Source organism: Siminovitchia thermophila (assembly GCF_016909185.1).
Classification (GTDB): Bacteria; Bacillota; Bacilli; order Bacillales; family Bacillaceae_C; genus Siminovitchia; species Siminovitchia thermophila.
On sequence record NZ_JAFBFH010000032.1, the window covers coordinates 1 to 57,671 of the forward strand.

57 protein-coding genes and 1 pseudogene (1 of these 58 running past the window's edge) are annotated in these 57,671 nt (G+C 42.6%); 41 read left to right on the forward strand and 17 right to left on the reverse strand.

Annotation, left to right across the window (positions count from 1 at the left end):
- Positions 1–215: 215 nt before the first annotated feature.
- The 4 genes from fdhD to JOC94_RS17915 form a co-directional block, all read right to left on the reverse strand.
- Positions 216–1,040 (reverse strand): formate dehydrogenase accessory sulfurtransferase FdhD, encoded by an 825-nt coding sequence (gene fdhD, locus JOC94_RS17900; protein ID WP_205180026.1) that lies wholly within the window; start codon positions 1,038–1,040, stop codon positions 216–218.
- A gap of 12 nt (positions 1,041–1,052) precedes the next feature.
- Positions 1,053–3,404 (reverse strand): FdhF/YdeP family oxidoreductase, encoded by a 2,352-nt coding sequence (locus JOC94_RS17905; RefSeq protein WP_205180033.1) that lies wholly within the window; start codon positions 3,402–3,404, stop codon positions 1,053–1,055.
- A 122-nt stretch (positions 3,405–3,526) separates the two neighbouring features.
- On the reverse strand, positions 3,527–3,886 hold the full coding sequence (locus tag JOC94_RS17910) for a DUF2294 domain-containing protein (protein WP_077111271.1): 360 nt from the start codon (positions 3,884–3,886) through the stop codon (positions 3,527–3,529).
- 85 nt (positions 3,887–3,971) lie between these two features.
- Entirely contained in the window at positions 3,972–5,219 is a 1,248-nt protein-coding gene (locus JOC94_RS17915) for an L-lactate MFS transporter (protein ID WP_205180034.1), read from the reverse strand.
- A 432-nt stretch (positions 5,220–5,651) separates the two neighbouring features.
- On the opposite strand from JOC94_RS17915, the gene JOC94_RS17920 reads away from it, so the two are divergent.
- Complete coding sequence (locus JOC94_RS17920; RefSeq protein WP_205180035.1) at positions 5,652–6,524, forward strand: CvfB family protein; 873 nt, start codon at positions 5,652–5,654, stop codon at positions 6,522–6,524.
- On the opposite strand, the gene JOC94_RS17925 is transcribed toward JOC94_RS17920, so the two are convergent.
- Complete coding sequence (locus tag JOC94_RS17925; protein WP_083717454.1) at positions 6,512–7,228, reverse strand: TrkA C-terminal domain-containing protein; 717 nt, start codon at positions 7,226–7,228, stop codon at positions 6,512–6,514. The two genes, JOC94_RS17920 and JOC94_RS17925, sit on opposite strands and share 13 nt — an antisense overlap.
- 94 nt (positions 7,229–7,322) lie before the next feature.
- Here JOC94_RS17925 and JOC94_RS17930 point away from each other — a divergent pair, with 94 nt between their 5' ends.
- Both JOC94_RS17930 and JOC94_RS17935 read left to right on the forward strand, forming a co-directional pair.
- The gene (locus JOC94_RS17930) at positions 7,323–8,270 is read left to right on the forward strand and encodes a magnesium transporter CorA family protein (protein ID WP_077111268.1); all 948 of its coding nucleotides are present in this window, start codon (positions 7,323–7,325) and stop codon (positions 8,268–8,270) included.
- 83 nt (positions 8,271–8,353) lie between these two features.
- Positions 8,354–9,019, forward strand: coding sequence for a potassium channel family protein (locus JOC94_RS17935; RefSeq protein WP_077111267.1), 666 nt, complete (start codon positions 8,354–8,356; stop codon positions 9,017–9,019).
- 44 nt (positions 9,020–9,063) lie between these two features.
- Here JOC94_RS17935 and rnjA read toward each other — a convergent pair whose 3' ends face one another.
- Together rnjA and JOC94_RS17945 are read right to left on the reverse strand one after the other, a co-directional pair.
- Complete coding sequence (gene rnjA / locus JOC94_RS17940; protein ID WP_077111266.1) at positions 9,064–10,731, reverse strand: ribonuclease J1; 1,668 nt, start codon at positions 10,729–10,731, stop codon at positions 9,064–9,066.
- 3 nt (positions 10,732–10,734) lie between these two features.
- A complete protein-coding gene (locus tag JOC94_RS17945) occupies positions 10,735–10,944 on the reverse strand; it encodes a DNA-dependent RNA polymerase subunit epsilon (protein WP_077111265.1) in 210 nt (69 codons plus the stop codon).
- 402 nt (positions 10,945–11,346) lie between these two features.
- Between JOC94_RS17945 and JOC94_RS17950 the strand changes: the two genes are divergently transcribed.
- Positions 11,347–12,141: a Cof-type HAD-IIB family hydrolase gene (locus tag JOC94_RS17950; protein ID WP_077111264.1), complete on the forward strand. Its 795-nt coding sequence runs from the start codon at positions 11,347–11,349 to the stop codon at positions 12,139–12,141.
- 43 nt (positions 12,142–12,184) lie between these two features.
- Here JOC94_RS17950 and def read toward each other — a convergent pair whose 3' ends face one another.
- The gene (gene def, locus JOC94_RS17955; RefSeq protein WP_077111263.1) at positions 12,185–12,739 is read right to left on the reverse strand and encodes a peptide deformylase; all 555 of its coding nucleotides are present in this window, start codon (positions 12,737–12,739) and stop codon (positions 12,185–12,187) included.
- Positions 12,740–12,900: 161 nt separating this feature from the next.
- Here def and JOC94_RS17960 point away from each other — a divergent pair, with 161 nt between their 5' ends.
- From JOC94_RS17960 to JOC94_RS18015, 12 genes are all read left to right on the forward strand, one after another.
- A complete protein-coding gene (locus tag JOC94_RS17960) occupies positions 12,901–13,545 on the forward strand; it encodes a YkyA family protein (protein ID WP_083717450.1) in 645 nt (214 codons plus the stop codon).
- A gap of 448 nt (positions 13,546–13,993) precedes the next feature.
- A complete protein-coding gene (gene pdhA / locus JOC94_RS17965; RefSeq protein ID WP_077111261.1) occupies positions 13,994–15,109 on the forward strand; it encodes a pyruvate dehydrogenase (acetyl-transferring) E1 component subunit alpha in 1,116 nt (371 codons plus the stop codon).
- Positions 15,110–15,112: 3 nt separating this feature from the next.
- Positions 15,113–16,090, forward strand: coding sequence for an alpha-ketoacid dehydrogenase subunit beta (locus JOC94_RS17970; RefSeq protein WP_077111260.1), 978 nt, complete (start codon positions 15,113–15,115; stop codon positions 16,088–16,090).
- A 46-nt stretch (positions 16,091–16,136) separates the two neighbouring features.
- Positions 16,137–17,477, forward strand: a complete 1,341-nt coding sequence (locus JOC94_RS17975; protein ID WP_077111259.1) for a dihydrolipoamide acetyltransferase family protein — start codon at positions 16,137–16,139, stop codon at positions 17,475–17,477.
- 3 nt (positions 17,478–17,480) lie between these two features.
- Positions 17,481–18,890 carry a dihydrolipoyl dehydrogenase gene (lpdA, locus tag JOC94_RS17980; RefSeq protein ID WP_077111258.1) on the forward strand — a complete coding sequence of 470 codons (1,410 nt, stop codon included), beginning with the start codon at positions 17,481–17,483 and terminating at the stop codon, positions 18,888–18,890.
- Positions 18,891–19,064: 174 nt separating this feature from the next.
- The gene (locus JOC94_RS17985) at positions 19,065–19,310 is read left to right on the forward strand and encodes a hypothetical protein (protein ID WP_077111257.1); all 246 of its coding nucleotides are present in this window, start codon (positions 19,065–19,067) and stop codon (positions 19,308–19,310) included.
- 91 nt (positions 19,311–19,401) lie between these two features.
- Complete coding sequence (locus JOC94_RS17990; RefSeq protein ID WP_077111256.1) at positions 19,402–20,241, forward strand: polysaccharide deacetylase family protein; 840 nt, start codon at positions 19,402–19,404, stop codon at positions 20,239–20,241.
- A 113-nt stretch (positions 20,242–20,354) separates the two neighbouring features.
- Positions 20,355–20,486 (forward strand): GapA-binding peptide SR1P, encoded by a 132-nt coding sequence (locus JOC94_RS17995; RefSeq protein ID WP_077111255.1) that lies wholly within the window; start codon positions 20,355–20,357, stop codon positions 20,484–20,486.
- Between the two features lie 95 nt (positions 20,487–20,581).
- On the forward strand, positions 20,582–21,553 hold the full coding sequence (locus tag JOC94_RS18000) for an NAD(P)H-dependent flavin oxidoreductase (RefSeq protein ID WP_077111275.1): 972 nt from the start codon (positions 20,582–20,584) through the stop codon (positions 21,551–21,553).
- Entirely contained in the window at positions 21,554–21,832 is a 279-nt protein-coding gene (locus tag JOC94_RS18005; RefSeq protein WP_077111254.1) for a UPF0223 family protein, read from the forward strand. It begins immediately after the preceding gene.
- 201 nt (positions 21,833–22,033) lie between these two features.
- Positions 22,034–22,228: a hypothetical protein gene (locus tag JOC94_RS18010; protein WP_077111253.1), complete on the forward strand. Its 195-nt coding sequence runs from the start codon at positions 22,034–22,036 to the stop codon at positions 22,226–22,228.
- A gap of 180 nt (positions 22,229–22,408) precedes the next feature.
- Entirely contained in the window at positions 22,409–23,212 is an 804-nt protein-coding gene (locus JOC94_RS18015; RefSeq protein ID WP_077111252.1) for an inositol monophosphatase family protein, read from the forward strand.
- A 68-nt stretch (positions 23,213–23,280) separates the two neighbouring features.
- Here JOC94_RS18015 and JOC94_RS18020 read toward each other — a convergent pair whose 3' ends face one another.
- Complete coding sequence (locus JOC94_RS18020; RefSeq protein WP_077111251.1) at positions 23,281–23,466, reverse strand: YlaF family protein; 186 nt, start codon at positions 23,464–23,466, stop codon at positions 23,281–23,283.
- A 115-nt stretch (positions 23,467–23,581) separates the two neighbouring features.
- Here JOC94_RS18020 and typA point away from each other — a divergent pair, with 115 nt between their 5' ends.
- From typA to JOC94_RS23660, 3 genes and pseudogenes are all read left to right on the forward strand, one after another.
- Positions 23,582–25,411 carry a translational GTPase TypA gene (typA, locus tag JOC94_RS18025; RefSeq protein WP_077111250.1) on the forward strand — a complete coding sequence of 610 codons (1,830 nt, stop codon included), beginning with the start codon at positions 23,582–23,584 and terminating at the stop codon, positions 25,409–25,411.
- 96 nt (positions 25,412–25,507) lie between these two features.
- A complete protein-coding gene (locus tag JOC94_RS18030; RefSeq protein WP_171973874.1) occupies positions 25,508–25,870 on the forward strand; it encodes a YlaH-like family protein in 363 nt (120 codons plus the stop codon).
- 262 nt (positions 25,871–26,132) lie between these two features.
- Positions 26,133–26,316: pseudogene (locus JOC94_RS23660) on the forward strand (helix-turn-helix domain-containing protein); the annotation flags it as partial.
- Positions 26,317–26,931: 615 nt separating this feature from the next.
- On the opposite strand, the gene JOC94_RS18035 reads toward JOC94_RS23660, so the two are convergent.
- Both JOC94_RS18035 and JOC94_RS18040 read right to left on the reverse strand, forming a co-directional pair.
- Positions 26,932–27,132, reverse strand: a complete 201-nt coding sequence (locus JOC94_RS18035; protein WP_077111249.1) for a YlaI family protein — start codon at positions 27,130–27,132, stop codon at positions 26,932–26,934.
- Positions 27,133–27,657: 525 nt separating this feature from the next.
- The gene (locus JOC94_RS18040) at positions 27,658–28,245 is read right to left on the reverse strand and encodes a YhcN/YlaJ family sporulation lipoprotein (protein ID WP_077111248.1); all 588 of its coding nucleotides are present in this window, start codon (positions 28,243–28,245) and stop codon (positions 27,658–27,660) included.
- Positions 28,246–28,399: 154 nt separating this feature from the next.
- Between JOC94_RS18040 and JOC94_RS18045 the strand changes: the two genes are divergently transcribed.
- Complete coding sequence (locus JOC94_RS18045) at positions 28,400–29,731, forward strand: PhoH family protein (protein WP_077111247.1); 1,332 nt, start codon at positions 28,400–28,402, stop codon at positions 29,729–29,731.
- A 1,328-nt stretch (positions 29,732–31,059) separates the two neighbouring features.
- On the opposite strand, the gene JOC94_RS18050 is transcribed toward JOC94_RS18045, so the two are convergent.
- Positions 31,060–31,551 carry a molybdopterin-binding protein gene (locus JOC94_RS18050; RefSeq protein WP_077110980.1) on the reverse strand — a complete coding sequence of 164 codons (492 nt, stop codon included), beginning with the start codon at positions 31,549–31,551 and terminating at the stop codon, positions 31,060–31,062.
- Between the two features lie 204 nt (positions 31,552–31,755).
- On the opposite strand from JOC94_RS18050, the gene JOC94_RS18055 reads away from it, so the two are divergent.
- The 3 genes from JOC94_RS18055 (at position 31,756) to pyc (ending at position 36,914) form a co-directional block, all read left to right on the forward strand.
- A complete protein-coding gene (locus JOC94_RS18055; protein ID WP_077110982.1) occupies positions 31,756–32,043 on the forward strand; it encodes a YlaN family protein in 288 nt (95 codons plus the stop codon).
- Positions 32,044–32,211: 168 nt separating this feature from the next.
- Entirely contained in the window at positions 32,212–33,447 is a 1,236-nt protein-coding gene (locus JOC94_RS18060) for an FtsW/RodA/SpoVE family cell cycle protein (RefSeq protein WP_205180036.1), read from the forward strand.
- Between the two features lie 29 nt (positions 33,448–33,476).
- A complete protein-coding gene (gene pyc, locus JOC94_RS18065) occupies positions 33,477–36,914 on the forward strand; it encodes a pyruvate carboxylase (protein WP_205180037.1) in 3,438 nt (1,145 codons plus the stop codon).
- 48 nt (positions 36,915–36,962) lie between these two features.
- On the opposite strand, the gene JOC94_RS18070 is transcribed toward pyc, so the two are convergent.
- Positions 36,963–37,931 (reverse strand): COX15/CtaA family protein, encoded by a 969-nt coding sequence (locus JOC94_RS18070; RefSeq protein WP_205180039.1) that lies wholly within the window; start codon positions 37,929–37,931, stop codon positions 36,963–36,965.
- 537 nt (positions 37,932–38,468) lie between these two features.
- Between JOC94_RS18070 and cyoE the strand changes: the two genes are divergently transcribed.
- The 7 genes from cyoE to JOC94_RS18105 all read left to right on the forward strand — a co-directional run bounded on the left by cyoE (position 38,469) and on the right by JOC94_RS18105 (position 45,006).
- Positions 38,469–39,380, forward strand: a complete 912-nt coding sequence (gene cyoE / locus JOC94_RS18075) for a heme o synthase (RefSeq protein WP_077110988.1) — start codon at positions 38,469–38,471, stop codon at positions 39,378–39,380.
- A gap of 97 nt (positions 39,381–39,477) precedes the next feature.
- Positions 39,478–40,557: a cytochrome c oxidase subunit II gene (gene coxB, locus JOC94_RS18080; RefSeq protein ID WP_077110990.1), complete on the forward strand. Its 1,080-nt coding sequence runs from the start codon at positions 39,478–39,480 to the stop codon at positions 40,555–40,557.
- Between the two features lie 29 nt (positions 40,558–40,586).
- Positions 40,587–42,452, forward strand: coding sequence for a cytochrome c oxidase subunit I (gene ctaD, locus JOC94_RS18085; protein ID WP_077110991.1), 1,866 nt, complete (start codon positions 40,587–40,589; stop codon positions 42,450–42,452).
- A complete protein-coding gene (locus JOC94_RS18090) occupies positions 42,452–43,081 on the forward strand; it encodes a cytochrome c oxidase subunit 3 (RefSeq protein WP_077110993.1) in 630 nt (209 codons plus the stop codon). The genes ctaD and JOC94_RS18090 overlap by 1 nt, the downstream gene beginning before the upstream one ends.
- Before the next feature lie 3 nt (positions 43,082–43,084).
- On the forward strand, positions 43,085–43,417 hold the full coding sequence (gene ctaF / locus JOC94_RS18095; protein WP_077110995.1) for a cytochrome c oxidase subunit IVB: 333 nt from the start codon (positions 43,085–43,087) through the stop codon (positions 43,415–43,417).
- Positions 43,418–43,558: 141 nt separating this feature from the next.
- Positions 43,559–44,482: a cytochrome c oxidase assembly factor CtaG gene (gene ctaG, locus JOC94_RS18100; protein WP_077110996.1), complete on the forward strand. Its 924-nt coding sequence runs from the start codon at positions 43,559–43,561 to the stop codon at positions 44,480–44,482.
- A 62-nt stretch (positions 44,483–44,544) separates the two neighbouring features.
- Positions 44,545–45,006 (forward strand): DUF420 domain-containing protein, encoded by a 462-nt coding sequence (locus JOC94_RS18105; protein ID WP_077110998.1) that lies wholly within the window; start codon positions 44,545–44,547, stop codon positions 45,004–45,006.
- Positions 45,007–45,355: 349 nt separating this feature from the next.
- Here JOC94_RS18105 and ytvI read toward each other — a convergent pair whose 3' ends face one another.
- Entirely contained in the window at positions 45,356–46,414 is a 1,059-nt protein-coding gene (gene ytvI / locus JOC94_RS18110) for a sporulation integral membrane protein YtvI (RefSeq protein ID WP_408021932.1), read from the reverse strand.
- 980 nt (positions 46,415–47,394) lie between these two features.
- Complete coding sequence (locus tag JOC94_RS18115) at positions 47,395–47,754, reverse strand: YugN family protein (protein ID WP_077111000.1); 360 nt, start codon at positions 47,752–47,754, stop codon at positions 47,395–47,397.
- Positions 47,755–47,935: 181 nt separating this feature from the next.
- Here JOC94_RS18115 and JOC94_RS18120 point away from each other — a divergent pair, with 181 nt between their 5' ends.
- The 10 genes from JOC94_RS18120 to coaD all read left to right on the forward strand — a co-directional run bounded on the left by JOC94_RS18120 (position 47,936) and on the right by coaD (position 54,925).
- Positions 47,936–48,370, forward strand: coding sequence for a CBS domain-containing protein (locus JOC94_RS18120; RefSeq protein ID WP_077111002.1), 435 nt, complete (start codon positions 47,936–47,938; stop codon positions 48,368–48,370).
- 655 nt (positions 48,371–49,025) lie between these two features.
- Positions 49,026–50,126: a CAP domain-containing protein gene (locus tag JOC94_RS18125; protein WP_077111004.1), complete on the forward strand. Its 1,101-nt coding sequence runs from the start codon at positions 49,026–49,028 to the stop codon at positions 50,124–50,126.
- A gap of 80 nt (positions 50,127–50,206) precedes the next feature.
- Entirely contained in the window at positions 50,207–50,608 is a 402-nt protein-coding gene (ylbD, locus tag JOC94_RS18130; RefSeq protein ID WP_077111006.1) for a YlbD family protein, read from the forward strand.
- A 17-nt stretch (positions 50,609–50,625) separates the two neighbouring features.
- Positions 50,626–50,862, forward strand: coding sequence for a YlbE-like family protein (locus tag JOC94_RS18135; RefSeq protein ID WP_077111009.1), 237 nt, complete (start codon positions 50,626–50,628; stop codon positions 50,860–50,862).
- Positions 50,863–50,953: 91 nt separating this feature from the next.
- Positions 50,954–51,337 carry a hypothetical protein gene (locus JOC94_RS18140; RefSeq protein ID WP_139345599.1) on the forward strand — a complete coding sequence of 128 codons (384 nt, stop codon included), beginning with the start codon at positions 50,954–50,956 and terminating at the stop codon, positions 51,335–51,337.
- A gap of 53 nt (positions 51,338–51,390) precedes the next feature.
- Positions 51,391–51,837 (forward strand): YlbF family regulator, encoded by a 447-nt coding sequence (locus tag JOC94_RS18145; RefSeq protein ID WP_077111013.1) that lies wholly within the window; start codon positions 51,391–51,393, stop codon positions 51,835–51,837.
- 19 nt (positions 51,838–51,856) lie between these two features.
- Positions 51,857–52,132 (forward strand): YlbG family protein, encoded by a 276-nt coding sequence (locus tag JOC94_RS18150; RefSeq protein WP_077111015.1) that lies wholly within the window; start codon positions 51,857–51,859, stop codon positions 52,130–52,132.
- Positions 52,133–52,228: 96 nt separating this feature from the next.
- Positions 52,229–53,596 (forward strand): stalk domain-containing protein, encoded by a 1,368-nt coding sequence (locus tag JOC94_RS18155; RefSeq protein WP_077111016.1) that lies wholly within the window; start codon positions 52,229–52,231, stop codon positions 53,594–53,596.
- 283 nt (positions 53,597–53,879) lie between these two features.
- Entirely contained in the window at positions 53,880–54,443 is a 564-nt protein-coding gene (gene rsmD, locus JOC94_RS18160; protein WP_077111018.1) for a 16S rRNA (guanine(966)-N(2))-methyltransferase RsmD, read from the forward strand.
- Positions 54,440–54,925 (forward strand): pantetheine-phosphate adenylyltransferase, encoded by a 486-nt coding sequence (coaD, locus tag JOC94_RS18165; RefSeq protein WP_077111020.1) that lies wholly within the window; start codon positions 54,440–54,442, stop codon positions 54,923–54,925. The genes rsmD and coaD overlap by 4 nt, the downstream gene beginning before the upstream one ends.
- Positions 54,926–54,933: 8 nt before the next feature.
- On the opposite strand, the gene ylbJ is transcribed toward coaD, so the two are convergent.
- On the reverse strand, positions 54,934–56,148 hold the full coding sequence (ylbJ, locus tag JOC94_RS18170; RefSeq protein ID WP_077111022.1) for a sporulation integral membrane protein YlbJ: 1,215 nt from the start codon (positions 56,146–56,148) through the stop codon (positions 54,934–54,936).
- Between the two features lie 90 nt (positions 56,149–56,238).
- Here ylbJ and JOC94_RS18175 point away from each other — a divergent pair, with 90 nt between their 5' ends.
- Positions 56,239–57,039, forward strand: coding sequence for a patatin-like phospholipase family protein (locus tag JOC94_RS18175; RefSeq protein WP_077111024.1), 801 nt, complete (start codon positions 56,239–56,241; stop codon positions 57,037–57,039).
- On the opposite strand, the gene JOC94_RS18180 is transcribed toward JOC94_RS18175, so the two are convergent.
- Positions 57,017–57,671, reverse strand: the 3' portion of a protein-coding gene (locus JOC94_RS18180) for a nucleotidyltransferase (RefSeq protein ID WP_321189665.1). It continues 647 nt past the right edge of the window; only the last 655 of its 1,302 coding nucleotides appear in the window; the start codon falls outside the window, past its right edge; the stop codon is at positions 57,017–57,019. The genes JOC94_RS18175 and JOC94_RS18180 overlap by 23 nt on opposite strands.

Below are 57,671 nucleotides of genomic sequence, written 5' to 3' on the forward strand. Positions count from 1 at the left end.
ATTGGTGTTTCACTACCCATATTATATTTTTTTGCCAATGATTTATATCCTAGGTTGCCATATAAATACTCGGTGACAAGCTTTATTTTAAATTCTTCATTATATTTAGCCATAAAAACACCCCCGAAAATTAGATTTTCTACTCTAACTTTCGGGGGTAAGTACCACTTGATTTCACGCGGTTTATCCATTTTTATAGAGGTTTGTCTCAGCCTCTATTTGGTTGTGGCATCTTCCTCTAAATCGTCAGCTACTTCGATGATTCGGTGTGGATGCGAGTAAATATTCAGCTGGTTTTTCCTGACAAAACCGATAGCAGTGATGCCGAGGTCCTCAGCCAAACTGATTCCCAGTGTGGTTGGAGCGGATTTGGAAATAAGAATGCCGACACCAATTTTTGCGGCTTTTAAAACGATCTCGGATGAAATCCTGCCGCTGAAGGCAATGATTTTATCGTGCAAAGGTACGTGATTCATTAAGCAATAGCCGTATATTTTGTCTAGGGCGTTGTGGCGGCCGATATCTGAGAAGGAAACCATAATATCATCGGCTGTGCAAAGAGCGGCATTATGGACGCCGCCGGTGAGCAAAAAGTCCTCGGATTGCGTTTGCAAGTCTGCCATTAAACGAAAGCATTGGGTGATCGAAATCTGTTGTTTGGACATGACAGTTTTGGCTGTTTTAGCATCGTTGTAAAAGTAGAATTGTCTGCTTTTGCCGCAACATGAGCCGATCATCCGTTTCGAGTAAAACTCTTTGGAAATCGTTTGTTTTCTTTTTAAGGCGGCATAGGCAAAACCACGAGCTTGGTCAATGTCCAATGAATCCAGATCATCCATTTGCCGGATGATTCCTTCTGATGCCAGGAAGCCGACGGCCAGTTGTTCAAGATCAGTCGGTGAACAAACTGCCGTCGCGAACTCTTCTCCATCAATATAAATCGTAAAAGGAAATTCTACAGCTGCGCAGTCCTCGGTTTTGCGGATTGTCTGCCCATCATATTTCCATATGTTGAGATGTTTTTTGACCATGTGATTCATCTGATCACCTGCTTAACTAATTTCCTGCTCTAAGTCATCGATCCTTTTCTCCAAGTATTGAATATCTTTTTTGGCATTGAATGTGTCCGCTTTTTCAACAACGACACCGATATTATATTCAGGAATTCCCGCAAATTGTTCATAAATGCCTTTTTGAAGCAGTACATTTCCTTCAGGCCAATAAACGGAAATATTTCCGCGCCGTGTATCCGCGTATTTGGCTCTCCCTTGAAAGGTGCCAAATTGGTTATAAACAACGATAGCTTCCTGATCGGCAATACCAAGTTCTTTCGCGTCTTCTTCGTTGATTAACACATCATATCTGTCAGCAGCGTTGAAAGGATCTTTCTCGCTGTATATCATCGAGTTAAATTGTTTGCCCCGTCTTGTGGTCACATAGAAATGGCCGTCCGGTTTACGCAATTCCGGCAACTCAATCGGAATTAAATTGGCTTTCCCATCCTCTGTTGGACAATTGCCGCCTTCACAGAGCCAAGCTCCTCCCCATTGAAAGACATCGCCACGCTTTTTTAAATGTTGGATGCCGTCATAGTTTGGGTTGGCCACGGCAATTTCATCACGGATTTCCTGTGCTTCGTTAAACGTCATGAGGTGCTTCATATCCGGTTTGATCCGAGCAGCAAGATCAACATATATTTCCCACTCACACCGGGCTTCTTCGATTCTGGGTCCTTGAATTTCCGGCGAGAAATATACCATCCTCTCCGTGGAAGTCGAAGTACCGCCACCGCGCTGTTCATAGCGTGTCTGGGCAGGGAGGACAATCACTTCCTCTTTCGCATCTACAAGCGTTGAAGTATTTAATATAATATCTTGGTGTACCCTTATATCTACATTGCTTAAACATTTTTCCATGAATTCCGGATCAGGCATTGTTTCCAGGAAGTTTCCGCCCGAAGTATAAAATACTTTCAGCTTTCGCTCACGGTCTTCCGGAAGCAAGGCATTTTCAAGGGAAACACCCACGATGTCACCTTGCCATTTCGGTATGTCAAAACCCCATACTTTTTCCATTCTCTTTATGTTTTCAGGTTCAAAATCCCCTCCGGGAAGGACGAATGGATCTGCTCCCATCTCTCCGGAACCTTGTACACCTGAGTGGCCGCGGATCGGCATGACGCCGCAATGTTCTTTGCCGATAAATCCCCTTAAGATAGCCAAATTGGCCACTTGTGATATGTTATCCGTGCCAAACCTGTGTTGGGTTAATCCCATTGACCAAACGAATACACCGCTATTTGAGTTGGCCAGAAGCTGCGCGAATTCAAGCATTCTTTCTTTTGAGACGCCCGATGATTGTTCGAGCTGTTCCCAAGATTGCTCTTCAATATGAACTTTTAGTTCCTCATAACCGTTGGCGTGCCGGGAAACAAATTCATGATTGATCGCGGAGCCGGGATGTTTCTCTTCCATCTCGAACCAATGCTTTATAATGCCATTCATAAAGGCGATATCACCGCCTATATTTACTTGATATACATCATCGGCAATTTTGGTGCCAAATAAGGCGGATTCAGGGATGGAAGGGACCCAATATCCGTCCATGGCGGGCTCTTTATATGGATTAATACAAATAATTTTTGTTCCTTTCCTTTTGGCTGCGTACATATACTTTGTCGAGACAGGCTGGTTGTTCGCCGCAACCGAGCCCCAGAAAATGAGCACATCGGTTCCGATCCAATCTTTGTAATTGCAGCTGGATGCGCCGATGCCCAAAGATCTTTTTAATGCCGTTTTACTAGGAGAATGACAGATTCGTGAAGCATTATCAATATTGTTTGTCCCAATAAAACGGGCAAATTTTGCCGCCGTATAATACACTTCGTTTGTAATTCCCCGTGCAGTCAAGAAGAATGCCAACTGTTTGGGATCAATAGATTTGATTTTGCCGGCTATTTTGTTTAAAGCCTCATCCCACGAAATTCTCCGAAACTTTTTTTCTCCGGGTTTTCTCGAAAGGGGATAGGGGATGCGTCCGAGTTTTCTTAATTCGGTGCTGTCCATTTTTCGCAACTCTTCAATATCCGCATGAAGCACATTTTCCGAAATGGCGGGCATCGTATTCAGCCGCAGCACGTTCAGCCTTGTTGTACAAAGATGAGGTCCCGCCAATGTTTGATCATACAGACCCGATACTCCGAGCGCACATCCATCACAAACTCCCTGAGTTAATATGCGATAAGCGTAGGGAAGATTGTCCCGGTTTTCAATGACCACCTTCATGGTATCGCGAATATGTTTTGGTTTTACTTTGCCGAGGCCAAATGGAATGGGGCTCACCCAATGCTGTGGATCGGGGGTTTTTGGCAATTTAATTGGTCCAGTATGTTTAGTATTTCCCATTTTAGTACATCCTTTCTTTCTTTCATTCATAAAAAAACCACCGCAAACATGCTTATCTTTATGATAAGCGTGTCACGGCGGTTAGTCTTTAACAGGGTCCCTGTCAAGTGCCAACTGCATGGTCAGTGATGAAATTTTTTCTCAAGATCCTGGTCAAAAATAAAAATGGACATGCCCAGGTCTTTTTCAATATCAATATCAACGAACAGATCCAGAAATTTGGCGTCGAGTAATTCTTCCATCTCGACAGGGTGGTTCTTTCGATACATTTCTTTTACCATTTCGGTACGGGCAGCCCTTACCATTTGTCTACCGTCTTGTGCACTGGCAATAAACTTTTCGACCGGAGAAAGATTTCCTTCCATTTCGCAAATGGCCCAGTTTTTACAAAAGGTCGTTTTGATTTTACTGGGGCCTTTGCCCATATGGCGTTTGCGGAATGCCCGTACAAGATTGCTAAACTCTGCTTCATAATTTTTCATAACGGTTAACCCCTGATTTTTGTTGCCTCTCCTTAATTTTACCATGTTTACAAAAGTTCTCAACCCGGTTAATTAAAAACTGTTTTTAGCTTGCATGAGCAGATCCCCGTTCTTTCTGCTTTTTTATATCCAAACGAATGAGGAGGGATACGACGAAAGCAACGACAAACAGTCCGGCAAAAAATAATAAACTGTTGCCATAGCTTCCTGTTGCATCTTTTACCCAAGCCGCAAACATTGGTCCAGCAACTCCCGCGGCAGCCCACGCTGTTAAAATGTATCCGTGAATGGCTCCAAGTTGCTTCGTTCCAAAAATATCTCCAATATAGGCGGGAATGGAGGAAAATCCGCCTCCATAGCAAGTATATATGATGGCGAGCATGATTTGGAATAAAATTGAAATCGTTGTAAAAGGTAATAGAGCAAATAACACAATTTGAATGGCGAAAAAGGCTGTATATGTATTGGGGCGCCCCAAATAGTCCGATGCCGAAGCCCAGCCGATCCTCCCAAGACCGTTGAATATCCCGAGGACGCCTACAAAGGCAGCCGCCTCAATCGAGCTCATGCCGATACTCTCTTGCGCAAGCGGACTTGCGGCGGAGAGAATGGCGATTCCGCATGTAATATTAATAAAGAGCATGATCCATAAATAATAAAAACGCGAGGTTTTGACCGCTTCATTGGCGGTGAGCTGCGCCAGGTCCGCGGATATTTTACCTGCTTCCACCTTTTCTTTATAACCTCTCGGGGTCCAATTATCCGGAGGCTTAGCCAAGTATAGGGATGAAACCGTCATGACAATAAAATAAGCCGCGCCAAGAATAAAGAACGTATTGGCGATTCCGGTATTTTTAATCAGGTAATCCATGATGGGACTGCTGATTGCCGCGGCGAAGCCAAATCCCATAATCGCCATACCGGTGGCCATTCCTCTGCGGTCAGGAAACCATTTGACAAGGGTGGATACAGGGGCAATGTAGCCGACACCCAGGCCGATGCCCCCCAATACACCGTAGCATATGTACAGTAGGGGCAAAGATTCAAACTTTACGGCAAATCCGGTACAAAAGACACCGATTCCGAAAAACGCGCTCGCCAAAAGGCCCGATTTTCGGGGGCCGTGTTTTTCCACAAAATGTCCCAAAAAAGCAGCAGACAAACCCAAAAATAAAATGGCCAAACTGAACGTAAGTTGGACTTGGCTTGCAGTCCAATTATATTGCTCCATGAGCGGGTTTGTAAAGTTGCTCCATGCATAAACGGAACCGATCGAGATGTGAATACCCACAGCCGATGTAACGATCAGCCATCTATTTTTTAATTTTTCCATGTGAAATCCTCCTTTTCGGAAAAGTTCAGCAATTTTATCAGGGGGTGTAACCGCTCTCAACACAGTATCTTCCGAATAAGTAAAAACCACCGCAAATAGAGCCATCACAGATAGGCGCAGGCGGTGGTTAGTCTTTAACAGGTTCGCTGCCAAGTGCCAACCGGTCGATATTGTAACCATTTTCATACAAAATTGTACCATATCTTTCACATTTTGAGCCGCTTTTCACCTTGAAATTGCAAAATAGGTCTTAATACTCATTTTTCTGGGATTTTATGATATAGTTGTTATCACTTTCCTCAAAAAAATGGTGTATATTGGCTTTTTATATCATGTTGCTTTTTAATGAAAGTAGGAAGGATCAATCGGTCATGCTATAATTGGGTTGATTTTTTCGATAAAAATGTATCAAAAATAGAGGAGACTAACACCATGCTTGAACCAGGAACGGTAAAAGAATTGACAGTAGTGCGTGAAGCGCCGTTTGGATATTTTTTGACAAACGGTGAGGAAGATGTATTGCTTCACCATTCGGAAGTTCCCGAAAATTTTCATCCGGAGGAAAAGCAAACTGTCTTTTTATATCAGGATCATGAAGGGCGTCTTTCGGCCTCTTTAACGATTCCGCAAATCAGAAAGGGACAATACGGATGGGCAGAAGTAGTGGAAGTAAAAGCGGGGCTTGGCGTATTTGTCCATATCGGGCTTCAAAAAGATTTGCTTATATCAAAAGATGACTTGCCGGAACTGTTGCAGTTATGGCCCGAAAAAGGGGACAAGCTGTATTGTTCAATGAAAACGGACAAGAAAAACAGGCTGTTCGGGGAATTGGCGAATGAGGAAGTAATGAGAGGGCTTTCTGTCAGGGCCGGCCAAAGTGTTTTTAATAAAAGCGTCAAGGGGACCGTGTATCGGGTTCTCCTTAGCGGTTCTTTGATTATTACAGAAGAAAGATACATCGGATTTATTCATCAATCGGAAAGGAAAGAAGAGCCCCGGCTTGGTCAACATGTGGAGGGGCGAGTTGTAGCCGTAAAAGAAGACGGCACGATCAATGTTTCTCTCTTGCCGAGAGCTCACGAAATGATCGACGAGCAGGCCGAACAAATATACCGCTACCTACAAGGTCGCGGCGGATCGATGCCGTATTCAGATAAAAGTGAGGCGGAGGATATTAAGAAGCGATTTTCCATCAGCAAAGGTCTGTTTAAAAAAGTGCTGGGAAAACTCATGAAAGAGGGAAAAGTTATCCAAAAAGATGGTTGGACCCATATAACCGATCAAGATAGCCGTCATGAATCATGATGTCTATGTTGTTCTTTGTAGTCAAGCTCGTGCTGGAATTTCCGCATCATTTCTTTCTTGCTTCCATAAACGAAGAAGAGGTCACCTTCCTGGACATGCTCTTCGTCCAAGTTTTTGCGGATGGCTTCTTCACCCCGTTTTATGAACAGTACATGCACATCCTCATTTTCGGAAAACATATCGGCAAGCTTTTTTCCAATATAGGAGGATCCTTCTTGAATGGGAATATCTGTAAAGTAATCATCTTCATTTACATAAAGAACTTCGTTGATGGGAAGCTCTTCCGGATCATAATGGTCCTTCATCTCAGAGGAAAACTTCTTTTTTAACACATTTGTTGCCCGTTGTGTTTTTAAAAGCAGCAAAAATACACTAAACAAAACGACGAGCGCCGCCATCTCGGGAATTTTCAAATCATCCGACAAATATGTGCTTAAAATGGAGATCACAACCGCAAGTGAAAAAGCGCCGAACAGAATAAGAAAAGTGCTGATTTTTCTTCTTATGGGATGTTCCAAGATGAGCTTGGCCTCATCAGTTGTAAACCCGGTATTCGTTAACATCGAGATGGCCTGATAGCGGGAAACTTCTCTTGATAAACCTGTCAAACATAGGAAAGTGGTCGCCATTTCAATGACGATGGCGATGAAAATAAAATAAACTGCCATTAACATGAGTTCCACGATCACATCTGCTCCCTTCATCCAAAGTACCCTTGCAAACAAAATGAATCGCTATACATGAATATTTACCTGGAAAAAGGGAATAAAACCTATAATTTACTAGCAGGTGATGCATATGAGTGGAAAAAAAGAAGATATTCATTGTTTTGCAAACGGGTGGAGATGGCAGGAGTTTAGTTTTCAAGAAAAAGATAAATTAAAACAGTTGACTGACAAATTTCCCGAATACGACGTTTGGATCAACAATGCGATGGACATTGAAACGAATTATTTGCGGGTCCTATCTTTTGATGATCATCATGATTGCGCATTGATCGGGTCGTTAAACTATTCCGCTGATCCGAGCGATGAGGATTCGTACAGGCTGCTCCATTATTATGTGACTGAGAACAAGTTGTTAACGATTGATTTTGACATTGGCACCATTTCTAAAATGACGAGACAAACATTAATGGCACGGCTGGAAAAGTGTGATAATGCCTTTGAAGCATTTTTATTTATCATGGGGGAGATCCTTAACACTTTTTTAGATGGGATCGATGATTTTGAGGAAAAGCTGATTGACTTGGAAAAGAGGATTCGCTTCCATAATCACGGCAATATTCTTGAAGAAATATTTGATCGCAGATCGGAAATGCTTTTTTTAAAACAGCTTACGATACCGATAGAAGAGATGTTGCTGGCTATGGAGGAGGCTTTTTACGAAAATATTAAGGATATGGATGCGTTCCGGCAGACGAAAGTAAGGCTTGAGCGGACAATGAAGCTGTTATACCATTACGACAGCCAAATAGAAACACTTTTAAATATAAATATGAACTTATATTCCTACCGCGGCAATGAAGTGATTAAAGCATTGACAGTCTTCACGGTGTTAGTCACCCCAATCACGGTATTCGGAGCGTTGTGGGGAATGAACTTTAAAAATATGCCGGAGCTTGACTGGGGTTTCGGATACTTGTTTGCCTGGGTGATCATCCTCGCTTCCACCGGCCTGATTTATTGGTGGCTCTACAGAAAAGGGTGGCTGGGGGACGTATTAAGGCGAAAAAATAAAAAATGAACGGTATGATCCTGGCGTTTCAAAGGAAATCATGTACACTCCGCTGGATTGTGGTAGAATAAAATAACAGCGAAAGTGGAGGAATGAAAGTGAAAAAGGAATTTGCCGTCATTGGACTGGGCCGATTTGGAGGAAGCATTTGCCACTCCTTAAGCGAGCAAGGAATGGATGTCATGGCTATCGATATAGACGAGGACCGTGTAAATGAATTTGCCTCCATCGCCACACAGGCTGTCGTAGCCGACACGACGGATGAGCAAGTGTTAAAAAGCTTGGGCATTCGCAACTTTGATCACGTCATTGTAGCGATTGGAGATAATATCCAGTCGAGTATATTGACCACTTTAATTTTAAAAGAACTTGGCGTTACTCATATTACCGTTAAGGCCCAAAACGACTACCATGAAAAAGTGCTCCGCAAAATAGGCGCGGATCATGTCGTTCACCCGGAAAGGGATATGGGCAAAAGAATCGCCCACTATATTGTTTCCAACAATGTACTTGACTATTTGGAACTGTCTGAGGAGTACAGTATTGTGGAAATTAAGGTAAATGAATTATTGGCTGGACATTCCCTCGTGGAATTGGATGTTAGGGCGCAATTCGGTTTAAATATCGTCGCCATTAAACGGGGAGAGGAAATCATCGTTTCGCCAAAAGCGGACGATCCACTTCAACTCGGTGATATTTTAATCATTATCGGCGCTGATACCGATATTAACCGGTTTGAAAAAAAAGTACTTGAATAAAAAAATCCTCTTGGGCGCCTGAAAAGCGTTCAAGAGGATTTTTTCTATACTTCCATAATAATGGGAAGAATCATCGGCTTTCTTTTTGTCCGCTCGTATAAGAACGGCATGAGTGTCTCAGTAATTTCATTTTTGATTTCGGACCATTGGGTTGTTTTTCGTTCCATGACTTTCTGAAGATGCTTAGAGATCATCTTTTGCGCATCGTTGATCAAATCGCTCGATTCTCTCATGTAGACGAATCCCCTTGATATAATATCGGGACCAGCCGCAATCTTATATTCGTTCATATCGATGGAAACAACAACGATGACGAGCCCTTCTTCAGATAGAATTCTTCTGTCGCGCAGAACGATGTTCCCGATGTCGCCAATGCCGCTTCCGTCAATATAAACAGAACCAGATGGAATTTTTCCAGCTACTTCAGCATGATTGGAACTTAGGGCAAGTACCTCGCCATTATCCATAATAAAGCAATTTTCTTCAGGAATGCCGCAGTCTACCGCGAGTTGGGCATGCATGGTTTGCATGCGAAATTCTCCGTGAATCGGCATAAAGAACTTTGGCTGTATAAGCCGCAGCATCAGCTTCTGCTCTTCCTGCCCTCCGTGCCCGGATGTGTGGATATCATTCAAGGAGCCCGCAATAACTTCAGCGCCTGCACGGTAGAGCAGGTTAATCGTCCGGTTTACACTGGTTGTATTACCGGGAATTGGGGACGAAGAAAAGACGACTGTGTCCCCCGGCTGAATTTGGATTTGACGGTGCGTTCCGTTGGCGATACGCGAAAGTGCCGCCATCGGCTCACCTTGGCTGCCGGTACAAAGAATGGTTACTTTATTTGCTGGGAGCCTGTTCAATTGCTGGGTAGTGATGAATGTATCTTTTGGCGCCCGGATATATCCCAGGTCTTGTCCAATTTCAATCGCTGCTTCCATGCTTCGTCCAAATACCGCTATTTTCCGGTTGTTGGCGACTGCGGCATCTGTTACTTGCTGCAAACGGTGAATATTAGATGCAAAGGTGGCAAAGATCACCCTTCCTTCCACTTTGCGAAAAATATCTTTAATGCTCTCGCCGACCTTGCGCTCCGACATTGTAAAATGCGGGACTTCGGCATTTGTGCTGTCGGACAGCAGACAAAGCACTCCTTCTTTTCCGATTTCCGCCATTTTGGTTAAATTGGCGGGTTCGCCAACCGGTGTGAAATCAAACTTGAAATCACCCGTATGGACGATATTGCCCGGAGGCGTTTTAACAACAATTCCGTACGAATCCGGAATACTATGGGTCGTTCTGAAAAACGTGACCGATGTTTTTCGAAACTTGATGATATCGTCTTCTTTAATTTCAATCAGTTTTGTTTTTCGCAGGAGACCGTGCTCTTCCAGTTTATTTTTGATCAACCCAATGGCCAATTTCCCGGCATATATGGGTATATTCACTTGTCTCAGCAAGTACGGAATGCCGCCTATATGGTCTTCATGTCCGTGCGTGATAAACAGTCCTTTGATTTTATCTTCATTTTTCACCAAATAGGAATAATCTGGAATGACGTAATCAATACCGAGCAACTCGTCTTCCGGAAATTTAATTCCTGCATCAATCATGATAATTTCGTCTTGAAATTGAACCCCGTATGTGTTTTTACCAATTTCACCCAAACCGCCCAAGGCGAAAATGGCCGTCTGGTCATTTTTTACAAACTTCATCTGTTACACATTCTCCAGACTAAAATTCGGGCTGTTCTTTTCATATTCAAGGTATTTTCCTTCAAGCAATTGAATATATTCAATATTTAGTTGGCGGTCTTTTAAAAAATGTCGTACTTTCCGTTCGTTTTCAGCTTCAATAAATAATACTTTTGTTTTTTCCCGGACAGGCATTTCATGGATGCTATCCTGGTAGTATACTTTAAAAATCATGTTCTTCTCTCCTTAACTCCGTTGTCATTGTTAATTTTCTTTATTATATTAGAAAGCCCGGGTGAATGCATGTTTTTTGCAGGGCTGGTGAAAATGTCGGCCACACACTTATCATAAAAAGAATAAGCCCTCTTTGATTCAGAGGGTTTCGGAAATGACGGTATAATCATTTACGCAATTGTTTTCTTTCTGAGCAAGTCTTTCCACTGTTTCAAAAGCTTTTTCCGCAGCTTCTTAAACATGGTGGATCACTCCTTATCACTATTTTAACCGATTTTTGTAAAAAGTAAAAGTATCATAAAACAGGTTGTTTTTATATGCATCGTTTTTGTTTTTATTATATGCTCAAATATAGAGTGACTCTCATGGAGAACAATGGAAATAAGAGAAAGAGGGATGATCATGACAAAGATTGTGTTTTTCGACATTGACGACACTTTGCTCGATGCTCAAAAAGAATTGCCTGCATCTGCCAAGGCTGCTGTCCGGCAATTGCAAAAGCAAGGCATTTATACGGCCATTGCGACAGGAAGGGCACCGTTTTTTATATCCCCCGTGCTTGCGGAATTAAATATCCATTCCTATATTTGTTTTAACGGGCAATATGTTGTTTTTGAAAATGAAGCGATCTACAAAAATCCAATCAATCGCTATGCCCTTCAACAAATTGATGAAACAGCAAGAGAGCGTGATTACCCGCTCGTATACATGAATGAAATAACGATGAAAGCGAATGTCCCTCATAATGAATTGATTGAAAAAAGCCTTCGTTCATTGAAGCTTTCACATCCGGAATTTGATCCTCATTTTTACAAAAACAAAGAAATATACCAGGCGCTCATCTTTGCCAATGAGAATGCAGGGAGGGATTTGCCGGAGGTCGATGATGTTACTTATATTCGCTGGCATGAATCTTCTCTGGATATCGTACCGAAGGGAGGATCAAAAGCGGAGGGGATCAAGCAAATGATTGGCCGACTCGGTTTCCAAATGGAAGATGTCGTCGCTTTTGGAGATGGAATGAATGACATCGAAATGCTTCAAGAGGCTGGAACCGGGGTAGCGATGGGGAATGCCCACCAAGTTGTGAAAGACCATGCCGACTTTGTGACAACGAATGTTGAAAATGATGGGATTGTCAATGGATTGAAAGAAATCGGGCTTCTATCCCGTGAATTTGATACGGTTAAACAATAAACGCAGCCAGGCAGGGGAAAAGCCCATTCTCCTGCCTGGTTGGTTAACGATCAATCGGAACGGCGTCTTGCGGAACGTGGAACGGATTTTCCTTGTTGATATGATCATAAAACATCACGCCGTTTAAATGATCAAGCTCATGCTGAAAAACAATTGCCGGAAGACCCCGCAAGCGCAACTTGATTTCATTGCCGTTTTCATCATATCCTTTTACTTTGATTCGTGCGTGGCGAAGAACATAACCGGGTATATCACGGTCGACAGATAAACACCCCTCACCGGAAGTCAAATAGGCTTTCTCCACTGAGTGACTCATTATTTTCGGATTGAAAAAGCCATAATGATATTTCTCTCCCTTGTCATCCGTAACCCTCATAACAAACATTCGTTTCGACACGTTGATTTGTGGAGCAGCTAATCCGACGCCTGGCCGAAGGCCATACCTTTCACTTATTTCCGGATCTTGGCTGTTTATTAAAAATTCCTCCATTTTTTTGATCGTATCTATATCTTCCTGGGATGGCGGCAACGGCACGTCGGCCGCTTTTTTCCTAAGTACCGGATGTCCATCCCGAACTATATCCTTCATTAAAATCATGTACATCCCCCTGTATGTGATACTGTATAATCAGTTTACCAAAAAAGATCAGCTAATTAAATCAGATTACTTCCATTCCATTCCCAGATAAAAAAATTCAAGGTTGTAAAACTTTTTTTCTCCCGTTATAGTAGGAAATGTGAACGATGGGAGGAATACCGGTGAGAAAAAGGAAATTGGCTACCGTTATATGTGTTTCTGCTTTTTTATTGGCAAGTTGCGGAAGTCCGGAAAAAAAAATATATAAAACCCTTGAAGAAACCGTGAGCATAGAAAAAGATTTTGAAAGCCAACAAAAACCGATGGCCGAGCTTGAGGAAAAGGAAACTGAGATTTTTAATGAAATGATGAAGCTCGGAATGAAACAAATGGACAAAGTTACGGAACTCTCTGACAAGGCCTTAAACAATTTGAAAAAGCGGGAAGAATATCTTAAAAAAGAAGAGAAAGCGATCGCGGCTTCCAAAAAAGAATTTGAAAAAGTAAAAGAAACCATTCCTTCATTAGAAGATGAACCGTTAAAAGAAAAAGCAAATCAGTTGGAGCAGCTTATGGCTGAACGGTATGACGCCCATGTCAAGCTTTCCAAAGCCTATAAAGCAACCATCAAGGAAGACCGAAAACTGTATGAAATGATGAAGAATAAAGATTTAAAACTGGAAGAACTGGAACAACAAATTGCTGCGTCCAACAAGGCCCGGGAGCAGGTCATAGAGGCCAATAAAGAATTCAACGAATATACGAAAAAGTTTAATGAAGAAAAATCTGCTTTTTATAAAGAAGCGGATCTTAAAAATGCATCTTAATCAACAGAAACGGGAATCAGCCGTTTCTTTTTTTTCGGGCAGTTTTTGGTGAATTTGGCGGGGATATTTGTAAAAAGCTGTTGAAAGCGCTTTAATTATGTACTATAACAGCGGAAGAAAATAAGTTTTTATATAATACAGTTTTCTGATTGATAATAATACAGGAATGAATGATTGAAAAATTGGAAAGGGCTTTATGTTAAAATATATTCGTTGACGAAAGGGATTTTCTCATGTAATCTAAAAAATGAGGAAAAATTACATTGTGTTATAATACATAAAAAAATAACTGATACAGATTAGGGTGTTTCAAAGGAGGTCGATAGTTGTTTTTTCAACTCAAGATTGTGGAAAAACTATAGAGACACCTTTATTTCATATTGACATGCTTTTTTTAGGGCACTCTACCAAGTAATGCATTTAAAAATAGAAAGGGTTGGTGATTTCGATGGCTTCAAAAGCGAAGACAGCGGAATTCGATGCGGTCGAAACGCTCGAGAATATTGAAAAACAATTTGAAATGATTCAAGTGTTGAATGAAAAGGGTGAAGTGGTCAACGAAAAATTGTTGCCGGATTTATCTGATGATGAACTGGTTGAGCTTATGAGCCGAATGGTTTATACGCGCATACTTGATCAACGTTCCATTTCTTTGAACAGACAGGGACGGCTCGGCTTTTATGCACCGACTGCTGGTCAAGAGGCATCCGCGATTGCTTCGCATTTCGCATTGGAAAAAGAAGACTTTATTTTGCCGGGGTACAGGGATGTTCCTCAAATCATCTGGCACGGTCTTCCGCTTTATAAAGCATTCTTATTTTCAAGAGGACACTATGTTGGGAATCAAATTCCCGAAGAAGTAAACGTCATTCCTCCGCAAATCATTATTGGAGCGCAATATGTGCAGGCGGCGGGCGTTGCCCTTGGACTTAAAAAGCGCGGTAAAAAAGCGGTTGCCGCAACATATACGGGTGACGGCGGATCTTCCCAAGGAGACTTTTACGAGGGAATCAACTTTGCCGGCGCATTCGGCGCGCCAGCGGTCTTTATCGTCCAAAACAACCAATTTGCCATTTCTACACCGCGGGACAAACAGACAGCCGCTTCGACTATTGCCCAAAAAGCAGTGGCGGCAGGAATTCCGGGTATTGTGGTAGATGGCATGGATCCGCTTGCGGTATATGCTGTGGTGCGGGAAGCTCGGAAACGGGCTGTTGATGGAGGAGGACCTTCTCTTATCGAAACCATTTGCTACAGATATGGTCCACACACAATGGCGGGAGATGACCCGACACGATATAGAACTTCCGATACTGACAGCGAATGGGAGAAAAAAGATCCGATTGTCCGCTTTAGAAAGTATTTGGAAGAAAAAGGTCTGTGGAACGAAGATAAGGAAAATGAAGTAATTGAAAAAGCGAAAGACGAAATTAGAGAAGCCATTAAAAAAGCAGATCAAACGCCAAAGCAAAAAGTGACGGACTTGATTTCGAATATGTATGAAGAACTTCCGTTCCATTTAAAAGAGCAGTTTGAAATATATAAAGAGAAGGAGTCGAAGTAAGCCATGGCGCAAATGACAATGATACAGGCAATCACAGATGCGATGCGCTCGGAATTGCGCAATGATGAAAATGTCCTTGTGTTCGGCGAAGACGTGGGGGTAAACGGAGGCGTTTTCCGCGCGACGGAGGGACTGCAAAAAGAATTTGGAGAAGAACGGGTATTTGATACGCCGCTTGCGGAATCCGCTATTGGCGGGCTGGCGATTGGCTTGACAACGCAAGGATTCCGTCCAGTCCCAGAGATTCAATTCTTTGGTTTCCTATATGAGGTAATGGATTCAATCAATGGCCAAATGGCCCGCTGGCGCTACCGGACGGGTGGTTCGTATCATGCGCCCATTACAGTCCGATCACCTTTTGGGGGCGGCGTACATACACCTGAGTTGCACGCAGACAGTCTTGAAGGCCTTGTAGCCCAGCAACCCGGACTAAAGGTTGTCATTCCTTCGACGCCTTATGACGCCAAAGGTTTGCTTATTTCCGCCATTCGAGACAATGATCCGGTTATTTTCCTTGAGCATATGAAATTGTACCGCTCTTTCAGACAAGAAGTTCCGGAAGAAGAATATACGATTCCTATTGGGAAAGCAGATATAAAGCGTGAAGGAAGCGACTTGTCGATCATAACGTATGGCGCAATGGTTCACGATTCACTAAAAGCTGCCGAACTGCTTGAAAAAGATGGGTACTCCGTGGAAGTCATCGACTTGCGAACTGTTAGCCCGCTTGATATTGAAACCATTATTCAATCCGTTGAAAAAACGAACCGGGCTATTGTCGTCCAAGAGGCTCAAAAACAGGCGGGAATTGCAGCGAATGTTGTGGCGGAAATTAACGATCGCGCCATTTTAAGCTTGGAGGCGCCTGTATTGCGAGTAACAGCTCCGGATACGGTATATCCATTTTCACAAGCTGAACCGGTTTGGCTGCCAAACCATAAAGATATCGTTGAAACGGCTAAAAAAATACTGGAATTTTAAACAACCTCAAGACTGAACAACTATTTACAACAGGAGGGTGAAAATATTGTCATTCCAATTTAAGCTGCCTGATATTGGAGAAGGAATCCATGAAGGCGAAATTGTGAAATGGTTCGTGGAACCTGGTAAGAAAGTGGAAGAAGATGACGTATTATGTGAAGTGCAAAATGACAAAGCCGTGGTGGAAATACCATCTCCGGTAACTGGTACAGTGGAGGAAATACTCGTTCAGGAAGGCGAGACGGCTGTTGTCGGAGATGTGCTCGTTACATTTGATGCGCCGGGATACGAAGATCTCCAGTTTAAAGGGGACAGTGGTGAAGAAGAAACCGAAGCGGACGTGCAATCAACCGCAGAATCCGGACAGGATATTCAAAAAGAAGAAGTGAAAGCTGAAGAAAAACAGGAAAAAGAAGCAGAAAGCACGGGTGCCGCGGCTGAGCAGGAAAAAACGAACAACCGGGTTATCGCAATGCCTTCTGTACGCAAATACGCCCGTGAAAAAAATGTTGATATCCAAAAGGTAACAGGTACAGGTAAAAACGGCAGAATACTAAAAGAAGATATTGACCAGTATTTGAACGCGCCAGAAAAAGCTACAGAAGTTCCTGACACTCAGGAAGTTCAAAAGGCGGATACGAAGCAAGAAGAAAAACCGAAGGCTCCTGTCGTTCTGGAAGGAGAATATCCTGAAACAAGAGAAAAAATGAGCGGGATTCGCAAAGCGATTGCCAAAGCAATGGTTAATTCGAAACATACCGCTCCGCACGTCACCATTTTGGATGAAGTGGATGTTACAGAACTTGTTGCCCACCGGAAGAAATTTAAAGCTGTTGCGGCCGAGAAAAATATAAAATTGACGTACCTCCCTTATGTTGTAAAGGCGCTCGTCAGCACATTGCGTGAATATCCGGCGCTTAATACATCGGTTGATGATGAAAAAGAAGAAATCATCCAGAAACACTACTACAATATCGGTATTGCCGCCGACACTGAGCGTGGGTTGCTTGTCCCTGTTGTTAAGCATGCCGACTCCAAATCTGTTTTTGCGATTTCAAAAGAAATCAATGAACTGGCGGAAAAAGCGAGAAGCGGCAAACTTAGTCCGAATGAAATGAGCGGAGGCTCGTGCACAATTACGAACATCGGATCTGCCGGGGGCCAATGGTTTACGCCAGTGATCAATCATCCGGAAACAGCCATTCTGGGTATTGGCAGAATTGCTGAAAAACCGGTAGTCAAAAATGGTGAAATTGTAGCCGCTCCTGTGTTAGCATTATCCTTGAGCTTTGATCATCGGGTTATTGATGGAGTTACCGCACAGCAGGCATTAAATCAGATAAAACGTCTGTTGAGCGACCCGGAACTTTTACTAATGGAGGCGTAGAGAATGGTAGTAGGAGATTTCCCAATTGAAACCGATACGATTGTGATAGGGGCGGGACCCGGCGGCTACGTTGCGGCTATTCGGGCTGCTCAGCTTGGCCAAAAAGTGACGATCGTGGAAAAAGGTAACCTTGGAGGAGTTTGTTTAAATGTGGGATGTATTCCATCCAAAGCACTCATTTCTGCTTCGCACCGCTATGATGAGGCCAAAAATTCCAGCGATATCGGCATTAACGCGGAAAACGTTACGTTGGATTTTTCAAAAGTGCAAGAATGGAAATCCGGCGTCGTTAACAAGCTGACCGGAGGAGTTGAAGGCCTTTTAAAAGGGAACAAAGTCGACATCGTCCAAGGTGAAGCCTACTTTGTGGATGAAAACAGCGTCCGTGTCATGGACGATAACTCAGCACAAACGTATACGTTCAAAAACGCCATTATTGCGACTGGATCTCGTCCTGTTGAAATCCCCGGCTTTACATATTCGAAACGGGTGATTGATTCAACAGGAGCCCTCAACCTTGACGAACTGCCGAAAAAACTCGTTGTTGTCGGAGGAGGCTATATCGGGGTTGAACTGGGAACAGCATATGCCAATTTTGGAACTGAAGTAACGATCATTGAAGGAATGAAAGAAATTTTGGGCGGATTTGAAAAACAAATGACCGCTCTTGTCAAAAGAAACTTGAAAAAGAAAAACGTGTCGGTTGTGACCAACGCGTCGGCAAAAGGTGTCGAAGAGACAGACGATGGTGTAAAAGTGACGTATGAGGCCAAAGGGGAAGAACATACGATTGAAGCGGATTATGTCCTTGTTACAGTCGGAAGAAAGCCGAATACGGACGAGCTTGGTCTTGAGCAAGTCGGCATTAAAGTAAACGACCAAGGTCTGATTGAAGTAGACAAGCAGTTAAGAACGAATATACCGAACATCTTTGCCATTGGCGATATCGTTGATGGGCCAAAGCTTGCTCATAAAGCATCCTACGAAGGAAAAATCGCCGCCGAAGTCATTTCGGGTCATTCTTCAGAGATTGATTATCTTGGCATTCCGGCTGTCGTCTTTTCCGAGCCGGAGCTGGCATCTGTTGGCTACACGGAGAAGCAAGCGAAAGAAGAAGGCATTGACATTGCAGTAGGAAGATTTCCGTTTGCGGCAAATGGCCGGGCACTCGCACTTAATGCGACGGACGGATTTGTCAAATTAATTACTCGCAAAGAGGACGGACTCGTTATTGGCGGACAAGTTGCCGGAGCGAGCGCATCCGATATGATCGCTGAGATCGGACTCGCCATTGAAGCCGGGATGACAGCCGAGGACATCGCGATGACGATCCACGCCCATCCTACTTTGGGAGAAATTACGATGGAAGCCGCGGAAGTGGCACTGGGAACGCCTATTCATATTGTGAAATAAAAAATAGTCGAAAAACACATGGATTCTTCCTGTATGAGGAACAACACCATGTGTTTTTCCTTTGTAGATACACATGTTTTTAATAAAGACTAAATTCATAGTTTTAAATCCCGCCGTAACGTGCATATTATCAGTAAGATGCAAATCACTTTCATGAGACGGTGGAGATTTTGGATGAATAAATATATTGCTCTTATTTTACAACTAATGATTTGGAGCGGGTTTACGTTGGTGGAATGGCTTTCGGGAGGGGACCGCCTTTTTTTCAAAGTTATTTTGTTTGGAGTGTTTTTTTATCTCGCTTTTATGCTGGCAAGGATCATTCTCAAATCCAATAAAATCACTTTTATCATAACGGTTATGAGTCTTTCTGCTTATTCAGCCATGCATTTGTTCTTGCAGTTTATTTTTCCAACATGACTTTTCGCTTATGTCATTCCTAGGCCAAAAATGGGTATAATGAAATATATTCGAATGAAAATAGTAGATTTATAGAAGGTGAAATGGTTTTATGAAATGGTTTTACATCATGTTATGTGCAATGTTTTTGCTGGGCTGCTCCAGCGAAGCAGGAACGGAAACTGAAAAGGCCGGGGGCAAGGGTTCAACCCCGCAAGACGAAGGAACCGAAAAGAAAAGCAGGAATGATGACAAAGAGGTAGATTCGAAAGAAGAGCAAGCAGAAAATAAAGAAGAGAATGAGATCGAGAAAGCACAAGCAAAACCCGAGTACAAAATGAATGAAATGTATGCACTTGAACCGATTGCCGATGCAAATCCGCAAGTGGTCTTGCTGACCATTGATGACGCTCCCGACAAATATGCGCTGGATATGGCTCATATATTGAAAAAACTTGAGGCCCCTGCCATCTTTTTTGTCAACGGGCACTTTATCAACACACCCGAAAAAGAAAAAATGTTAAAGGAAATATATGACCTTGGGTTTGTCATCGGGAACCATACCTATTCCCACAGTGATTTGACAACTTTGCCGGAAGAAAAACAATTGGAGGAAATTGTTTCCGTCAACGATATCGTGGAAAAGGTAACGGGGGAGCGACCGAAATTTTTCCGGGCCCCGTTTGGAAAGAATACGGATAAGAGCAAGGAGATTGCAGCCCAGGAAGGCATGGTGCTGATGAATTGGACGTACGGTTATGACTGGGAGTCCCAATACAAAACAGGGGATGCCATATCTGACATTATGGTCAATACACCCTATCTTCAAAACGGCGCCAATTTGCTGATGCATGACAGAGAGTGGACAAGAGACGGTTTGGAAAAAATGGTTCAGGGGTTGCGGGAAAAAGGCTACGACATGGCAGATCCGAATCTCATTGCAATTGAATGACAACAGGATAACCAATTTGTCATATGTGACATACAATTTGTGCTTGATTTCAGATATATGATACCCTAATATAAAATAAAAGATTTCATTTTCTTACGAAAGGAATGAAATAAATGGGTATCATTGTCTGCCAAGCATGCAATGAAACGATTGATTATTTTGAAGATGAGAAGGTCACGACACTTTATTCCTGTTGCTGTGACTGCGGAAAAAAAGAGGAAACAACAGTCGCCACTGCCATTTAAGGAAGCAGCCCCGGGTATGCTTCCTTTTTTTTGTTGGAGAAAGGTTTTTTCGAAAAGCATGGAGAATGAATACAGAAAAGGAAAAAAAGGAGAAGATGGCAGTGGAACAGTTGAAAACGCGAGTGACTGACTTATTACATATTCAATATCCGATCATTCAGGGAGGCCTTGCTTATCTGGCCTATTCGGAACTGGCTGCAGCCGTTTCAAACGCAGGTGGACTTGGACAGATAACGGCAATGTCGCTGGAAAACCCGGAAATGTTGAAGGAAGAAATTAAAAAAACGAAAGAATTGACCGATAAGCCTTTTGGCGTTAATTTTGCAATCGGCCAGCACGGACGACCTTTTGAACATATGGTTGAAGCCGCCATAGAGGAAAGTGTCAGTGTTGTTTCCGTGACTGGCGGAAACCCTGCCCCATTTTTCAAGATGCTGGAAGGTGTCGATGTCAAAAAGCTCGTGCTTGTTGCAGCTAAAAGACAGGCGCAGAAAGCGGAAGAGCTTGGAGCGGACGCTGTAATGGTTGTTGGTCAGGAAGGCGGGGGGCATATCGGCAAAGATGATATCGGGACTTTTGTTCTTATTCCGCGCGTTGTGGACAGTGTGCAAATACCTGTCATTGCTTCGGGGGGAATCGCTGATGGCAGAGGATTGATGGCTGCCCTTGCACTCGGCGCGGAAGGAATTGAGATGGGAACACGATTTATTGCGACAAAAGAATGTGTACATGCTTCCGAGGAATACAAGCAGGCGATTATCAAGGGAGAGGAAACCGATACTGTTGTCATCAAACAGACTTTAAATGCCCCAGGCAGGGTCATTGTAAATGATTGGGCGAAAAAAATTCTGGACATCGAGCAAGCGGGCGGCGGCTACGAAGAAATGAAAGAGTATATCAGCGGGGAAGCAAACAAAAAATATATACATGAAGGTCTTGTAGATCAAGGATATGGTTGGGCCGGCCAGGCAATTGGATTAATACATAAAGTGGTCAGTGTTGAAGAGTTGATCCAATCGCTGATTTCGGAGGCAGCAGGAATTCGAAAGAAGTGGGGTGTAAAATAAATGGAATATCAATATCCCTGTTCACACCATTGGACGACGGAAGAAATCATTGCCGTCATTCATTTTTTTCAAGCTGTAGAAAAGGCCTATGAAACAGGCATTCCCCGGGATGAATTTATGGCTCAATATCGCCGCTTCAAACAAATTGTTCCCGGAAAAGCAGAAGAAAAAAAGGTGACGAAGGAATTTGAAGAGGTAAGCGGATACTCCGCTTACCAAGTTTTTCAAAAAGCGAAGCAGGCTGAAGATAACAAAACCATCATCATAAAACATACATGATCCCTTATGAACGCATTGATCCAATGCGTTTATTTTTTTGCTAAAAAGGGTACTAAACTAGTAAGCAGAAGGACTCATATAACATTTTCATAGGTAAGTGCACAATTTTGTTACCGGCATAATGCAGACAACATAAGATATCATAAGTAAATTGTGAATTAAGGTCAGGATGGAGATTAATTTTGGAAGGGGTGTTTTTTCATGAAGCAAGTAATGAATGCTTATCGCAAAAAGTCGATGGATAAACAAAAACTTGCTGTCCTTCACCTTGAGTTGAACTATGAATTGGCTGTGTTATTTGATGCCATGCAAGAGGAAAATGAAGAGTTGAAAATAAAAGCAAAGCGAAAGTTGGAAAAAATTCGTGCCGAGTTAATGAAAATGGAAGCATTGTGAGAGTTTGACAAATGAAATTAGACATCAATGAATATAAACATATGAAAAAGCGGACTCACTATTAAGGGCCATGTTTCATAATAGGGGTTCGTTTTTTTGTGTGGTGGCACTTGAAAACGTTCCCTTAATTATCTAAGCTTGTAGCAAGGCAACTATGAAAGACTTTTTTGGAGGTAAACAATGACAAACTGGACGGAAATTGATCAATGTGCTCGGGCCTGGTTGAAGGAAGCCGGCGATAAAATTATTTTATCATTTCAAACGGCTCTTCAAATAAAGGAAAAAACGAACGCAAACGACCTTGTTACGAATATCGATCAGGAGACAGAACGATTTTTTGCCAAACAGATTAGACAAACATTTCCCGGACATCGAATTATGGGGGAAGAAGGTTTTGGTGATGACCTAAAAGATCTTTCCGGAGTCGTATGGATCGTCGACCCCATTGATGGAACGACGAATTTTATCCATCAAAAACGGAATTTTATGATCTCCATCGGAATATTTGAAAACGGTGAATCGCGTCTTGGGTACATATATGATGTCGTATTAAACGAAATATATGTTGCTGTTGCGGGTGAGGGAGCTTATTGGAATGATGAACAGCTCCCCATGTTGAAAGAAACAACTGTTGACAAGGCTGTTATTGGTATTAACCTGACGTGGCTGACATCCAACAGGCTGTTGGATCCGGCCAAAACACTTATACCCTTGGCAAATGATGTGCGCGGAACTCGTTCATACGGTTCAGCTGCCATGGAATTTGCTTACGTATCGACAGGAAGGCTTGATGCCTACATAACGATGCGGCTTTCTCCATGGGATTTCGCAGGCGGAAAAATCATTCTGGAAGAAGTGGGAGGGAAAATAACCAATTTAAAAGGGGAACCTTTGAATCTGCTTGAAAAAACCCCGGTTGTCGCCGCAAAACCGCGTCTCCATGAAAAAATAATAGAAGAGTATTTAAAAAAGGGCATTCAATAACAAACGGCGCCATTCATTGAATGGACGCCGTGTTGTGGATACTAAGCATGAGAATACACCGGGTTATCTTATAGCCTTCCGGCTTCCCGAAGCTTTTTTTTCATTTTAAAACCGTAACCCATGACGGATACTAAAATAATCAAGCAAATGAGCATTCCCAACATGCTTTGTACTCCGAGCGAAATGCCCATTCCCACAATGGAAAATGCCGCCAAAATGGCGAGACATAAAAAGTTCCACTTTATGCCAGTCACAAACGTTCGCCTCCTTATTGATATTGTACAAAAAAATTAACCATTTAACCACCATTTATGATATAATTGTCAGGTTCAATGTTCAATATGCACGACTTAGGCAGGAGGAACAACTTTGAATAAAAGAGATGATATAAGAAATATAGCGATCATTGCCCATGTTGATCATGGGAAAACGACATTGGTGGATCAGCTTTTAAGACAATCAGGGATTTTCCGTACGAATGAGCACGTTGAAGATCGTGTAATGGATTCCAATGAATTGGAACGTGAACGGGGAATCACAATTTTGGCTAAAAATACAGCCATTCAATATAAAGGTACAAAAATCAATATCATGGATACCCCTGGACATGCCGATTTTGGCGGTGAAGTAGAGCGGATTTTGCGAATGGTTGACGGCGTTTTGCTTGTTGTGGATGCTTACGAGGGTTGCATGCCCCAAACGCGGTTTGTTTTGAAAAAAGCGCTTGAACAAAACTTGACACCGATCGTTGTTGTCAATAAAGTCGACCGTGATTTTGCCCGCCCGGAAGAAGTGGTGGACGAGGTGTTGGAATTGTTTATCGAACTGGATGCGAACGATGACCAGCTTGAATTTCCAGTTGTTTTTGCTTCCGGCATAAACGGAACAGCAAGTACAGAACCGGACCGTCAGGAAGAAACGATGGAAGTCCTTTACGAAACGATATTGGATCATATTCCGGCTCCCGTGGAAAATCGGGAAGAGCCGCTCCAACTCCAAGTCTCTTTGCTGGATTATGACAAGTATGTTGGCAGAACCGGCATCGGCCGTATCTTTCGCGGAACAATTAAAGTCGGGCAACAGGTCGCCCTTTTAAAACAAGATGGCACAGTAAAACAATTTCGGGTGACCAAGCTGTTCGGATTCTTTGGTTTAAAAAGAGTAGAGATCGACGAAGCATTTTCTGGCGATATCGTTGCCGTTTCTGGGATGGAAGATATAAATGTGGGTGAAACGCTTTGCCCGGTAGACCATCAAGAGCCTCTGCCGATCCTCACAATTGACGAGCCTACTTTGCAAATGACATTTCTTGTCAATAATAGTCCGTTCGCCGGCAGGGAAGGCAAATTTGTCACTGCCAGAAAAATTGAAGAAAGGCTTATGACACAGTTGGAGACCGATGTCAGTTTGCGTGTAGAACTTGGCGATTCTCCCGATACTTGGATCGTCTCCGGACGTGGTGAGCTCCATTTGTCTATTTTAATTGAAAATATGCGGCGTGAAGGTTTTGAACTGCAGGTTTCCAAGCCGAAAGTCATCGTGAAAGAAATTGATGGGACCCTTTGTGAGCCGATTGAGCACGTACAAATCGATGCCCCTGAGGAACATACGGGCAGCATCATTGAATCTCTCGGCTCCCGAAAAGGGACAATGCTGGACATGATCAATAACGGAAAAGGACAGGTCAGGTTGATCTTCCAGGTTCCGGCGCGAGGGCTGATCGGCTATACGACTGAATTTATGTCGATTACAAGAGGGTACGGCATCTTGAACCACACCTTTGATAGTTATCAGCCAATGGCACAGGGACAGATAGGCGGGCGACATCAAGGAGTGCTCGTTTCCATGGAAAGTGGAAAAGCAACAACTTATGGCATCATGCATGTCGAAGACCGCGGTACTATTTTCGTCGAACCCGGAACCGAAATATACGAGGGAATGATCATCGGAGAGCATACCCGGGAAAATGACCTTGCTGTCAATATTACGAAAACAAAGCATGCAACAAACGTTCGTTCGGCTACGAAAGATCAAACGTCGACTATTAAAAGGCCGAGGATCATGTCGTTGGAAGAGTCGCTTGAATACTTGAATGACGATGAGTTGTGTGAAGTCACTCCCGAGTCAATCCGATTGAGGAAAAAGATTTTGAATAAAAATGAACGGGAAAAAGTGGCGAAAAAGAAAAAATATGTCTAAACGGGTTTTTAAACATGGTAAATATGATATGCTTATTTGGGATTCTTCTGTATGGAGGAATCCCCTTTTAAAAGGCTGGAAAAGGAGGGAGCGGAAATGAATTTCTTCGGAAGCCTGGCATCCATTATCGCCATGACCAAAGAAGATCAGGCTGTCATTGACAGATTTTCTGCCATTTATAGATTTTACTACGATTTGACTCAAAATCCGCCAACGGCAAACTGGCTTTTTTATGTAACGATCATTGCCCTTAGCATCCTTGTGTATAAATTGGGGTTTGCCAAAAAGCTCCCATTGCTAAAATCCGCTATTATTTACATTTTTCTCATAGCGGGATGTACGGTACTTACCTTTTTGGGCATTTTCCTGCCAATAGCGGAAGGGCTTATTGTTGCGGCCCTCATTTTAATCCTTTATAAGATCAGATTACACAAAGAAAAAAAATCGGGTGCACTATAGCTTCAGGCACCACAAACGAAAAACACCCATGCACACACAATGAACTGCATCCATCTAACTATTGGAGGTGCAGTTTTTTCTATGGCTACATTTACTGCAGAAGATAAATTACAAGCAATTGAGTGAAATTTAAATAGAAATGAGGTTCAAATGAACAGCAAAATCGTTAAGAACTGATCATAAAGCGATTCTAAAATGGGTGAAACAATATGAGTATAACGGCGTAGAAGCGTTTATAAAACGGTATACAAATTATCCAGCACAGTTTAAACCAGATGTACTAAAATGCATGATTGAACACGGTACGTCCTTACTTGAAACTGCGGTATATGTAATATATCTACTCAACCTGCACTTCGCAGTGGAAAAAACAATTTGAAACACAAGGATTCGATGCCCTTCAATCAAAGAAAAAGGGACGTCCACCCGTTAAAAAAGAAACGAATACTCGGTAATGGAGAATTTCTTTGGGATTATGAATTCGGAAGAGTCTGGGATACAATAAAAAACGAAAAATACAGTGAAACTTCATTCAGTAGGAGTATTCTTCCCTCTCCTACTGAATGTTAGTTGAACGAATCGGGCATTTAGGTGCCGTTATCTCCCACTTAGACCTTTTGTATCAACTCAGGTCTTGAAGTGGGAGTTTTACGCCACCTTACATGCTGGATAAATGGTCCCAGTGTATAATACGCAAGCTTTTAGCGTAGTCAAAATAGGTAGACTCTTGCGGGAATAGCTCGAGCTGAAGATCCCGCAGGAAAGCGACCTTTGCTTTCCGAGGAAGCTGATGCCGGGCCCGCGGAAAGCAAAATATTTTGGCGTAGCGATGATAGGGATTTTTCTGAACAATTATAAATGAATCGTTCGATTTTTTATATACCAGCCTCGTTGTAATTGTAAAACACTTTAAATTAGAAAAATATATCGATTACTACGGATAAAGTCAAAATTAAAAATGAGTCCGGTGCAATACCGAACTCATTTTACTCAAGTTGCCTGATGAAATAACCGTGTCTAACTTTTAGGGGTGACTTCACAAGGCTTGGGTGTTTTACATTCTAGAAGTCATTTTTCTTTTTTTTAAAACTGTACAGGTGAAATTGTCCGCTTGCAAACCGGGCTCTTGTCTTTTCTTCAATTCGGTTGTGGCATTGTTCACACATATACGTATGGATCGGCCTGTTCCGAAGCTTTTTTGCAAGCGGCGTGTCATCTTCAAGCTCGTTTTGTTCATCACATATCACACACTGTACTTTCATAAAGACCACCTCAAGTACAAATGGAAATTCCTTCTGTACGATTATACCATGATTCGGTGATTGTATAAATTATCGCTTTAAATGGCAGTAAGACTTCCACTGAAATGGGGTTGGGTGGAGGCCTGCCAGTACCAGCCGGATTGGCTTAACTAACAATTAGCGGCCCAAAAGCTCTCCGCCGCTAGAAGTTTCGCCTTAACCGCCTTTAACTGGCAGTAAAAAGGTTGGGTGGGGCTCAACCGCCAGTAACAGCCCGGTTTCGGTCGGCTCCATTGTTAAAAATCGGCATCGTCACATCATCTGTTTTTCAAAGATTCCGACCACGAAAAGTGATGTGGCTTACAGGATTATTAGTGTAAGTGAAGCGATTTCGATAGCATCGTCTTCGCCTGAAAAAAGCGCGAGCTTCAAGGACGTTGCTTCCGGAGCTTGCCACCTAATCGGTGAGGGCTTAGAGGATCGCAGGCTAAGAACACTACATCAGGCCTGCACGACCCAACCAACCCGCTGCTAGCATTTTTTCCTTTATTCTTCCGTAGATTGCTCTTGCTGTTCCTTGTTTAAAGTTCTGTTTTCATTTTGATTCATTTCCCGCTTGGGCTTTTGGGGGGCCTCTTCGGGATTTTTATTCATTTCCCGGGGCGGAGCCTCCGGCATTACCCTGCCTGTTATATCTGCCAACTCATTCATAATCCCCTGAAGCGGCTGGCCTGCTGCAAAATCATTTCTTAATTCGTCAAGTCTTTCATTCAAATCGGGGTCGGCTACGACAACCGCGCCGGCTCCCAGCGGATCATGCTTAATGCTTTCAACAACCGAATATTTAAGAGAGCCGACTTTTGATCTGTCCATGTCTTTGTCCACATCAATTCCGATTACGGCATAATCCCCGGCAACAACCGCCCTGGCTCCTCTTACTCCCCGAACTTGTGAAGCCAAGTTGGCAAGATGGTCTGCCTTATCTATATTATCTCGGCGATTATCGTCCGCCATTTCTTCATTTTTTGTACTAACACCTTGTGGTCTGGGCTCGTTCGTATTATTTTCCATATTATTTTGTTGCCCGCATGCCGCCAATAAAAAAATGCACATGAGTAATAAAACTTTTTTCATATGAATTGCCTCCTTTCATATTGCCTTCTTACACTTATATTGTGAAAGAGCTTCTATCTTTATGCGGTCAGGCATATATTTCTGAAAAAGTGCTGACTGGCACCGGCGCATTTCTCGCTTCATATGATATTAAAAAGGAGCAGGAGGCATCAATTTGACGAAAATTTACGTGTTAGATACGAATGTCTTGCTTCAAGATCCGAATGCCGTATTTTCATTTCAAGATAATGAGATCGTCATTCCGGCTGTAGTATTGGAGGAACTCGATTCTAAAAAAAGGGATATGAGTGAAATCGGCAGGAATGCAAGACATGTTTCCAAATTGATTGACAGCTTCAGGAAGACGGGAAAATTGCATGAACAAATCATTCTCGAAAATGGCGGCACACTGAGAATTGAATTGAACCATAGATCCTTTCATCAACTGCAGGAGATTTTTCTTGAAAAAACAAATGATAATCGCATACTCGCGGTGGCGAAGAATATCGCCATTGAAGAAGAGGGAAAGGAAGATGGAAAGCCGGTGATCATCGTAAGCAAAGATGCATTATTAAGGGTGAAAGCCGATGCTCTTGGCTTGCTTGCAGAAGATTTTTTGAGCGACCGGGTCGTTGAAGTCGAACACTTGTATACCGGAATGCAAGAAATTTTTGTCGATATCGACTGTTTAAGGATTTTTTACGAAAAGGGCGAAATATCCGCTTTGGATTTATCAGAAAAAAAGACCTTTTATCCAAATCAATTCGTCATCATGAAAGATGAAATGGGGAGCTCGTCTTCCGGGATTGGGATGGTCGATAAACGGGGAGCAAACATTAAAAAGCTCAAAAGCAGTTATGAGTCCATATGGGGAATCAGACCAAGGAACGCTCAGCAAATGATGGCCGCAGAACTGCTCTTCCGAAATGATATCCAGCTTGTCACAATGATCGGCAAAGCCGGTACGGGAAAGACTTTGCTTGCACTGGCTGCAGGGTTAATGCAGACGGAAGACTTGCAGTCGTACAAAAAGCTGTTGGTGGCGCGCCCGATCGTTCCAGTTGGAAAGGATATCGGGTATTTGCCCGGAGAAAAACAAGAAAAATTACGGCCTTGGATGCAGCCGATATACGACAACCTTGAATATTTATTCAATACAAAAAAGCCGGGGGAACTCGATTCGATCCTCGCCGGAATGGGCTCAATAGAGGTAGAAGCGCTCACATATATTCGAGGAAGAAGCATTCCGGAGCAATTTATCATTATAGATGAAGCTCAAAATTTGACGAAGCATGAAGCAAAGACAATATTAACAAGGGTGGGAGAAAGAAGCAAAATTGTTTTGATGGGTGATCCGCAACAAATCGACCATCCTTATTTGGATGAATACAACAACGGTTTGACATACGTATTGGAGAAGTTTAAAGGGGAAAGTGCGGCGGGGCATATTAAGCTTGTCAAAGGTGAAAGATCCCAATTGGCGCAGCTTGCCGCTGACATATTATAAGCCTTTTCCAAAAGTGATCATAATGACAAATATTCCTGAGAAGGACGAGATTTCAACAAGAGAGTAAAAGAGGATGCCCTTTTAGGGACTGAATTGGCCAATTAAGTGATCATTGCTCCGAATAAAATGATCGCTGTTTTTTATTCATTCCTGAACTCTTCAATGAGGATGTGATGATGATCTGCCCTTTTCTTGCATACTTGAAAATAGAAGGAATCAGCGGATTGAAGTAGCATCTGGACGAATCCGCGGGCTGAAGAACCATTACATATCGTAATCCATATGCGCTTTAGTGTTGTCTTGAAATGAAAAGCTCGCCATGTTTTGATCAATAATTTCCTCGGAAGCGGAATGGGCAGTTTGAAGAATGAGGCAACTCATGCGCTTAACTGTCAGACAAGCCCCCGATTAGCGCTAACCAGAGTCCTCCCAGGGGGGAGAGACTCGCTTCAAGATTCATTCAATAGGCACAATAAACTTCCTGCCGCTTTGTGACGCGGTAAACAAAACAAGCGATATCGCAAAGCGGTTTAAGATGCTAATCGTGATTCTCTGAATACTATCTTGAAAAAGAGCCACGCAGAAAAAGCGGAGCTTTTTCGAGGAGAGGGGGGCGCAACTGCGACAACGTCAGATTGTTTCTTGCCAATATTCATACAAAAGTTACATAAAGAAAGAGTGCGGAACACAACTAAATCAGCTGATGAAAAAACGAACAATAAAGTGAAACTTCATTTAGTAGGAGTCTCTTACGGCATCTTACATGCGGGATAAAGTGAAACTTCATTCAAGGAATGCTTTTCTCCTTGAATGTTAGTTGAACCAATCGGGCATTTAGGTGCCGTTATCTCCCACTTAGCCCTTGTATATTCACTCCAGATTTTGAAGTGGGGGTCTTACGGCACCTTACATGCGGGATAAAGTGAAACTTCATTCAAGGAATGCTTTTCTCCTTGAATGTTAGTTGAACCAATCGGGCATTTAGGTGCCGTTATCTCCCACTTAGCCCTTTTATATTCATTCCAGATTTTGAAGTGGGGGTCTTACGGCACCTTACATGCCGGATAAATGGTCCCTGTGTATAATACGCAAGCTTTTAGCGTAGTCAACATATGTGGACTCCTGCGGGAATAGCTCGAGCTGAAGGTCCCGCAGGAAAGCGACCTTTGTTTTCCGAGGAAGCTGAAGAGACCTGCGAAAAGCGCAATATGTAGACGTAGCGATGATAGGGATTTTTTTTACACAAATAAACCGAACAATTATAAATGAATTGTTCGGCTTTTGCTATTTCGGATTTGCTTATGTCCCAGCCTCGCATCTGTTTTACCCTATTCCACACGAAAACCTTTGACAAACTTAATCGGGTTATTTCTATTGGACCCGTCTGAGTGTAACACATGTACAGGACCGTCTTCTCGAAGCGGCTTACCGTCTTTTGAAAAAGCAAGGATTAAATCATACGCGTTTTCAAGAGGATATGAAATGTCTTTTGAATCTGTTTCGATGACAAATGTTGAGGCATCCTTTTCAGGCTCGGCATTTTCCAAAAATGGTTTTAAAGAAATGCCGAAAGTGCCTGTCAGCAATTTCGTTTTTTCAAATTGCCGTTCTGATTTAAGGGTTGGCGGGGAAACATTTCCTTCTTTGATCACCCTGTCCCAATGTTTGGAGGCTACTGTAAATTCTTCTTCATCGTCCTCTTTATGGTCTTCCGAAAAATATGTATTCAAATCGATTTTGCGGTCATCGAAAATCCAAACACCCGCATCCAATGTGATTGGAAACTTGACCTTGCCTTTAATCGGGAGAATCGTATCCATCATTTAACCTCCTTCTTATCCTGGAGTAAGTATACCGAAAAACTTGCAAAAATAAAAGTTGTCCGCACTTATTGTTTCATAAGCATTTGTTTTTTTACGGAAGCTCTATTGTCATATTTCCACTTACCCCTTGCAATTTGCCTATATTAGGGTTAAAATTTACAGATAGTATTGTCTATTTGTCCGGAGACAGGGGGATAAAATGTGGTGTCTGAAATGAAGATTGATCATCGGGAAAGGGCCTACGCTCTGCTCAAGGCAGACGCGGATAAGATTTTGCGTTTGATTCAGGTGCAAATGGACAACTTAACGATGCCCAAATGTCCTTTATACGAGGAAGTGTTGGATACTCAGATGTTCGGCTTTTCTCGTGAAATAGACTTTGCCGTCCGCCTCGGACTTGTGGATGAAAAGGATGGCAAGGAATTGATATGTTCACTTGAAAGGCGGCTATCTGCTCTCCATGAGGCATTTACAGAAAGTGAAAAGTGAGTGATTTTGTACAAGCATCATCACTATCGCCGCACTGTAAAACTCAAACAGTTTATTCGAAATTGTTTGGGTTTTTTTGTCCTATGGACAGACGTTTAGGTAGTATTCTTTTACTTTTTTACTCTATTAATAAATGGCGAAAATTGAATGAAAGATTGGATGAAGAATATGCTGAAAAAAATACTGCGGTCATATGATTACTCGATCATCGCTGTTTATTTTCTGCTCTGCTTATTTGGATTAATCATGATTTATAGCGCCAGCATGGTGGTGGCTGTTCAGTGGTTTGGTTACCCGGCTGATTTTTTTTATGAAAAGCAGAAGATCAACCTGCTCGTTGGATTCTTGTTTTTTTTGTTTTTCGCCATTTTTCCATATAAAGCATACAAAAATAAAACCTTTCTCATTTCCATTACGTTAGCTGCGGTGCTTGGTTTATTTGCAGTTGTTTTGTTTGGACATGTCACAAATAACGCCCAAAGCTGGATTCAATTGGGGGCGCGAAAAATCCAGCCCTCCGAGTTCGCGAAGATAAGCGTCATTATATACTTATCCGCGGTATATTCAAAAAAGCAATCCTATATCAACCAACTCAATAAAGGGGTATTGCCCCCTTTGCTCTTTCTCGTTTTTGTCTGTTTTTTGATTGCAATGGAACCAGATAATGGTACCGCGCTCATTACTTTATTAATCGGAATGACGATTATCGTCTGCTCGGGAATGCGATTTCGCACGATCATGAAGCTCGTCATGCTCGGATTGCTGTTAATTGCTGTCCTTTCTCCTTTCCTTATTTTAAAGTTCGAAAAGATTTTTACAGAAAATCGCATGGGCCGATTCGCGGGGTACTTGGACCCTTTTGGAACCGGGCAGAATGAGGGCTTTCAACTCGTAAACTCGTATTTGGCTATCGGTTCCGGCGGCTTAAAAGGGTTGGGGCTTGGTCAAAGTGTCCAAAAGCTAGGGTATTTGCCGGAAGCCCACACCGATTTTATTATGGCAATCATTGCAGAGGAACTTGGAGCATTTGGAGTCGCTTTTGTATTGGTTGGGCTTGGATATATCGTTTTGAGAGGCCTTTTTATCGCCACCAGAAGTAAGGATCCGTTTGGCGCTATGCTGGCGATTGGCATTTCATGCATGATTGGTATTCAATCCTTTATTAATTTGGGGGGAATGTCAGGCCTAATCCCGATAACGGGGGTTCCACTTCCTTTCATTAGTTATGGCGGATCATCCATTCTAGTATTATCCATTTTGATGGGAATTTTGGCTAATGTGGCCATGTTTAACAATTACGAAGAAAAATTCAAAGCCGAAAAAGCTGTTCCTGTACCACATGCTGAGCCTTCCCAGCCGAATGCCAATCGGAAATGGGGCGCTCAGCGGCGTACATTTAAATAAATGGTTATTATAGAAAGGGAGAATTGTGGATGAAGAATATTAATAAAGTACTGGTTGCCAACAGGGGGGAAATCGCCATCCGGGTATTCAGGGCCTGTACAGAGCTCAACATCCGGACGGTGGCCGTCTATTCCCGCGAAGACTCCGGGTCCTACCACCGCTATAAAGCGGATGAAGCCTATTTGGTCGGCGAAGGAAAAAAACCTATAGATGCTTATTTAGATATTGAAGGCATCATTGACATTGCGAAAAGGGCCGGAGTGGATGCCATTCACCCTGGGTATGGATTCCTTTCCGAAAACATTGATTTTGCCAGACGGTGCGAAGAAGAGGGACTCATCTTCATCGGACCGGCTGTCAAACACCTCGATATGTTCGGGGATAAAGTAAAAGCCAAGCACCAGGCCATCTTGGCGGGGATCCCAGTTATCCCGGGAAGCGATGGGCCTGCAGAAACCCTTGAAGAAGCGGCCGCATTCGGTAATGACCATGGATACCCAATTATGGTAAAGGCGGCTCTTGGCGGCGGTGGACGCGGTATGAGGATTGTGCGTTCGCGCGGAGAGCTAAAGGAAGCTTACGAGCGGGCCAAATCGGAAGCAAAAGCCGCTTTTGGAAATGATGAAGTATATGTCGAAAAATTAATTGAAAATCCGAAGCATATTGAAGTCCAGATTTTGGGAGATGCCAAAGGCGATATCATTCATTTGTTTGAAAGGGATTGCTCCGTCCAAAGACGCCATCAAAAAGTTGTTGAAACGGCACCATGCGTATCGCTTTCAGACCATATGCGCGAAAGAATTTGCGATGCGGCGGTTACCCTCATGAAAAATGTCGGGTACATAAATGCCGGAACGGTAGAGTTCCTTGTTTCAGGCAATGAGTTTTACTTTATTGAAGTGAATCCAAGAATCCAGGTGGAACATACGATTACAGAAATGATCACCGGGATTGACATCGTCCAATCACAAATCCTGATTGCGGAAGGGCATTCCCTGCATGGAGAAACAATTCAGATTCCAAAGCAGGAACATATTAAGATGAACGGTTTTGCCATTCAGTCACGTGTCACAACTGAAGATCCGCTTAACGACTTCATGCCTGACACCGGTAAGATCATGGCATATCGTTCTGGCGGTGGATTTGGCGTCCGTCTTGATGCAGGTAACGGCTTTCAAGGGGCTGTCATTACCCCGTTTTATGATTCGCTGCTTGTAAAAGTATCGACCCAAGCGCTCACCTTCAGGCAGGCTGCGGCAAAAATGGTCAGAAATCTGAAAGAATTTCGCATTAGGGGAATAAAAACAAATATTCCATTTTTGATCAATGTCATGGAACATGAAAAGTTCATTACGGGTGAATATGATACTTCTTTTATTGATGAGACGCCGGAATTGTTTTCTTTTGAGGAGAGCAAAGACCGCGGAACAAAAATGCTCTCATATATTGGAACGGTCACGGTAAATGGTTTCCCTGGAATTGAAACGACGAAAAAACCGGTTTTTCCGGATCCGCGCATACCCAAAATACCTGCGGGCCAATCAGTGCCACCCGGAACAAAGCAAATTTTGGAACAACAAGGTGCAGAAGGGCTTGTTAATTGGGTAAAAAATCAGAATAGAGTGCTTGTAAGCGATACAACTTTTCGCGATGCCCACCAGTCGTTGCTTGCCACTCGTGTCAGAACCCGTGATATGTTGCAAGTGGCAGAGCCGACAGCACAACTTCTTCCAGGACTGTTCTCCTTGGAAATGTGGGGAGGGGCCACGTTTGATGTTGCGTACCGGTTTTTGAAAGAAGACCCGTGGGAGCGCCTTCAAGTACTTCGGAAGAAGATTCCGAATTTGCTTTTTCAAATGCTTTTCCGCGGCTCGAACGCCGTCGGATATAAAAACTATCCTGATAACGTCATCCGTGAGTTTATCAGATTATCCGCTGATGCAGGCATTGACGTTTTTCGGATTTTTGACAGCCTTAACTGGGTCAAGGGAATGGAAGTGGCAATCGATTCTGTCCGCGCATCAGGGAAAATTGCCCAAGCGGCTATTTGTTATACCGGGGACATCAACGATCCGGCAAGGTCCAAGTATGATGTCAATTATTATAAGCAGCTCGCCAAAGAATTGGAAGCTCAGGGTGCCCATATTCTGGCCATTAAAGATATGGCTGGCTTATTAAAGCCCGAAGCGGCTTACCGCCTTATTTCCGAATTGAAGGGTATAGTCGATGTGCCAATTCATCTGCACATGCATGATACGAGCGGCAACGGAATCTTTACGTATACGAAAGCCATTGAAGCGGGTGTCGACATTATTGACACGGCTTTGGGATCGGTTGCGGGGCTTACATCCCAGCCCAGTTTGAATTCGCTTTACTATGCCCTGGAGGGAACAGACAGGCAGCCAGATGTGTCGATTGATGATGTGGAAAAGCTTTCCTACTATTGGGAGGATGTCCGCAAATATTACCAGCACTTCGAAAGCGGCATGCTTGCTCCTCATTCAGAAGTATACCGTCATGAGATGCCGGGCGGACAATATAGCAACTTGCAACAACAGGCGAAAGCGGTTGGGCTTGGAAGCCGCTGGGATGAAGTAAAAGATATGTACCGCCGGGTAAACTTGATGTTTGGAGATATCGTCAAAGTGACACCTTCATCCAAGGTGGTCGGGGATATGGCGCTCTTTATGGTGCAAAACGATTTGACGGAGGAATCTGTCCTTGAAAAAGGCATGACAATCGACTTTCCTGATTCGGTTATTGAACTGTTTGAAGGATACCTCGGACAGCCTTACGGCGGCTTTCCGAAAGATTTGCAGCGAGTCATTTTAAAGAAACGCAAGCCTATTACCGTACGCCCTGGAGAGCTGCTTGAAGATATCGATTTTGCCGCGTTAAAAGCCCAGTTGGCACAAGAGGTCGGAGGTACCGTTTCTGAGTATGATGTAATGGCCTACGCCCTGTACCCGAAAGTAATCCTTGAGTATTTTCAAACCATCAACCAATTTGGAAATATTTCGGTTATCGACACGCCCACATTTTTTCACGGAATGAGATTGGGAGAAGAAATCGAAGTAGAAATCGAAACAGGAAAGACATTGATCGTCAAGCTCGTATCAATCGGCCAATCACAGCCGGATGGAACCCGGACAGTTTATTTCGAGCTAAATGGCCAGCCGCGTGAAATTATCATTAAAGATGAAAGCATCAAGTCGACCGTTATCGCAAAGCGGAAGGCGGATCCGAAAAATGAAGCTGAAATCGCTGCCACCATGCCTGGAACGGTGCTAAAAGTGCTTGTTGCCAAAGGAGAGGCCGTGAAAAAAGGCGATCATCTCATTATCACCGAAGCAATGAAAATGGAGACAACCGTACAGGCGCCTTTCTCTGGAACGATCAAAGATATTTACGTCAAAAGCGGCGAGGCGATCCAAACAGGCGATTTGCTTATCGAGATGGAAAAATAATATCCCGAGCGCAAAAAACTTGCACACGAACATCATGTGCAAGTTTTTTCATTGCTGCGTAATCATTTTAGATGATTTCAGTTCACCCGGCGTTGTTTCTTGTACAGGTGCATATTCCACGCCTGGTCTTGAAAATAACATAATAAAATAACTAAGTAAACCAAAGAGGCAGGTAATAAAGAGGGCATGCGCAAGGGCAACGTAAATATTCAATTCCGTTAACACAACGACAGCACCAGCCGCTACTTGCAAGGTAACCAGAATGAAGGCTACAATCCACCCCATATACACGACTCTTTGATTTTTATAATGCTTTACGGCCATCCATGTGATATAACCAATCCAAATAAAAATGAGTCCGGCCATTACGCGGTGGCCCATTTGAATCCACTCATACATATTGGATGGAAGCGCCAGTAGAGACCCGTTCGAACATAAAGGCCAATCACTGCAAATAAGGCTTGCGTCGGTATGGCGGACGAGCGCGCCTGTATAAACGACAATATAACTGTATATGGTGACACCGACCGTATGATATTTCATCCTTTTATCTATTTGCAATTTCGTTGTATCGAACTTTTTATCCACTTCAAAAATCAACAGTGTCAATAAAAAGACAGAAGCAAAAGAAATAAGGGAAATACCGAAATGAAGCGCTAAAACAAATTTTGATTGCCCCCATACAACTGCAGCCGCACCGATTAATGCTTGTAAAATAAGAAAAAAGACAGAAAGGACCGCGAGCGGCTTCGTTTCTCTTTTGTCTCCGATCGCTTTCCAAGCCCAGATGGAAAGAATAACAACCATAATGGCTGCAGATCCGGAAACAACCCGGTGGGCCAGTTCAATGATCAGTTCTGCATTGATATTTGATGGAATCAGTTCGCCATTGCAAAGGGGCCATGATCTTCCACAGCCGAGTGAAGAACCTGTCTTTGTCACTAAAGCTCCCCCGAGCAAGACGAAGACCATGACCACCGTCGAGAGAACGGCGAACCATTTTAATTTCCGGTGCAAATTTTCACCTACTTACTATAAGAGATTTTATTTTCATGGAACGTTCAGCAACAATAATTTCAATAACGATAGTACCTAATCATGCTCCAAAAAACAACCGACAAATTTGTTAACATCGCTTTCACTATTGAAAAACTTGAAATTACAGGGTTTTTTTGCTAGAAATGATATATAGTATGCTCCATAAACTGATCAAAAAAGATTGCTGCCGACACACTTTTGACAAAATGGCCGACACACTTTTGACAAAGATTGTGGCGAAAGCAATATATAAATGGTTGCATAATATGCTTAAATATAAAATGGAAAGTAGCAATGGCCTGAGGGAAAAAATGCTTTAAACCTGATAGTTCGGATTTTCGGATGCATTATGGTACAATACAAAGTGCACCAGCATACCTACATAACATATTGAAAAAACAGGAAAATAAGTGAACAAATACTGAAAAATGAACATAATAAGGGAAAATTGCATCATTTTGGACTATAGTAAGGGTAAAGCAATCAAGTTTATAAAGGGAGAGAGGTGGAAGAATAATGGATAACAGTCGGCTTGCATCAGCGGTGGAAGAAGCCATCCCTCCTGCTACTGCCTGGAAAGACTTCCTGTCATTGATCAAAATTGGTATTGTCAACTCGAACTTGATCACCACATTTACTGGACTATGGATAGCAATCATCATGACTGAAAAACACTTTTTGCAGTCACTTGACATTGTCTTTTTAACATTGCTTGGCACATCCCTTATTATAGCCGGTTCATGTGCACTCAATAATTATATTGATCGTGACATTGACCCGATTATGGAAAGAACGAAAGACAGGCCTACAGTTACAGGAAGAATCAGCGGAGGCAAAGTGTTGGCGATTGGCTTTATTTTTATCGCTGCTGGCCTGTTCATGGTTTTTATGACAAATATGACAGCAGGTCTTATTAGTATAGTAGGGGTCTTCAGTTACGTGGTTCTCTATAGCATGTGGTCAAAGAGGCGGTATGTAAGCAACACTGTGATCGGAAGCATTTCCGGTGCGGTCCCGCCCTTAATTGGTTGGGCGGCAGTGGATCCGAGCTTGCCGGCCATGGCCTGGATGCTTTTTCTCCTCATGTTCATTTGGCAGCCGCCGCATTTTTATGCGTTGGCAATGAGAAGAGTGGAAGAATACCGGGCGGCAAATATTCCGATGTTGCCTGTTGTAAAAGGATTTGCTGCTACAAAGAGAAGCATTATTATGTGGGTGGCCTTGTTGCTCCCATTACCGTTTTTTATGTCTTCTTTGGGCACTCCATTCGTGATATTTGCGACTATTTTAAATGTCGGATGGCTCATTTTGGGTATTGCTGGATATAAAATGAAAAATAATATAAAATGGGCAACGTTCATGTTTGTCTATTCCTTAAATTATTTGACCATTCTTTTTACGGCCATGGTCATATTTACAGTTATATAACTTGGGGAATTCTTTCTTATGTAAGAAATCCATATATAAAAGACCCGGTCATTGGTTGACATTATGATTTTTTAACGAAAGAGGGGTTAGTAGAATTATGAAACAATGGCTGCATAAGTGGCGCCTTTTATCGGTGTTTGCGATGTTGGCGCTCGTTCTTTCAGGCTGCGGCGAGCCTTTTGTATCCGCACTGGTACCAGCGGGTAAAATTGCCAAGCAACAATATGATCTCATTCTGTTAAGTTTGGGGATCATGACATTGGTAATCGTCGTTGTAGTAATCATTTTTACTTTTGCCATTATTCGTTTCCGTCGCCGGAAAGGGGAAGAAAATAAAATCCCTAAACAGGTTGAAGGCAGTCATACATTGGAAATCGTCTGGACTGTTATTCCAATTGTCTTGTTGCTGATTCTCGCCGTTCCTACGGTTGCCATTACATTTAGCCAAGGCGATGTATCCGCAATTAACAAGAAGGATGAGGATGGAAACAGGGAGGCATTGGTTGTCAATGTGCGTGCCCATTTGTACTGGTGGGAATTTGAATATCCTGATCTTGGCATCGTAACAAGCCAGGACTTGGTGATTCCGACTGACGAGAAAGTTTATTTCAAAGTAAAAGCCGCAGATGTAAAACACTCGTTTTGGATTCCGCCACTGGGAGGAAAGCTGGATACAAACCCTGAAAACGAAAACAAGTTTTGGTTGATTGTTGACGGCAAAAAAGCGGAAAAAGCAGAAAATGTCTTTTACGGCAAGTGTGCCGAGCTATGCGGTCCTTCCCACGCATTAATGGACTTCAAGGTAAAAGCGTTGCCTCAGCAAGATTTTGAAAAATGGGTGGCAGATATGCAAGACGCCAAAGAACCTGCTCCAACTACAGAACTTGCGCAACAGGGAGAAGAAATTTTTCAACAAAGCTGTATCACATGCCATGCTATCTCCCCGAGCAACGAAGCACCGGCTCAAGCGAGAACAGCACCAAATTTGGCCGGGTTTGCTGAGCGCGAAAGAATTGCCGGTATCCTTGACCATAACGAGGAAAACTTGAAGGAATGGCTGAAGGATCCTGAGAAAGTGAAACCGGGCAATAAAATGACGGGCACTTATCCAGCATTATCTGATGAAGAATTGGATGCTTTGGCTGCCTATTTAATGGAATTAAAGGTTCAAGAATGACGACTTTAAAATAAGGGAGGTTTATCTCTGTGAGTACTATTGCTCAAAAAAGAGGTTTCGGTGCCGTTTTATGGGATTATTTAACGACTGTCGACCATAAAAAAGTTGGTATCTTATATTTTGGCGCAGGATTTTTCTTCTTCCTCCTTGGCGGAATCGAAGCCATGATTATACGTATCCAGCTCGCAGTTCCCAACAATGACTTTGTAAGTGCTGGAACGTTTAATGAAATGATGACCATGCATGGGACAACGATGATCTTCTTTGCCGCCATGCCGATCTTGATTGGATTTATGAACGCCATTATGCCTCTCCAAATTGGGGCGCGGGACGTGGCATTCCCGTTTTTGAATGCTCTTGGACTATGGCTGTTCATTTTTGGAGGATTATTGGTCAACGTCTCTTGGTTTTTAGGAGGCGCACCAGAAGCTGGTTGGACTTCTTATGCATCACTTGCGATGAACTCCGCAACCCATGGTACAGATTTCTATGCTACCGGAATTCAAATTTCCGGGTTTGGAACACTCATGGGGGGAATTAACTTCTTGGTCACGATTATCAACATGCGTGCGCCAGGAATGACTTACATGAGAATGCCAATGTTCACATGGACAACATTTATCACTTCAGCACTTATTTTGTTTGCATTCCCGCCGCTGACAGTTGCATTGTTCTTGCTTACATTTGACAGACTGTTTGGCTCTCAATTCTTTAATGTAGCTGCCGGAGGGAACACGATTATTTGGGAACACTTCTTCTGGATCTTTGGACATCCGGAAGTATATATCTTGATTTTGCCTGCTTTCGGGATTTTCTCGGAAGTGATCTCGACCTTTTCAAGAAAAAGATTATTTGGATATTCGTCAATGGTATTCGCTACCGTTCTAATCGGATTCCTTGGCTTCATGGTGTGGGCTCACCATATGTTTACAGTTGGATTAGGTAATATCGCCAATGCAATCTTTGCTGTTGCGACGATGGCAATTGCGGTTCCGACAGGTATTAAAATCTTTAACTGGCTATTAACAATGTGGGGCGGAAGCATTAAATTTACAACACCAATGCTATGGGCGGCAGCGTTCATTCCTTCATTCGTAATGGGTGGAGTGACTGGAATCATGCAGGCTGCAGCTCCAGCCGACTACCAATACCATGACACCTACTTTATCGTGGCCCACTTCCACTATGTCATTGTTGGTGGAGTCGTATTCGGTATTTTTGCTGCCGTTCATTTTTACTGGCCAAAGCTTTTTGGACACATGTTAAATGAGACTTTAGGGAAAATCACATGTATCTTATTTGTCATCGGGTTCCATCTAACATTCTTCATCCAGCATTTCCTTGGTCTAATGGGGATGCCGCGAAGAGTCTTTACATTCCTTGACGGACAAGGATTAGAGACTGGAAACATGATTAGTTCTATCGGAGCTTTGACAATGGGTGTAGCCGTTGTGGTTTTACTCATTAACGTTGTGATCACTGCTATTAAAAATGAATCTGTTGCAAATGACCCTTGGGGTGACGGCCGTTCTATCGAATGGGCAATTCCTTCACCACCGCCATTTTATAACTTTAAACAACTCCCGCTCGTTCGCGGACTTGATGCTTACTGGCTTGAGAAAATGGATGGAAAAACAGAAATGACTCCAGCAGAGCCTGTAGGAGACATTCATATGCCAAATGGTTCATTTATTCCATTTATGATCTCTTTAGGTTTCTTCGTTGCTTCCTTTGGAGCCATTTACAATCAGGAACATGCTTGGGGAATACCAGTATTAATCATTGGTTTGGCTATCGCCTTTGGATCCATGCTTGTGCGCTCCCTGAAAGATGATCATGGCTATCATATTCCGAAAGCCGAGTTGTTGGAAGATGAGAAGGGGGTTAAGGCATAATGCATGTTGAACAGCAATTTACTCCAGAAACATGGCCCGAGTTGCCTGAACGGGCCACTCTGGAGGGTAAAAATAAGTTTTTGGGCCTCTGGTTCTTTCTTGGGGGCGAAACCGTATTATTTGCGTCCTTTTTCGCCACATATTTGGCACTGAAGGATAAGGTCCCAGCCAGCGGAGGCTTGACCTCGTCCGAAGTCTTCGGTTTACCGCTTGCATTTGCCATGACGATGCTGTTACTCACTAGTTCGGTAACAAGTGTGTATGCCATTTACCATTTGCGGAACTTTAATTATAAAAAGATGCAGTTATGGTTTATCATCACGCTTTTATTGGGCTTAGGATTCTTTGCTTTAGAAATTTATGAGTTTTGGCATTATACGACAGAGTTAGGATTTGGTTTCACAAGCAGTGCTTTCAGCTCGGCTTTCTATACACTTGTTGGATTCCACGGAGGACACGTAGTGTTTGGACTTGGCTGGATTGCAGCATTGCTGATCAGAAACAGAAAACGTGGACTCAGCCTTTATAATGCGCCAAAGTTTTACCTGGCAAGTATTTACTGGCACTTTATTGACGTAGTCTGGGTATTTATCTTCACTGTCGTTTATTTAATGGGAATGGTGGGATAACGTATGGAAGATCAATACATGAATTCAGGAAATGCACGCGTTGATTATGAGTACCGCAAAAAAAGAAACAAGGAAGCCATGCGCCATCAAGTAATTTCTTTTGCCATTTCAATTTTTCTGACATTGGTGGCATTTGGGGCAGTGGCAGCAGGGTTTGACAAATGGTTTGTCATCCCGTTCATTCTTTTGCTCGCATTGGTGCAAGTTATTTTCCAATTGTATTATTTCATGCATATGAATGAAAAAGGACATGAAGCGGTTCAATTATTTATATATGGGGGAGTCATTATTGGTTTTGTAACCATTTTGGGCTTCGTCACGATTGTATGGTGGTAATAGGAGAGCCAGTCGAAACTTTCGGCTGGCTTTTCATTTGTTTTGTCATGAACTTGTCAATCGCCATCATTGAACCGGAAAGTAGGTAAACGTATAATGAAAAGTAGAAGGAAACGTATTCTACAAAAGAGGTGAAGGCGAATGCCTTTTAGCGCTTTAAGTATATTTGGATTTCGAGCTCTTTGGAGCCCGTATTTTTTGATCTTTGTTTTGTTGTTGATCGCCGCCTTTTTCTATTTGACGGTTAAGAAACGTGACCAATTTGCCAACAGTGAACCACTGAAAAAAAAAGAAGGCATCATTTTTGTCATAAGCATGGTTCTCCTTTATGTGATTAAGGGCTCTCCCGTGGACTTAATGGCGCATATCATGTTTTCTTTTCATATGGTGCAAATGGCATTTCTTTACCTTGTCATACCACCGCTTTTCATTGCGGGGGTGCCGAACTGGATTTGGGAAAAAGTGATTGAACTGCCAGTGATTCGTTCAATGTTCCGTTTTTTTACAAGGCCCCTTATCGCTCTAGTTGGATTTAATGGGCTATTTTCGATTTATCATATTCCACTTGTAATGGATTTCGTAAAAATGAATATCATTTTGCATGCTTCGTATACGGTGATGTTATTTGTGTTTGCCATTTTTCTGTGGTGGCCTTTAGTCAATACTCTGCCGGGGCAGAATCAACTTCATGGCTTGAAAAAGATCGGTTATATATTGGGGGATGCTGTTCTCCTTACACCGGCATGCGGACTCATTATATTTGCTCCCGAAGCAATGTATGCGACCTATACTGATGGGGAATTATGGCTAAAGTCGATGGCCCTCTGTGTGCCCGGGTCAACTTTGGAAGGGCTGACCATCAGTGGCCCAGAATTATTCACAAACATGCCAGCAAAGGAAGACCAACAATTAGGCGGCGTATTAATGAAAATCATCCAGGAAATTGTACTCGCCACCATCTTGGCAAAAGTATTCTTTGATTGGTATAAAAAAGAGCAAGTTGATTCGGAACCTGTGGATGAAACAGGAACGCTTGTTCAGCAGGAACCCCGCCACGCAGATTAACTAAAATAAAGACGGGAAGTACTGGAGCAATTCAATATACAAATAAGGAAGGGTATCGCATAATGTCTGTTCCAATGTTACCGACAATCAGTACGGTGTGTATCGTTATAAGTGCTGTTCTAGTAGCAATTGGCTGGTCCAAAGTCAAGAGAAGAGAACTAGAAACCCATCAAAAAATGATGACAGCAGCAGCTGTATTTGCCGTAATCTTTTTTGCTATTTATTCATCAAGGACAGTATTTATAGGAAATACTTCATTCGGGGGTCCGGATGAAGTAAAGTTGTTTTACACAGTTTTCTTATTCTTTCATATTACCTTGGCAACTGTAGGTGCTGTCCTTGGCATTATCTCTCTGTGGACCGGCTTTAAAGACAGGCTGCATGTTCATCGTAAGATTGGGCCGTTTTCAAGTGTTGTATGGCTTGCAACCGGAATAACAGGTGTTATAGTCTATTTACTGTTGTATGTGATATATGAGGGTGGGGAAACGACTTCTCTTATCAAAGCAATATTGGGAAATTAAACATAAAAACATGCCAGGAGGATTCCTGGCATGTTTTTTTAAATAAAAGATGGGCTATCTTCGCTTTTGCTAGAAGGGCGAGCGCAAAAACGATTTAACTTGTGCGGTAAATGCAAGAATGGTTATAGGGTGATGGAATCAAGACATATTCAAGGAGCTCATCGCTCCAAGGAAACCAGAATATCACTTCAAATAGGCGGCGAGTATTTATTAACGAGCAGGCTCGCCATTTTATGAATCGTAGAAAAGCCGCATGAAGCCTGCCTGGAGTTCTGCAGCATTGTCTACGATAGTTAACATGAGCGCCTTGGTTGGGTTATTCCTCCAAAATCTATTGAAGCAATAGATCTTATATTTTGAAGTTTAATTTGATAATCTCGGCCTCTCGTGCTGTTTTGAAAACGATGAGCAGCATCGGTCCAATGAAAAACCCAAGAAAGCCAAATAACTTTAAACCGAGATACATGGCAATTAAGGTTGCAAGTGGCGACAAACCGATATGGGTTCCCATCACTTTTGGTTCCACTGTTCGTCTAATAATAAGCAAAACGGTTGCAAGAACCGCCAGTTGTGTACCAAGAATGACGTTTCCTGTTAACAGGTGATATAGTGACCATGGAGCCAGTATGACGATTGAACCGATAATGGGTATTAAATCAATGATCCAAATAATGATAGACATAATAATGGCTGTTTTGGGAGAAATGATTAAGAGGCCAATTAATGAAACACCCAGAATCAACAAACTGACTAAAAACTGCGCTTTGCAAAAACCAAAAACAACCGTTGAGATCCTTTTCGTCATGAAATTTACTTTTTCTGAAGTTTGATCGGTTAAATGACGGTAAATTCTATTTCGTATTTTAGGTAAATCCAACATAAACAGAAATAATGCGATCAAGTATACGAGAAAGCTTACTAAAAAGTTCGGTATGTATGATAACGCACTACTGATATTTTCTATATTGATATAATTGATGACGCTCGTTACAATCGTGTTCAAAAAAGTGTTTATTTCGTGGGTGACGGCATGAACCATTTCTTTTGGTAGCGCTTGGGCGGTGTTTTTAAATTGTTCTTCATATTGGTACCATATTCTCGAAACATTGTTCACGTACTCCGGCAGATCTTCCACAAGCTTAACGCCTTGGCTGATGACTTTCGTTGTTGTGAAATAAATGCCAATCCCCATAACAAGTGTAAATACTGTAAAAACGATCATGACGTTATAATGTCTTTTCATTTTAAACTTTGATTGCAGCATTCTTACGAGCGGCTCCAACAAAAGTGCAGTAATCAATGCGGCGATCAGTGGGACAGATACTGGAAGGATATAAAACGCGGCCAAACCAAGAATCACCATGGCGGCAGCAAGAATCACGTATTTTCTTTTTAACATTCCACGCAAAATACTTCTCCTTTTCTCATGATTTTAATTTATTATATAATGTCCACAGCCTTTTCGGTAGTAATATGCAGGCAAAAACAAAAAAAGTGCAGGACCGTAGTCTCAGGCAATCGGGTTTGCCAAGTGGCGAAGGGGACTTGTTGCTCGCTTTCATCAAACTTTTGAATATATATTGAAGCTTAGCGCAGGAATAAACCCCCTCTGAACAAATGTTGCGAGCTTAATTATTTCCAAATAAATCCTTTTTTTATTAAGCACCTAAAATCGCCACATCCAAGATATGATTGCTTGCTCTTCGTTTTGCCGCATGAGGAGTCCTTTTTGGCGGCAGGCTGTTTCAAAGCTTTGTGAAGCCTTCTTGACTACTACTTCTTACATGGGTGTCCTGTTTGGCGGGATGAATGTGGCCAACTTCATTTCCCGTATACATGTGTGGCATCTTAACGCACAAATAGTCTGGGACACAACTAAATCAGCTGATTAAAAAACAAACAACAAATTGAAACAATTCAGTAGGGATTTTCTTCCCTCTCCTACTGAATGTTAGTTGAACCAATCGGGCATTTAGGTGCCGTTTTCTCCCACTTGGACCTTTTGTATTCACTCAAGATTTTGAAGTATGAGTCTTTACGGCATCTTACATGCGGGATAAAGTGAAACTTCATTCAGTAGGGATTTTCTTCCCTCTCCTACTGAATGTTAGTTGAACGAATCGGGCACCTTACATGCGGGATAAATTGTCCTAGTGTATAATACGCAAGCTTTTACCGTAGTCAAAATAGGTAGACTCCTGCGGGAATGGCTCGAGCTGAAGATCCCGCAGGAAAGCGACCTTTGCTTTCCGAGGAAGCTGAAGAGACCTGCGGAAAGCGAAATATGTTGACGTAGCGATGATAGGGATTTTTTTACACAAATAAACCGAACAATTATAAATGAATTGTTCGGTTTTTGCTATTTCGCATTTGCTTATGTCCCAGCTCCTACTCAGCAAACATATCCAAATCTTTTTTGATGTTATCAAGCATTTGCTTGCATTGCTTGACAAGATGGTTTGGAAATACTTCATCGTCCCCGTACTCTACTCCATGAGGATAATAATGTTTGCCAAGAAGTGGCGTCATCAATTGAATAACTGCTTTGCGGCTACCGACATCTCCCTCAACGGCATAGCCGGGGATGCGTAAGTAGTATGTACCTTCTTTGATTTGGAACTTATGATCATATGTAGCCCGTTCATAATCCCATTGTCCCGCAAGAATCATTCTGTGCTTGCTCATTACTTCGTCCAGACGGTTAAAATCAATTTTTATCGATTCAATACCAGTATCTTCAAACTTCATATCTTCAATCCCTCCTAAATAATCAGGCCGAATGAGTAATTCCCCATGTTTTATAATAGTCCAAAAAGTGCTCAGTTGCAACAAAGGCTCTCTCTAATATGTAACAATTGTGTATAATTTGCGGACTGTTGGTGAACATATGAAAGTGTAATGAAAAAATGATTCAGGAGGAGGTATCATCATGACGCTTATCCGGGATATTATGACGGATGAAGTTGAGACATGTTCATTAAAAGATAATATTTACGAAGTTGCGGTAAAAATGAAAGAATGGGATGTTGGTGTAATCCCGATTGTGGAAGGAAAAAGACTTGTAGGCATTATTACGGATCGTGACATTGTACTTAGGTGCATCGCTGAGAAAAATCCTCCTTCTTCTAAAGTTGAAGAAATTATGAGTGAGAACTTATTTACTGTGACACCTGATACGACTACGCAGGAAGCGGCGAGACTAATGGCAAAAGAACAAATTCGCAGACTCCCTGTTGTTGAAAATGGTGAGCTTGTCGGAATCGTTGCTCTCGGTGACCTGGCCGTTCGCGACTTGACCGATAATCAAGCAAAAACAGCTTTATCCGAAATATCCGAACCGGACGATGAACAATCCATTCATTGATTTCATCAAAATCGAAGATGCTTACAGAAAAACGCAAGCGAACTGCTATCGACAAGCTGAAAGGGAATGGATGTTGCTACTCATCTTGCTCGATTCAAGGAAAATATCTCTAAAAATTGTATGAAGCTTTCTATTGCTTTCCCAATCAGCCCAGCTAGGCAGCAGGGACATTAAGTGATGTTGCTTAGTCAGTCATGCTCCAAAAAGCTTGCGCTTTCTCTTGGAGGGATGATTATCCATGTTTTGTCGCCGCTTTAACTGGCGCGTCCTGCCTCATCGGTTGCTTGAAGCCTGTCCTGTTCATTGGGGTCTCAATCGCCGCAGGCCCGTCTTTCGGCTGAACTAGCGGCCTATTTAGGTCAACGGGCTTCAATCGACGCAGTCCTGCCTCAATCGGCTTACTAGCGACCTATACGTCAACAGTCATTAGTCGGCGTGACAAGTCTCATCATTGGCTGGACGAGTGCTCTATATTTCGCAGGCTTCATCGGTGCTGTCTTCGTCTCAATTAGAGCAGTTTGGCCCGCACATTAAGGACACGCTTTACTCATTCTGACGAATACTTATCATTCATGTATACTTTCCTTTTCAAAAACCCTGAATTTCAGGGTTTTTCTTGCTGTAGTTTATTGTACATGCAGTAGGAAGTGGTATAATGAAAACGAATCATGAAAAGAGTATTCGGGAAGGAGGAGAAAAGCTGCGTACGTTATTCAGAATATTTATTTTGGCTGGCTTCTTCTTGTTTATCAGCTTTTATATATATTCTCCCGAACAAACAGGCCCCTTAAAAGATAATTCGTATATGCTTCCTTCCAAAGATAATGAAGAAAACATTCCCGATCAAAATATTCCGGGTTCTGAAACTCAGCCTGAAAGCGGATTGGGTTCCTATATTGGAAAGCCCGCCAATCAATTGCTGGAAGTTCACGGTAAACCAGACAGGAAAGAACCTTCCGCCTATGATTATGAATGGTGGGTGTACAATGATCAGGCCCATAAATATATGCAAGTGGGAGTCCGAGATGGCATTATTGTTACATTATACGTTTTAGGTGATCAATTAGATGTTTCCCCTTACAAAATAGGCCAGCCGGTCGAAGATATTTACCGTACGACAATGCTGGAAACAGAGATTGTGGTCACTTCTGAAAATGGAACTTATCGGCTTGAGCTTTCAGAAGAAGACTTAAATATGAGGCCGCTTATTCAGCTAGGGGATATTTTCGCCCAACTGTCCGTTGATAAGTTTACCGGCAAGCTGTTTAGTGTCCGCTTTCTTGATCAGGACACACTCGTTGCCCAAAGGTCGTACGAGCTTGTTTACAGAGGAGATGGGCCCCAGAGCGAAGAACCTGATGACGAGGAATGGGCAGCAATTGAAAGGGGAAGCGAGCGCCAAATATACGATATAACGAATATTTTTCGAAAGAGGTTTGGACTGGACACATTAACGTGGGATGAAGAGATTTCAAGCGTTGCTTATGGCCATAGTAAAGATATGAATTTAAACGATTATTTTGACCATGAGTCGCCCAAATACGGCGACTTGGAAAAGCGGTTGAACGAAGGAAAGGTTGAGTTTCAATCAGCAGCAGAGAATATTGCCGCAGATTATATTGACGGACCGGCAGCATTTGAAGGGTGGCTGAATTCGGAGAATCATAGAAAGCCGCTTTTGGATAAGGATGTTACGCATATCGGGGTGGGTGTTTATCAAAAAAATTATACCCAAAACTTTGTGCGTAAAAAATAAAAGGGAACCCAGTGGCATTATATATGATCAAACATATACATGAAGTGACGGATAATCGAGTCATTTGAGGTGATTGAGGGATGACAAGGAAAAAACTTCACCCGTCAGTCGAACAATTTAAGCAATTTGTAAGAGAGCATCCGAACCTTGTCAAACTGGTAAGAGCAGAGGAAAGTACATGGCAGGAGCTATATGAGGAGTGGTACTTGCTCGGTGGGGATGACCCCAAATGGGAAAAATATAAAAATGGAAAAACGGCTGAAGCAACCGAAACCAAGGATGATGTAAAAAAATGGTTTACTCAATTTTCCGGTCTTTTGAAAAAAATGGATGCCAATCAAATGCAATATCATATTGATAACCTAAGCCAAGCGATAGGTGCGATCCAAGGCCTGCTCTCTCAATTTCAAGGAAGTAGCCAGCAACAAAACGACCCGGCACAAGAGGCACCCCGCGATCCATTTGCTTTTAGAAAAGACTGACGCAAGGAGGAGAACGGATGAGAGCCGATGTTTTGCAATATATTTATGCAAATCATGAATTAAAACAATTTATCCGGGAACAGCCTCGATGGTATCGAACATTGTCCAGAGATCCAAAACAATTGGAGCAATTTGAAATCGCCTCCCTCCATTATTTTAAAAAAACGATTCCTCATCAAGTGGAAAAATTTTCACAGGGAGTGCAAATGGCAAACATGTTTATGGGCATGCTCCAAGCAATGAATACTAAGTAAAGAACACATGTGAATGAAAGTCCATGTGTTCTTTATTTTTTTGCATGAAGCCTCTTGTTTGGAGAAAAGCTATGGTCAAGGAGTGATGACATTGAAAATATTGGCGATTTGTTTCATTGTATTTTTGCTTGCCAGCGGCTGTGCCCAAAAATTGCCTGAGCCGGAATCAATGAATGCAAGGGCTTCGGAGGAAAGCACAAAGCAAAAAACCTTCACGGTTCATCGAATTTTAAAAGGGAATACACTCATGATCGAATGTTTTGCACCGTCCATTTCATTTTCCAATCAGTCGGAGGCAAAAAATAAGGGGAAAGCTCGATTATACATGAACGGAACATTTCACAGCGAACACGAATCGGCTGCTTTTATCGTCAAAGATTTGCCCAAAGGTGTACATGACATTAAAATAGAAATTGTAAATGACCATGATGAACCTGTCGGCTTAAGCGAGCAGTTTTCGGTGACAATTCAATAACGCAGTCGCATAGCAAATAAAAACATGGTAAAATGAGTGTGGAGGTGGACCGTTTGCTTGCAACACTTGAAAGAGTCAAAATTATTGAAACAGCCGAGATGCTTGGGAACATGATCAATGCCACTGACATCGCCGATAAGTACCGGTTTTATTATCATAAATTGCATCAAGATGGAAGGACGAAAGCAAAGATAGAGGCTTTCGTGAAAATGAAAGAAGTGTACGAAGATGTTCAACGCTTTGGACGTTATCATCCCGATTATAAACAGGTAATGAGAAAGGTTCGCGAATTAAAAAGAGATATGGATTTGGATGAAAATGTGGCTAATTTCCGGAAAGCGGAAAATGAAATCCAATCTATTTTGGATGAAATAAGCATGTTAATTGGAAAAGCAGTCTCCGCCAATATCAAGGTGGCAACGGGCAATCCTTTTTTTGAAACAGGTGCTGCTTGCGGCGGTGGTTGCGGTACTGGCGGCGGCTGCGGCTGTTCTGCCTAAGAGCTAAAGGGGATCATAAATGTTTATAAAGAAGCAAGGATTAATTGTATGGCTGACCCATACGAAAAATATAAAGGCGTTAAAACGATTTGGGAATATACATTATGTCTCCAAGAGAATGAAGTATGCCGTTCTTTATTGCAACCAGGAAGATTTGGAACTTATTTCGGACAAGTTGCGGCAGTTTCAGTTTGTAAAGAAAGTGGAGCCATCATACAAGCCATACTTAAAGACAGAGTTTGAAAATGCCAAACCGGATAAAGCAAAAGAATATGATTATCGAATTGGTCTTTAATAAAAAGGCGGCCCGGTAAAAGGCCGTCTTTTAAAATAGAGAGAAATATACAAGATGGACTAATAAGTATTTCTTGTGACGGGGAGATTTGACGCGATGTCTAAACTTGTCTGGCCGACTGTTTTCATACTGATCCTTTCCATATGTGGCCTGCTTTTTTTTCAATGGAAGCCCATTTCAACGTTTTCCGGGGGAGAAAAAGTCGAACAAAACGTGGTGGTCCGGCATATGCAGGATCACTTTCAAATAGAGCAATCAATCAAACATATTCCTGAAGGCAGCTATGAAATGCGCAAGCCCACAAATCTGGATTCTTTTTCTTGTACAAGCAGCCGCCATCAATCGTGTATTTGGCTGGATCAGGAAAATACAAAAATCGCTATTGGTGAAGAAGAAACGATTTCTTTTACATACCGGCTTCCATCCTCTAAAAGCCCGAGTCATTTTGTGCTGGACAACTGGCTGTTTGAAGTTCAAAATGTCTCTCGCCATTCCACCCGAATTCAGCTTACGGACGAAAAATGGCGGCAAGGGGAGTGGGTGGCAGCGGCCGATTCTGTAGGCAAGAGAAAAATGAATGCCATCGATTATTATGTGTTTGAGACAAACCAGAAAAGTCCGGCTCTTTATTGGAATGCGAATGAGATGCATGAACTTTATAAGGATCAGTATGTAACGGTTTATTCGGAAAGCAATGTATCGGCGGATTTTTCAAAGTTAAGTAATTTGAATGGCAAGGGGAAGCTGGTGGCAATTGTTACAAAAAAAGCGAAAAAACTTCAGGATTTTGACGACCTGATCCTGGTTCCGGATGAAGAAGCCATTTTGCCGGCAATGGTTGTGAAAACAATTTCTATGGAAAAGAATCAAGAGTGGTTGCTCGATGTGATCATGTCAGCTTTTTTAGAGCGTCCTTACGGCAGTAAAAAAGCTCAAAGCATGTATCTTGAGTTGGAACGAGAATTGCAAAAAGAGGGTGTTGAGCGTTGGCTGTCGAAAGTTCTGTCTGATAAAACGGCTATATCAGCACGTCGGTTGGACGCTCATATATGGGAAGAAACAGGCAGAAAGACAAATTTTTTTGCATTAAATGAGGAGGAAACGAAAGCTTTTATCCCATTTTTTGCAGTGGATGCAAGGCCGATTTTGATTCATGAGGTACAGGCGGATAACGTATCAATCTTGTATCACAATGAACAGCCGTACATTTCCTTCTTTCCACTTGCTGAGCAGCTCGGGTTTACAGTACAGCCGGGGCCAGATCAAGCGGTGATGAAAAGGGGAGATGATACTTTTGAGTTTTATTACGGAAAAAAAATCTTCTATAAAAATGGGCGCCCATTTGGTCTTTCAAGCAATCCCTTTCTATTAATGGGATCAGAAACATATATCCATACCGAGATGGTCTCACTTGTCTTTGGCATCAGGCTTTTTGAAGCAGACAATAAAATCAAATTGCAATAAAAAACCCTGCAGAAATTCTGCAGGGTCCTTCTATTTTCCGCCTTGGCGGATAGAAGGCAAAGGGAGAGGAGAAACCGGAGGAAGAACTTATGGGGAAACGTAAGTCTTCTCCGCGGTTGGCAACAACATCTGCTGCGATGTTGTTATTCATATTATCGCCTGTTGGGAAAGTTTTATACATAAATTGCTTGCAGGTTCTTACTTGTAAAAGCTTTTACAGGTAGCTTGTCCATTTTTTTTGTGTTAGTATAAAAAAGTATGAAAACAGCGAATGGTGACGAATATGAGGATAATATCTGGCAGTTGTAAAGGTAGAAAGTTAAAAGCGGTTCCGGGAACATCAACGAGACCGACGACTGATAAAATGAAAGAGACCATTTTTAACTGGATTGGTCCCTATTTTAATGGAGGACTTGGGCTTGATTTATATGCCGGAAGCGGTGGGCTCGGTCTGGAAGCGTTAAGCCGGGGACTTGATCGGGTCATCTTTATAGATAGCAATAAATTTGCCGTGCAAACGGTTAAAACGAACATATCTTTATGTGGTTTTGATGATCAATGCGAGATATATCAAAATGATGCAAGAAGGGCTTTAAAAGCTGTCACAAAGAGAGGCTTGCAGTTTGATGTCATTTTTATTGATCCTCCATATCAAAAGCAAAAAATTGCCGCATTGCTTGAAGAGATCGATAAACATTCATTATTAAAAGAAGCGGGCTCTATTATTTGTGAACATGATCCAGAGGTAAAGCTTCCCGCATCGGTCGGAAAGCTCATACAAGCAAAACATACTGATTATGGGATGAGCGGTTTGTCGTTATATACGAAAGAGGGGGAATCAGAATGAAGAGAATCGCAGTATGTCCGGGAAGTTTTGATCCCGTTACAAACGGGCATTTGGATATCATTCGCCGGGCGGCGAAAGTATTTGATGAAGTAAGTGTCGTTGTTTTAAGCAATTCTTCCAAACGCCCATTATTTTCTACAGAAGAAAGAACAGCGTTATTGCAGCAAGTAACGAAAGAAATACATAATGTGAAAGTCGATTCCTTTAACGGCCTGCTTGTCGATTATGCAAAGGGCGTTGGTGCAAGCGCTATTGTAAGAGGCTTAAGGGCCGTTTCCGACTTTGAATATGAAATGCAAATTACATCTATGAACAGGGTGCTGGATGAAAACATCGAAACGTTTTTCGTTATGACAAATAGTCAATATTCTTTTTTAAGTTCCAGCATCGTCAAAGAAGTTGCGAAATACGGTGCGAATATCTCGGATTTGGTTCCGGCACAAGTTGAAAAAGCGCTGAAAGAAAAGTTTTTGCAAAAGTGAAAAGATGCTTAATTTGCTGTTCTCATCTTGTGCAAGTAAAAACCGATTCCAACGATCAATAGGAGGATTGTACTAATCGGTCCGATATGGCTAAGCCAAGCCAATGCTTTTTCCCACCAATTAACTTGGAATTGCAAAAATGCCGGTATGGCTGATGAGTGTATTAAAAATCTTTGTTCAAAGGGAATCCATAAAAGGAATGTAAACAATCCGGATATAAACCCTTGCATGATGCGGGCAATGAAAAACGGCAGAAAGCGAATATCTGTTTGCGCCAGTATACTGGCAACTTGCGCTTGAACACTGAACCCGCTGAAACCCAAAATAAAGCTGGCCATTACTACTTGATACATCAGGCCTGCATCCACTGCTTGACTTGCCATTTGGTTTCCGATCGTGATTTCAAATAGCCCGGCAATCAAAGGAATGCTCAAGTCAGTCGGCAGTTGGAAAAATAATAATAGTACTTTGGCGATTTTTGCCAGAAACAATGTAATATGAAGATGAAACAACAGCTTATTAAGCACTGAAAACAGAATGATAAACCCGCCAATCATGAGCAGTGTGTTGATAGATGTGATAACCGCGTCTCCAACCAGCTTGCCGATTGGCTTTTTATTTTTAAGCCTTGTGTGATGTAATGCAGACAGTGCTTGGGCAAAAATAGGGCGCGTGGATGCTCTTTTATACTGCTTCGGCTTCGTTTCTTTTTTACCGTATCCTCTCATGATTAAACCGACACAAAAATTACTAAAGTAATGAGCCGCTGCCAACATAATCCCCAGTTTCGGGTTGTGAAAGAAGCCAACCGATACTGCTCCAAAAATAAAAAGGGGACTGGAACAATTTGTAAATGATACGAGCCGTTCAGCTTCGCCCCTGGTTAACTGGCCTTCTTGACGCAGTCGGGCAGTAATTTTTGCTCCTGCCGGAAAGCCGGAAGCCATCCCCATCGCCCAGGCAAATCCACCCACTCCGGGGACTCTAAATAATGGGCGCATGAAAGGCTCAAGTAATATTCCTACAAATTTAACGACTCCGAATCCGATCAGTAATTCGGAGAGTACAAAAAAAGGAAAAAGGGATGGAAAGACAATTTCCCACCACATATTTAATCCCCGAACGGAAGCTTCAAATGATTTTTCCGGCAGTAGGATCATGGAAGCAGCCATGCATGAAATGCTTGCGGCGAGTAAGATCGTTTTTATTTTTGATAAACTCAATTCATGACCTCCCTGTCCAACGTCCCTACATAATCAATATACTCATAGGCTGTTCATTTAGACCATAAAATGAGGTAGGGAGGTGTGACAATGGAGAAGCCAACAGTCGGCCTGGCGCTTGGATCAGGCGGAGCAAGGGGTTTTGCGCATTTGGGGGTCATTAAAGCTTTGGCGGACCATTCCATCCCGATTGATATGATTGCCGGAAGCAGCATGGGGGCGCTCGTCGGCTGTTTTTACGCATTCGGACATGATGTTGACAAGCTAATCAAGCTGTCAAAGGCGTTCCATCGAAAGCATTATTTGGATTTTACGATACCAAAAATGGGGTTTATTTCCGGAAAAAGGCTCAAAAACTTCATTCGGCTTTTTATGCAAGGAAAGCGATTGGAACAATTACGTATCCCTGTAGCGGTCATTGCCACCGATTTGCATACGGGGGAAAAAGTGGTTTTTAGGGAGGGGCAGGCCGAAGAAGCAATCAGGGCAAGCATTTCGATTCCCGGGATTTTTGTGCCGGAAAAAATCAAAGGGCGGCTCCTGATTGATGGCGGGGTTTCTGACCGGGTACCCATCGCAACAGTAAGAGAAATGGGCGCGAATATTGTAATAGGTGTTGATGTTTCAAGAATCAATACAAGAGCGGATATTCAAACGATTTACGATGTGATCATGCAAAGTATTGATATTTTACAAATGGAAATCATTGCTGCGCGGGAAATGGAAGCAGATGTAATGATTTTACCACCGGTGGAACACGTGAATGCGCGGTCCTTTAGAAATATCGAAGAGATTATCCAGATAGGGGAAGAGGCCGCCCTTTTAAAATTGCCCGAAATAAACGAAGCAATGAAAAGGTGGCCCCACACTATGGACGATTCCCGATCATGATGGGCGGTTGGGCAAATTCAAGGGAGACCAGGCTGCTTTTTTCAGGATCAGGCAATACATGTGCGTATACTTGAGAAGATTTTCGATCCAACATCAGCCATTCGTCAGGGTAAGAGGAAACAGTTGAAATGAGCGGAAGCTCCAACTCTTTTTTTCGTTTGTTCAAGTAATCTCTTCCGGCGGAACTCATTCCGAGTAAACGAATATACTGTGGCTTTTTGGCGGCAGGAATCATCATATTTTTCGGTGTGTTTGTTAAGATGTGTACACAAATTCGTTGCAATCTCGTCCATGTATATCTTTTTGTTTTGGCACTTTCCATAAACGAATGGAAGCTCTTTGCATTTTGGGCTGTTTTTTTAAGCCGGTAAGGCAATCCTTCTTCGGCATCGTATACTTGCTGAAGTTCATCATCACTCATTGTGAGCAGGCGGTATTGAAGATAAGGCCAATAATCTTCCCAATCATGGAGCTTTTTGTATCTGTTTACATAGGAAGCGAGCGCGGAAAGTGTTGATTCGGGAACATAAGCGGCAATGTGATCAAGGTTGGGATTTTCGCTCAATGATTTGCGAATCGATGTAGCGCTTGCCATTTTCTCATGATGGAAAGTTTGATCATGGTGCCCCGCT

Bases quoted from the DNA above. Each gene is read 5' to 3' on its own strand.
- fdhD (WP_205180026.1), bottom strand. From the start codon at position 1,040: ATGAATCACATGGTCAAAAAACATCTCAACATATGGAAATATGATGGG.
- JOC94_RS17905 (WP_205180033.1), bottom strand. From the start codon at position 3,404: ATGGGAAATACTAAACATACTGGACCAATTAAATTGCCAAAAACCCCC.
- JOC94_RS17910 (WP_077111271.1), bottom strand. From the start codon at position 3,886: ATGAAAAATTATGAAGCAGAGTTTAGCAATCTTGTACGGGCATTCCGC.
- JOC94_RS17915 (WP_205180034.1), bottom strand. From the start codon at position 5,219: ATGGAAAAATTAAAAAATAGATGGCTGATCGTTACATCGGCTGTGGGT.
- JOC94_RS17920 (WP_205180035.1), top strand. From the start codon at position 5,652: ATGCTTGAACCAGGAACGGTAAAAGAATTGACAGTAGTGCGTGAAGCG.
- JOC94_RS17925 (WP_083717454.1), bottom strand. From the start codon at position 7,228: ATGAAGGGAGCAGATGTGATCGTGGAACTCATGTTAATGGCAGTTTAT.
- JOC94_RS17930 (WP_077111268.1), top strand. From the start codon at position 7,323: ATGAGTGGAAAAAAAGAAGATATTCATTGTTTTGCAAACGGGTGGAGA.
- JOC94_RS17935 (WP_077111267.1), top strand. From the start codon at position 8,354: ATGAAAGTGAAAAAGGAATTTGCCGTCATTGGACTGGGCCGATTTGGA.
- rnjA (WP_077111266.1), bottom strand. From the start codon at position 10,731: ATGAAGTTTGTAAAAAATGACCAGACGGCCATTTTCGCCTTGGGCGGT.
- JOC94_RS17945 (WP_077111265.1), bottom strand. From the start codon at position 10,944: ATGATTTTTAAAGTATACTACCAGGATAGCATCCATGAAATGCCTGTC.
- JOC94_RS17950 (WP_077111264.1), top strand. From the start codon at position 11,347: ATGACAAAGATTGTGTTTTTCGACATTGACGACACTTTGCTCGATGCT.
- def (WP_077111263.1), bottom strand. From the start codon at position 12,739: ATGATTTTAATGAAGGATATAGTTCGGGATGGACATCCGGTACTTAGG.
- pdhA (WP_077111261.1), top strand. From the start codon at position 13,994: ATGGCTTCAAAAGCGAAGACAGCGGAATTCGATGCGGTCGAAACGCTC.
- JOC94_RS17970 (WP_077111260.1), top strand. From the start codon at position 15,113: ATGGCGCAAATGACAATGATACAGGCAATCACAGATGCGATGCGCTCG.
- lpdA (WP_077111258.1), top strand. From the start codon at position 17,481: ATGGTAGTAGGAGATTTCCCAATTGAAACCGATACGATTGTGATAGGG.
- JOC94_RS17985 (WP_077111257.1), top strand. From the start codon at position 19,065: ATGAATAAATATATTGCTCTTATTTTACAACTAATGATTTGGAGCGGG.
- JOC94_RS17990 (WP_077111256.1), top strand. From the start codon at position 19,402: ATGAAATGGTTTTACATCATGTTATGTGCAATGTTTTTGCTGGGCTGC.
- JOC94_RS17995 (WP_077111255.1), top strand. From the start codon at position 20,355: ATGGGTATCATTGTCTGCCAAGCATGCAATGAAACGATTGATTATTTT.
- JOC94_RS18000 (WP_077111275.1), top strand. From the start codon at position 20,582: ATGGCAGTGGAACAGTTGAAAACGCGAGTGACTGACTTATTACATATT.
- JOC94_RS18005 (WP_077111254.1), top strand. From the start codon at position 21,554: ATGGAATATCAATATCCCTGTTCACACCATTGGACGACGGAAGAAATC.
- JOC94_RS18010 (WP_077111253.1), top strand. From the start codon at position 22,034: ATGAAGCAAGTAATGAATGCTTATCGCAAAAAGTCGATGGATAAACAA.
- JOC94_RS18015 (WP_077111252.1), top strand. From the start codon at position 22,409: ATGACAAACTGGACGGAAATTGATCAATGTGCTCGGGCCTGGTTGAAG.
- JOC94_RS18030 (WP_171973874.1), top strand. From the start codon at position 25,508: ATGAATTTCTTCGGAAGCCTGGCATCCATTATCGCCATGACCAAAGAA.
- JOC94_RS18035 (WP_077111249.1), bottom strand. From the start codon at position 27,132: ATGAAAGTACAGTGTGTGATATGTGATGAACAAAACGAGCTTGAAGAT.
- JOC94_RS18040 (WP_077111248.1), bottom strand. From the start codon at position 28,245: ATGAAAAAAGTTTTATTACTCATGTGCATTTTTTTATTGGCGGCATGC.
- JOC94_RS18050 (WP_077110980.1), bottom strand. From the start codon at position 31,551: ATGGATACGATTCTCCCGATTAAAGGCAAGGTCAAGTTTCCAATCACA.
- JOC94_RS18060 (WP_205180036.1), top strand. From the start codon at position 32,212: ATGCTGAAAAAAATACTGCGGTCATATGATTACTCGATCATCGCTGTT.
- pyc (WP_205180037.1), top strand. From the start codon at position 33,477: ATGAAGAATATTAATAAAGTACTGGTTGCCAACAGGGGGGAAATCGCC.
- cyoE (WP_077110988.1), top strand. From the start codon at position 38,469: ATGGATAACAGTCGGCTTGCATCAGCGGTGGAAGAAGCCATCCCTCCT.
- coxB (WP_077110990.1), top strand. From the start codon at position 39,478: ATGAAACAATGGCTGCATAAGTGGCGCCTTTTATCGGTGTTTGCGATG.
- JOC94_RS18090 (WP_077110993.1), top strand. From the start codon at position 42,452: ATGCATGTTGAACAGCAATTTACTCCAGAAACATGGCCCGAGTTGCCT.
- ctaF (WP_077110995.1), top strand. From the start codon at position 43,085: ATGGAAGATCAATACATGAATTCAGGAAATGCACGCGTTGATTATGAG.
- ctaG (WP_077110996.1), top strand. From the start codon at position 43,559: ATGCCTTTTAGCGCTTTAAGTATATTTGGATTTCGAGCTCTTTGGAGC.
- JOC94_RS18105 (WP_077110998.1), top strand. From the start codon at position 44,545: ATGTCTGTTCCAATGTTACCGACAATCAGTACGGTGTGTATCGTTATA.
- JOC94_RS18115 (WP_077111000.1), bottom strand. From the start codon at position 47,754: ATGAAGTTTGAAGATACTGGTATTGAATCGATAAAAATTGATTTTAAC.
- JOC94_RS18120 (WP_077111002.1), top strand. From the start codon at position 47,936: ATGACGCTTATCCGGGATATTATGACGGATGAAGTTGAGACATGTTCA.
- JOC94_RS18125 (WP_077111004.1), top strand. From the start codon at position 49,026: ATGAAAACGAATCATGAAAAGAGTATTCGGGAAGGAGGAGAAAAGCTG.
- ylbD (WP_077111006.1), top strand. From the start codon at position 50,207: ATGACAAGGAAAAAACTTCACCCGTCAGTCGAACAATTTAAGCAATTT.
- JOC94_RS18135 (WP_077111009.1), top strand. From the start codon at position 50,626: ATGAGAGCCGATGTTTTGCAATATATTTATGCAAATCATGAATTAAAA.
- JOC94_RS18150 (WP_077111015.1), top strand. From the start codon at position 51,857: ATGTTTATAAAGAAGCAAGGATTAATTGTATGGCTGACCCATACGAAA.
- JOC94_RS18155 (WP_077111016.1), top strand. From the start codon at position 52,229: ATGTCTAAACTTGTCTGGCCGACTGTTTTCATACTGATCCTTTCCATA.
- rsmD (WP_077111018.1), top strand. From the start codon at position 53,880: ATGAGGATAATATCTGGCAGTTGTAAAGGTAGAAAGTTAAAAGCGGTT.
- coaD (WP_077111020.1), top strand. From the start codon at position 54,440: ATGAAGAGAATCGCAGTATGTCCGGGAAGTTTTGATCCCGTTACAAAC.
- JOC94_RS18175 (WP_077111024.1), top strand. From the start codon at position 56,239: ATGGAGAAGCCAACAGTCGGCCTGGCGCTTGGATCAGGCGGAGCAAGG.